Genomic DNA, 55,547 nt, shown 5'->3' on the forward strand with positions numbered 1-55,547 from the left:
CGCAAGCAGCTGGAAACCACCCTCAAGAGCGTCGCCGAGGGCAAGCTGCCGTACTGAGAGCTGGCCGAAGGCCGTCGCGAGAGGATCGGGAACACCCTCGCGACGGCCTTCGGGGTCAGTGCACCTAGTGGGCGACGGCCTTCTCGGCGCCCGCGCCGGTCAGGGAGCGGACCTCCATCTCGGCGTACTTCTTCTCGTTGTGCTCCTTGGACAGGATCGTGCCGAGCCAGCCGAGGATGAACGCGGCCGGGATCGAGACGATGCCCGGGTTGCTCAGCGGGAACCAGGCGAAGTCCGCGGTCTTGATCATCGACGTGCTCTTGCCGGACACCGCCGGCGAGAACACGATCAGCACGACCGTGATGGCCAGGCCGCCGTAGATCGACCACAGCGCGCCCTGGGTGTTGAACCGCTTCCAGAACAGCGAGTAGAGGATCGTCGGCAGGTTCGCCGACGCCGCGACCGCGAAGGCCAGCGCCACCAGGAAGGCGACGTTCTGCCCGTTGGCCAGGATGCCGCCGCCGATGGCGAGGGCGCCGATGACCACCGCGGTGATCCGGGCGACCCTGACCTCCGAGTCCGGCGACGTCTTGCCGCGCTTGACGACGTTCGCGTAGACGTCGTGGGCGAAGGACGCGGACGCCGTGATCGTCAGGCCGGCGACCACCGCGAGGATCGTCGCGAAGGCGACCGCGGAGATCAGGCCCAGCAGCACCGGGCCGCCGAGCTCCAACGCCAGCAGCGGAGCCGCGGAGTTGACGCCACCCGGTGCCTTCTTGATCGTGTCCGGCCCGACCAGCGCACCGGCGCCGTAGCCCAGCACCAGCGTGAACAGGTAGAACACGCCGATCAGGACGATCGCCCAGACGACCGAGCGACGCGCGTCGCGAGCGGTCGGGACCGTGTAGAACCGCATCAGCACGTGCGGCAGGCCCGCGGTGCCCAGCACCAGCGCGATGCCGAGGGAGAAGAAGTCCAGTTTGGACGTTCCGGTGGCGCCGTACTGCTTGCCCGGGCCGAGCAGCGTCTCCCCGGCCTTGCCCGCCTTGTCGACGGCGGCCTGCAGCAGGCTGGAGAAGTTGAAGTTGTACTTGCCGAGCACCCACAGCGTGATCACGAGCGCGCCCACGATGAGCAGCGCGGCCTTGATGATCTGCACCCAGGTGGTGCCCTTCATGCCGCCGATCAGGACGTAGGCGATCATGATCACGCCGACCACGGCGATGACCAGCGCCTGCGCGCCGGACCCTTCGACGCCGAGCAGCAGCGCGACCAGGCCACCGGCGCCCGCCATCTGCGCGAGCAGGTAGAAGAACGACACGGCCAGCGTCGACGTCGCGGCCGCGGCCCGCACCGGGCGCTGCTTCATCCGGAACGCCAGGACGTCGCCCATGGTGAACTTACCGGTGTTGCGCAGCAGTTCCGCGACGAGCAGCAACGCCACGAGCCACGCCACCAGGAAGCCGATGGAGTAGAGGAAGCCGTCGTAGCCGTTGATCGCGATGGCGCCGGCGATGCCGAGGAAGGACGCGGCCGACAGGTAGTCACCCGAGATCGCGATGCCGTTCTGCGGTCCGGTGAACGCGCGGCCGGCGGCGTAGTAGTCCGACGCCGTCTTCGTGTTGCGGCTGGCCCGGAACACGATCACCAGGGTGATGACCACGAACGCGGCGAAGATCAGGATGTTCAGGAGCGGGTTGCTGCCCTCCACCCCCGCGGCGATGTTCGTCATGCCTGCTCCTTCTCGATGTCCTCACGGATCTTCTCCGCGACCGGGTCGAGCTTCCGGTTCGCGTACCGGACGTAGAGGCCGGTGATGACGAACGTCGAGACGAACTGCAGGAGGCCGAAGATCAGGCCGACGTTGATGTTGCCGAACACCTTCGTGCTCATGAAGCCGTGCGCGTAGTCGGCCAGCAGCACGTACAGCAGGTACCAGATCAGGAACAGCGCCGTCATCGGGAAGACGAACCGGCGCAGCCGGCTGCGCAGCTCGCGGAACTCGGTGCTTTCGTGCGCGCGTTCCCAGATGGTGTCGGACGTGTCCGGGGGGCCGCCCGTCTCCGTCGTGCTCATCGCTGCTCCCTGCGACGTTGCGGAAAGTGACGTGCGCCACCGTAGGGAGGTGTGAGTCCTTCGTGAAGATTCAGCGGTTCAACAGCCGAGCCAGACGACGAACGGTTGACGAACGGTCACGCGGTCCCGTCGAGCGGGGTTCGTCCAGGTGCAGGCGGAGCATCGCCGCCGTCGACCAAGTGGGGGGCCTGCCCCGCAACGAGACCAGCGCCATTGCGCCGAACGCCAGCGGTACCGACCAGGGTGCCGGTTGCTGCACCAGGATCGCCACCCAGCCGTGCAGCGGCGGCCCGGCGAGGGCGAACAGGATCGAGCCGGACGACGCCACCAGCCCGGTCAGCACCCCGGCGATCCCGCCGGTCGCGGTCAGCCGCGGCCACCAGATGCCGAGCACCAGCAGCGGGCAGAACGTCGACGCGGCCACCGTGAAACCCCACGTGACCAGGACTCCGGCGTCGAGCTCGGCCGAGCGCAGCGCCAGCAGCACCATGATCCCGGCGACGCCGAACACCGCGATCCGCAGCCGCCGCAGGCCGCCGGGGACGAGGTCGTGCGCGATCGCGCCCGACATCACCAGCAGCAGGCCCAGCGACGTCGCCAGGAACGCGGCGAACGCACCCGCGGTCAGCAACGCCGTGAACAGGTCGCCGGCCCAGCCGCGGTCGACCTGGTAGGGCAGCGCGACGACCACGGTGTCGGTGGCGCCGGAGAGGTACAGCCCGGGAACGAGCACCCGCCCGAGCACGCCGTAGACGCCGGGGAAGAGGTAGAAGACACCGAGCAGCGCGACGGTGATCGCGGCGGTGCGGCGCGCGGCCCGGCCGTCCGGGCTGGTGTGGAAGCGCATCAGGACGTGCGGCAGGCCCATCGTGCCGAGCATGGTCGCGATGAGGACGGCCCAGGTGCCGAGCAGCGGGTAGCCCTGGTCGCCGAGGTCGAGCAGCGGGCGGCGCCAGTCGGGGCCGCCGAGCGCGGCGCCGCCGCGGACCGCCGGGACGGCCGCGCCCGTGCCGAACACGACCTCGTCCTGGCTGTGCGCGGTGAATTCCCCCGGCGGCAGGACCTCGACGACGCCGTTGCGGCGCACCGGGGTCGGCTCGCGGATCTCCATCGTGACGTCGACGTCGAACCGCACCGGGGTCTCGCGGGCGAAGTGGGTGAACTCGACGGGGTTGAGCGCGTCGGTCCGGTTGACCGCGCCGGCCTGCAGCACCAGCCAGATCGCCGGGATCAGGAACAGCAGCAGCTTCAGCACGAACTGGAACGCCTGCACGTACGTCGCCGCGCGCATGCCGCCCAACGCCAGGGTGACGCTGACCGCGGCGCCGGCCAGCACCACGCCGACCCAGTACGGCGTGCCGCCGACGGCCGTGAGGACCAGGCCGGCGGTGCGGAACTGTGGGACGACGTAGATCGTGCCGATCACCAGCACGACGACGGCGGCCAGGCGGCGCAGCGCGGGGGAGTTGAGCCGGGCTTCGGCGAAGTCGGGGACAGTCAGCGCGCCGGACCGCCGCATCGGCGCCGCGACGAGCACGAGCATCGCGATGTAGCCGGCGGTGAAACCGACCGGGTACCACAGCGCCCCGATGCCGTCCTTGACGACGAGCCCCGCGACACCGAGGAAGGAAGCGGCGGACAGGTATTCGCCGGAGACGGCGGCCGAGTTGACCAGCGGCGAGATCCGGCGGGACGCCACCAGGAAGTCCGACGTCGTGCGCATGGCGGCGACCCCGCGGACGCCGATCAGCAGCGTCACGAGCACGACCGGCGCGACGGCGAGCGCGATGCCCACTACTCGTCCTCGAGCCGCTCGGCGCGCCGGAGCTGCCAGCGGGCCAGGAGGGCCATCGCGGGGTAGGGGAGGACCGCGAGCATCAGCCAGGACACCGGAATTCCCAGCAGCCGCAGGGTGTCCAGGGCCGGGAAGAGCGCGAAGACGCCGGGGAGGCCGAGCAGCAGCGTGAACATCAGGACCAGCGCGGGAATGCCGCGGCGGCGCTGGGCGGCGTAGAGGGCGGTGGCGCGCTGGGTGTCGCCCGCGGGGAGCCGCGGCTGGCGCCAGCGGCCGCGCGACCGGCGCCGGGCGTGGGCGAGGCGGGTCTGCGGGCTGGTGACGGCGACCCGGCGGATCCTGCTCATCGCGGATCGGACCCGAGCTGGCCGCGCTGAGCCGCTTCCAGCAGCCGGTCACGCAGATCGCGCGCGTGGCGGCGGCTCACCGGGACGTCCCCCGCCTCGGTGTGGGCCAGCAGCCCGCCCGCGGTGTCGCTGCGCAGCTCCAGCACCGCCCCGACGGCCACCAGGAACCCGCGGTGCACCCGGCTGAACCCGGTTCCTTCCCAGTACTCCTCCAGCCGCGAGATCGGCATCCGCACCAGGTGGACGCCGCCGCGCGTGTGCAGCCGGACGTAGTCGCCGTGGGCCTCCACGAACAGGACGTCGTCACGGCGGACGTACCGCGTCCGCCCGCCCGACTCCACCGGCAGCGCTGCCATCGCGTCCGGCGTCGGCCGCGACGCCGGGGTCGCCATCCGCATGACCTTCGCCAGCGCCGTCGACAGCCGTTCGGTGCGGACCGGCTTGAGCAGGTAGTCCACCGCGCCGATGCCGTACGCCGTCACGGCGTGGCCGTCGTGCGCCGTGACGAACACGATCACCGGCGGCTCGCTCAGCTTCGCCAGCAGCGACGCGAGTTCGAGCCCGTCGAGGCCCGGCATCGAGATGTCGAGGAACACCGCGTCGAAGCGATCCGCCTGAAGCAGTTTCAACGCCTTCAGCGCATCACCCGCCCCGACGACTTCGCCGACTTCGGGCGCTTCGCGCAGCATGCGGCAGAGCTCGTCCAGGGCGGGCGGGAGGTCGTCGACGGCCAGTACCCGAAGCGAAGTCACGGCAGCACCCCCGGCTGGAACCGCGGCACCCGCACGACCACCCGGGTGCCCGCGCCGACCTCGGTCTCCACGGTCAGGCCGTACCAGGCGCCGTAGACGTCCCGCAACCGTCTGTCCACATTGGCCAGTCCCATGCCCGCGGCATCGTCCTCGCCGATGCGCCCGGCCAGGATGTCCGCCGCGCGCTTCGGGTCCATGCCGACCCCGTCGTCCTCGACGAAGATCACGCAGTCGTTCCCTTCCGCCTGCCCGTGCACCTGGACCTGCCCGGTGCCCGACCGCGGCTCGATGCCGTGCCGGATCGCGTTCTCCACCAACGGCTCCAGCACCAGGTACGGCACCGCGACGGCGAGGATCTCCGGCGCGACCCGCACCTGGACGCGCAGCCGCTCGCCGAGCACCGCCCGCTGCAGCGCCAGGTACGTCTCGATCGCGCGGAACTCCTCGGCGACCACGGTGTACTCGCCGTGGCGCGCCAGGCTGTAGCGCGTGTAGTCGGCGAAGTCGAGCATGAGGTCGCGGGCCCGGTCGGGGTCCGAACGCACCAGTGACGCGATGACCGTCAGCGCGTTGTAGACGAAGTGCGGCGACATCTCCGCCCGCAACGCGCGCAGCTCGGCCTGCGCCGCCTGTTCGGCCGACGCCTCGAGCCGCCACCGTTCCAGCGCCTGCACCACGAGGTCGGCGGCCTGGGCCGCGACCGCGTCCCGGACGTCCCCGACCACCAGCAGCGCCCCGGCCAGTTCGTCGTGGACGTGCAGCGGCAGCACCAGGACGTCCGGCGCCGAGCCGGGTTCTTCGGTGTGGAGGACGCCGTCGAGCACCGACGCGACGACCGCGTCCGGCCCCGGCCGGCCCGACCACAGCAGCGAGCCGGACAGGTCGGTGAGACCGAGGCCGGGGAAGCCGAAGAGGCGGCGCAGGCCGTGCGCGGCGCGGCGCGCGCGGGTGCCGGACAGGCCGTCGCGCAGGTTGTCGGAGACGCGGCGGGCCGCGGCCAGCACCGGCAGCGGGTCGGCGCGGGACGCCGGGCGCAGGTGCACGGTCATCGGGCCTCCCCTCGGCGGCGGTGTCCAGGGCAGTAGATCCTACGGCTACGCGGGTCCGTCGCGGTCGGCCAGCACCTGGGCGTGGCGGCGGAAGCGGCGCCAGGTCCGGTAGTGGTCGATCGACGTGAGGCCGCCCAGCAGGCTCGCGTTCGCCGGGTACGGCCGGTCCGGCAGCGAGATCCAGCCGGTCGTGCGGGTCTCCTTGACCGCCACCGGCACCGGCCGGAACGTCGTCGGGTCGAGCCCGTCGCTGTGCCGGACGACCTCGTCGAAGAACCACGCCGACGTGATCAGCGCCAGCACCCCGCGTGACGCCTTGAGCGCCTCCTTCAGCGGCTTCGCCTCCAGCAGGCGGAACGTCTGGTTGATCGCCGGCGCGGTGACGCCGTGGTCGTCGTAGGCGATCTCGCCCGCGTGCAGCGCCATCCGGAGCCGGATCCGGGCGCCGGGGTCGTGCGTGCGGTTGTGCCGGTGCAGCGCCACGGCGAGCGCGGCCGGCAGGAACTCCACGAAGAGTCCCTTCGGGACCTCCGGCGGGGCGAGCACGAACACGCCGTCGCCGCAGTCTTCGGGCCGGCAGTCCCGCCACGGGACGCCGGCGTCGTCGAACGCCCGGTCCAGCGCGCGGTAGAGCCCCGCGCGCAGCAACAGGCGATCGGGTGTGGTTCTGCGCTGGTCGCCGTAGCCCTCGACGTCGACCGCGAAGACCGTGCGATGCACGGCCGGCCGGTACCTCATCGCACCCTCCCTGCGAGCATGCATGTGCCGATGCATGTGCAAGTGAGTGTGACGCGTACCACCCGCGCGGGGGAACCGGTCCTGCGGTGAGCGGTTCTCCCACCGCGGTGACCGGCAGGGGGTGTTCACCAGCAGTGAACACGCTGGTCAGGACCCTGCGGACGGTGCGCACACCGCCCGCAGGACCCTGACGGACGGGTCAGCAGCTCTGCTTGTAGAAGTACTGGGAGTTGGCGTCCATGTCCGCCTTGGTGATCGAGTGCAGCTGCGCGGTGAGGTTCCGCGTCACGGACTTGCCCTCGACGGCCGCGACCGCCTGCTGGACGCCCTGGGTGCCGATCGAGGCCGGGTCCTGGGCGATCAGGGCCTGGTACTGACCGTTCTTCAGGCCCTCGACCTCGGACGGGCTGGCGTCGAAGCCGATCAGGTTGACCGCGCCGACCTTGCCCGCGTTGCGCAGGCCGGTCGCCGCGCCCTCGCCGGTGTTGAGGTTGGTCGCGAAGACGCCGATCAGGTCGGGCGTCGACGACAGCGCCGCCGTCACCTTGGCCGCGGCCTGCTCCGGCTCGTTCTGGGTGAACTGGACGCCGATCGACTTCAGGTTCGGCGTGTTCTTCAGTTCCTCCTCGAAGCCCTTGGCGCGCGCGGCGGTCGTGGACGTGCCCGCGATCGTGTCGAGCACCAGCACCGAGCCGCTCTTGCCGCCGGCCAGCTTGGCCATCGTCTGCGCGGCGAGCTTGCCGCCCGCGGCGTTGTCGGAGGAGATCGACGACGCGGCCACGCTCGTGTCCTTCAGCGCGGTGTCGACCTCGACGATCTTCGTGCCGCGCGCCTTGACCTGCTGGATCGGCGCCAGCATCGCGGTGTCGTCGGTCGGGGCGATGAGCAGTGCCGCCGGCGGGTTCGCGCCGAGGGCGTTGACCAGCTGGGTCTGCAGGGGAGCGTCGAACTTCTGCGGCGCCTGGGTGGTCAGCTCGTAGCCGAGCTTCTTCGCCTCGGCTTCCGCGCCGCACTGCAGCGAGATGTAGAACGGCTCGGCCTGCACGCCCGGGATCAGCGCCAGCTTCTTGCCGCCGACCGGCTGGGCCGAGCTGCCGGACCCGCTCTGCCCGACCGTGCCGGAGCCGCACGCGGACAGCAGGGCGGCGGCGGAGACCACGGCACCCATGGCGGTGAGAGTCTTGGTCAGTTTCATAAGCACCTCGTTGTACTCGGGGGACCGTACTTGGGGACTCAGCGGGAGTTGCGGCGACGGCGGCGGCGCTGGTCGAACCAGACCGCGGCGACCAGGACCCAGCTGACGATGAACATCTGCCAGAAGTCCTGGACGTGGATGATGTTGAAGCCCTTGCGCAGCACCGCGGGGATGAACACCCCGATCACCGTGCCCAGGATCGTGCCGACGCCGCCGAAGAGGCTCGTCCCGCCCAGCACGACCGCGGCGATGGCGTTGAGGTTGTCGGTGGTGTGCCCGGAGATGGTGGTCGAGTTGTAGTAGGCCAGCGAGAGGAACCCGGCGATCCCGGCCAGGAACCCGGTCAGCGTGTACACCTTCAGCAGGTGCGCGGTGACGCCGATGCCCGCGCGCCGCGCGCCCTCGGCGTTGGAGCCGACCGCGAACGTGTACCGCCCGAACTTGGTCGTCCGCAGCAGCCAGGCGCCGATCACGGTGATCACGATGGCCACGATGACCAGGTTGGGCACGATGCCGAAGGACGTGCCGTAGCCCAGGGTCTTGGTGAGCTGCGCCGGCACGGTGCGCAGGTCCGAACCGCCGTTGAGCAGGTAGGCGGTGGCCAGCGCGGCGCCCATCGTGCCGAGGGTGACGATCAGCGCCGGGATCTTGGCCACGGCGACGAGGACGCCGTTGATCACGCCCCAGACCGTGCCGGTGACGACGGCGACGACGAGCCCGACGGCGATCACGCCCCAGCCCGCCTGCGACGCGTCCCCGCCGGACATCGCCTCCATCACCTTGCCCGCGACCATGCCGGCGAGGATCAGCACCGAGCCGACCGAGAGGTCGATGCCGGAGGTGATGATCACGAACGTCATGCCCACCGAAAGGATGAGCAGGACCGAGGACTCGATGAACAGCGTCTGGAAGGTGAACAGCGTCGGGAAGCTGTCCGGCGCGATCGCGCTGAACAGCACGACCAGCGCGACCAGGACCAGCCCGATCCAGAACGTGTTGGCCTCGACCAGCCGCTTGCCCAGCGGCCGCTTGCCGAACCCGGCTTCGGGTGTCTCCTGGATGTCCTTCTGCGCGGGTGTCGACACGCTCATGCCGCCTCCTCCTGCACGAGGGCGCCGGTCATCGCGGCGACGAGGTCTTCGAGCTTCGTGTCCGCGCCCGCGAACCGGGCGACCCGCTTGCCGAGCCGCAGCACCTCGACGCGGTCGGCGACCGACAGCACCTCGGGCATGTTGTGGCTGATCAGCACCACGGCGATGCCCTTGTCGCGCACCTTCTTGATGACGTCGAGCACGCGCTCGCGCTGCACGACCCCGAGCGCGGCCGTCGGCTCGTCCATGAACACGACCTTCGACGCCCACACGACCGAACGCGCCACGGCGACGCTCTGCCGTTGCCCGCCCGACAGCGAGCCGATCGGGACGTCCGTGCTCTGCAGCGTCACGCCGAGGCGCTGGAACTCCTCGATCGCCCGCCGCCGCATCTCGTTCTTGTCGAGCATCCCGAGCTTGCCGAGGATGCCCTTGCGGTGGATTTCGCGGCCGAGGAACAGGTTGGCCGCCGGGTCGAGCTCCGGGGCGACCGCGAGGTCCTGGTAGACGGTCTCGATGCCGAGGCGCCGCGCGGTGGTCGGCGAGTCGAAGTGGACCTCCTTCTCGTCCAGGAGGATCTTCCCCGACGTCGGCTGCTCCGCACCGGAGAGGCACTTGACCAGCGTCGACTTGCCGGCGCCGTTGTCGCCGATCAGCGCCGTCACCTCGCCCGCGCGCGCCTGGAACGACGCGCCGCGCAGGGCTTCGACCGAGCCGTAGTGCTTCGTCAGCTCGATCGCGTCCAGCAGGATTTCGCTCATCCGTGCCTCTCTTCCGGCGCCGGCGGGCGGCAGCGGATCGCCGTCGCCGTGCCGGACAGCTCGGTCTGGCCGGCGTCGAACGGGACGACGTAGGTGTCGCCCTTCGCCAGCGCGAACTCGCCGCCGTGCTCGGTGCGCAGGGTGCCTTCGCCGTCGAGGACCACCAGAACCGCGAACGACGGGTCGAGTGACAACGTTGTCACCTTGTCGGTGCGCAGCTGCTCGGCTCGGAAGAACCGCTCCGATCCGCTGGCCAGCAGGTCCACAGTGGAGGCGGTGTCGCCCGCCGTGCGCCTGATGATGGTTTCGAGGCGTTCGGTGTCCCAGCCGGAGGTGTCCAGTGCCTCGATGGCGGTGTCGAAGCCCAGGCCGAGGTGGCCCTTTTCCGGGGACGCCAGGAAGTCGCGCCACTCGATGGTGAGGGAGAAGTCCGTCGGCTGCTGCAGCTCGACGACGAACACGCCCTCGCCGATCGCGTGCGGCAGCCCGGCCGGGATGTAGACGGTGTCACCCGCCGACACCGGGATGCTGTTGAGCGCGCCCAGCATCGACGGCACGTCCTGCTCCCGCGTCCACTCGGAGACCGTCGCCTTGGACAGCGTCTCCTTGAAACCCGGGTAGACGCGCGGGTCGTCGCCGTAGGTGCCCACGACGATCCACGCCTCGGTCTTGCCGAAGTGGGAGTCGAAGTGCTGCTTGGCGAAGGTGTCGTCCGGGTGGAAGTGCACGGGCAGCCGCTGGCCCGCGTCGAGCAGCTTGACCAGCAGGCCGGTCGACGTCCCGAGCGCTTCGACGTGCTTCGCGCCGAGCCAGCCGTTCGGGTTCGCCACGACGGCGTCGCGCAGCCAGGCGCCGTCGGGGAGCCGGGTGAGGCCGTTGGTCTCCTGGCCGAACATCGTGGTCGCCGAGGCGACCCAGTCCTCCGGGCCGAACTTCTTGTCCGGCGAGGCACCGCGCAGGGCCGCGATGGCGTCGCCGCCGCGGTAGAACTGCGGCGGCTGGTTGGCCGGGAGGCGGATCGGTTCGAGGGTCACGGGGCGACCTCACCGGAACCACGGGCGACGAGATGCACGGGCAGGACTACCTTTCTCGGCGGTGACTGATCTCCTTGGACGCGGGCGAAGAGCAGCTCGGCCGCGGCGTGGCCCAGCGCGCTGACGTCGTGGGCGACCACGGTGACCGGCGGGTTCAGCAGGTCCGCCAGCTCGAAGTCGTCGAACCCGACCATCGCCGGCCGCCGCTCGGCGTGGGCCAGCGCGCGCAGCAGGTGCACGGCGACCCGGTTGTTGCCGGCGATCACCGCGGTGGCCGCGTCAGGGCCGTCGAGCAGCCGCTTGACGGCGTCGCCGACCGAGTCCGGCGTCGGCGTCCCCATCGAGACCAGCGACTCGTCGTAGGAGATCCCGTTGCGCACGCAGCCCTCGCGGAACCCGCGCAGGCGCTCGGCCGCGGTGAAGATGTCCGGGCTGTCGCCGAGGAAGGCGATCCGGCGGTGGCCGTGCTGCGCCAGGTGCGTGACCGCTTCGATGGTGCCGCCGAGGTTGTCGACCAGCACGGTGTCGGCCACGATGTCGCCGGCCGGGCGGTCGATGAACACCACCGGCGTGCCCGCGCGCATCTCCGGCACCAGGTAGCCGTGCTGCAGGCCGGCCGGGACGACGAGGATGCCGTCCACCCGCCGCGCGCAGAACTCCAGCACGAGCTCGCGCTCGCGGTCGGAGTTCTCCTCGGAGGAACCGGTGAGCACCTGGCGGCCGAACGACGTCGCGATCCGCTCGACCGCGCGGTTCAGCTCGGAGTAGAAGGGGTTGCCGACGTCTTCGACGATCAGCCCGATGGTGCCGGTCGTGGACCCGCGGCGCAGGTTGCGCGCGCCCAGGTTGCGCCGGAAGCCCAGCTGCTCGATGGCCGCCATGACCCGCTCGGCGGTGTCCGGGTGCACGGCGGGTTCGTCGTTGACCACGCGCGAGACGGTCTTGATGCTCACGCCGGCCAGCCGGGCCACGTCGCTCATCGTGGCCCGCCTGCTCGCGGTGCGCGTGTTGCCGCCGGAGTCCCGGCCCGCAGGAGACAACGTTGTCATAGTGTCCGGGATTGAACGCCAAGACCCGGTGGCTTGTCAACGGTGCGGGCGCGGATTGTGCCGATTCGGCTACCGAAGTCGTAGAGCAGACGGCTGATCACGCTGTCCCGAAGTGGACAGGACTTGACGGATCCCTTGACTGTCCGGTGAGCCGCTGCCCAAGGTGGCCCGGTTCGACCGACTGCGCGACAAGGTTGTCATTTCGGTCGCGCTGACGACGTGGAGAGGCGATGGCCATGGCGCGAGCGCGCTTCAGAGCCGGTTTAGCTTTCCTGACACTGGCGGTGACCGCAGCGGTGGCTCCCGCTGTTCCCGCTGCCGCCGCTACCAGCACGGATTACGCGAAGTGGGTGAACCCCTTCGTGGGCACCCGGCCCGGCGGGGCCGACCACGGCACCGGGGGCGGTGCCGGCAACACGTTCCCGGGCGCGGTGGCCCCGTTCGGCATGGTCCAGTGGAGCCCGGACACGGTGAAGTCCCAGCCGGGCGGCTACTTCTACGACGACAACGCGCTGACCGGGTTCAGCCTGACGCACCTGTCCGGCGCCGGTTGTTCGACCTACCAGGACATCCCGTTCATCCCGTACGTCGGTGAGGTGACGACGTCCCCGGCGACCGACCCGGCCCACTACACGTCGAAGTTCTCGCACACCAACGAACACGCGACCGCGGGCGCCTACGACGTCACCCTCGACAGCGGCGCGAAGGTCGAGCTCAGCGCGACCCAGCGCACCGGGTCCGCGCGCCTGACCTACCCGGCCGGTGCGTCGTCGACGCTGCTGGTCAACACGTCCGGCTCGGTCAACGGCACCGACGACGCGTCGATCACCATCGGCAAGGACACCATCAGCGGGTGGGCGACCAGCGGCCGCTTCTGCGGCGCGCGCAACAGCTACCGCGTCTACTTCTCGGCGAAGTTCGACACGCCGTTCGCGTCGATCGGCACCTGGAAGAACGGCGCCGTGACGCCGAACAAGGCCGCCGAGACCGGCGGGGCGAAGGCGAAGGTGGCGCAGCCCAACGGCGTCGACGCCTCGATCGCGCGCCCGGCCAAGGCGGCGCCGCAGAACACCACCGTCAGCGGCCCGGGCAGCGGCGGGTACGTCACCTTCGCCAACCTCAACGGCGCCCAGGTGAACGTCCAGGTCGGACTGTCCTTTGTGTCCGTCGACGGCGCGAAGGCCAACCTCAAGGCGGAGAACACCGGGAAGTCGTTCGACACCGTGGCCGCGAACGCGCGCAAGGCGTGGAACGCGCAGCTCGGCAAGATCGCCGTCACCGGCGGCTCGGACGCCGACCAGACCACCTTCTACACCTCGCTGTACCACTCGCTGATCCAGCCGAACGTGTTCTCCGACGTCAACGGCCAGTACCCCGGCTTCGACGGGCGGATCCACACGGCCGACAGGGGCCACGCGACGTACACGAACTTCTCCGGCTGGGACATCTACCGCTCGGAGATCCCGCTGCTGGCGACGATCGCGCCGAAGGAGACGTCGGACATCGTCCGGTCGATGATGGCCTACGCCGAGCAGGGCGGCTCGTGGGACCGCTGGACGGTCGCCAACGACTACACCGGCGTGATGAACGGCGACCCGTACCACATCATCGTCTCCAGCGCGTACGCGTTCGGGGCGCGGGACTTCGACGCCCAGAAGGCGTTGCTGCTCATGATCAAGGGCGCCACCCAGCCGACCCAGGGCTACACCGAACGCCCCGGTCTCGAGGACTACCAGAACCTCGGGTACGTCCCGGGCGCGGGCGCGGACACGCTCGAATACACGAGCGCGGACTTCGCCATCGCCCAGTTCGCCAAGCGGCTCGGCGACTCCGCGACGTACACGACGTTCATGAAGCGCGCGCAGAACTGGCAGAACCTCTACAACCCGGGCACCGGCCACCTGCAGCCGCGCAACGCCGACGGCTCCTTCGCCGGCACCTACAACCCGGCCAGCTCGCAGGGCTGGGTCGAGGGCAACGGCGCCCAGTACGACTGGATGGTGCCCTACGACCTCGGCGGCCTCGTCACGGCGTTCGGCGGCAACACCGCCGTCCAGTCGCGGTTGGACACCTTCTTCACCCAGCTCAACGCGGGAACGCAGCTGCCGTACGCGTTCATGGGCAACGAGCCGAACTCGAACGCCCCGTGGGTCTACTCCTACGCGGGTGCGCCGGCCAAGACGCAGTCGATCGTCCGGCGGTCGATGAACGAGCTCTACAACCCGCGTCCGGAAGGGCTGATCGGCAACGACGACCTCGGCCAGATGTCGTCCTGGTACGTCTGGGCCGCCCTCGGCATCTACCCGGAGATCCCGGGCCGCGCCGAGTTCGTCCTCAACACGCCGCTGTTCCCGAAGGCCGTGCTGACGACGGGTGCGGGCAAGAAGGTCACGGTGACTTCGTCGGGCACCGGTGACTACATCGCGGGCTTGAAGGTCAACGGCGGCGACGCGGCGAAGGCGTGGATGCCGGAGGCGCTCGTTTCGACCGGCGGGAACCTGGACTACACGCTGTCGGCGACCCCGACCGCGTGGGGCAGTGCGGCGGCCGACGCCCCGCCGTCCTTCCGCGACCAGGAGAAGCCGAGCCTGTCGTTCGTCAACCCGGCGCGGGCGGTGACCCCGGCGGGGTCGACGTCCACGGTTTCGGTGGGTGTCCAGGACCTTTCGGGTACCGCGCGGAACTGGACGTACTCCGCGGCCAGTGTCGACGGCATCACGCTGACCCCGGCGACCGGCAGCATCGCGGTGCCCGCCGCGGGCAAAGCGCAGGCCGAGCTCACGGTGTCGGTGCCCGCGGGGCTGGCCGACGGGGCCCGGCGCATCCCGGTGACGTTCTCCGCGCCCGGCCTGGCGTCGTCGCAGGCGGTGCTGACCGTGCTCGTCGCGCAGCCGAACAGCTGGCTGGCGACGGTGAACAACGCCGGCATCTCGCCGGACGCCAAGCCCGCCGCGGCGAACTTCGACGGCGGCGGCTGGAGCTACTCGGCCGACGCGCTGGCCGCGGCCGGGGCCGCGCCGGGTGCGACCGTCACCAGTGACGGGCTCAAGTTCACCTGGCCGTCGTTCCCGGCCGGGGACCCGGACAACGTGATCGCTTCGGGCCAGACGGTGAACGTCAGCGGCTCCGGGCGGCTCGCGCTGCTCGGCTCGGCGTCCAACGGCAACGCGTCCGGCACGCTCACCGTCACCTACACCGACGGCAGCAAGTCGACCGCCACCGTCGGGTTCTCCGACTGGACGCTCGGCGGCGGCGGCGCGCAGCCGGCGTTCGGCAACCGGATCGTGCTGTCCACGCCGTACCGCAACGCCTCGGGCGGCGACCCGCAGCAGATCCGCACGATGGTGTTCGGCACGAACCCGATCACCCTCGACGCGGGCAAGACCGTGGCGAGCGTGACGCTGCCGGGCAACGTCAGCGGCGGTGCGCTGCACGTGTTCGCCATCGGGATCGGCGCATGACGGGCAAGTTCCTGGCGGGCGTCCTGACGCTCGCCGCGGCGGCGACGGTGGTCACCCCCACCGTCGCCGCCGCGGCCGGCGGGGACGCCCTCGACGCCGTCAACACGTTCATCGGCACGCAGGACGAAGGCAACACGTTCCCGGGTGCCTCCGCGCCGTTCGGGATGACGCAGGTCAGCCCGATCACCTCGCACTACGCCGGTTACCGCTACACCGACACCGCCATCCGCGGCTTCGGGCACTTCTTCCTGTCCGGCGCGGGCTGCTGGGAACAGGGCGGCCTCGTCTCGACGCTGCCGACGACCGGGGAAGTGGGCCCGGGCAAGGCGTTCGACACGGCGAAAGCGTCCACTTTCGACCAGAAGCAGTACGCCTCGCCGTTCACCCACGACGGCGAAGTCGGCAAGCCCGGCTACTACAAGGTGCACCTGACCGGCTACGGCGGTGTCGACGTCGAGACGACGGCCGCCACGCGGGCGGGTGTCGAGCGGTACACCTTCGCGAAGCCGGGTGACGCCAACGTCTTCGTCAACGTCGGGCAGGCGAACGACAAGGAACCGGTGACCGGCAGCAGCGTCCGGGTCGTCGACGACCGGACCGTCGAGGGAACCGTGGAGTCGCAGGCGTTCTGCGGCGGCAAGGCCTACACGACGTACTTCACGACGAAGTTCGACAAGCCGTTCAAGACGTTCGGCACGTGGTCGCCGTCCGGTGGCACGCCCGGCTCCCGCACGTCGGAAGGCGGTGCGGGCCTGCGCGGCGCGTGGCTGACCTTCGCCGGCGGCGGCCAGGTCACCGCGACCACGGCGATCTCCCAGGTCGACGCCGCCGGTGCCCGGCTGAACCTGGCCTCGGAGCGCATCCGGTCGTTCGACGCGGCCAAGGCCGACGTCCAGCGCACCTGGCGGCGTGAGCTGTCCACAGTGGACATCAAGGGTGGCACGCCGGACGACCGCACGGTGTTCTTCACCTCGCTGTACCACGCGCTGCTGCAGCCGCTGACGGCGAACGACGCCGACGGCCGCTACTACGGCTTCGACAAGAAGGTCCACCGCGCGATCGGCTGGACGTACTACGACTTCTTCTCGTTGTGGGACACCTACCGCTCGCAGAACCAGCTCCTGGCGCTGCTGCGGCCCAGCCGCGCGAAGGACATCGCCAAGAGCATCCTGGCCATCCACGACCAGGGCGGCTGGCTGCCGCGGTGGGCGTACGCGAGCCAGGAGACGAACACGATGACCGGTGACCCGGTCACGCCGTTCCTGGTCGACCTGTGGCGGTTCGGCGCGCTGTCCGGCGAGGAAGTGCACGCCTACCAGGCGCTGCTGCAGAACTCGCGTGAAATCCCGCCCGCGGCGTCGCCGTTCCAGGGGCGCTCGGGCAACGCGAGCTACCAGCGGGACGGGTTCGTCCAGTACGACCCGGACTTCCCGAAGAAGGGGCAGGACACCGACCCGAACCACGGCGCTTCGGCCACCCTGGAGTACGCGCTCGGTGACTGTTCGCTGTCGGTCATGGCGGCCGCGCTCGGCAAGAAGGCCGACGCCGCCGCGTTGAAGGAGAAGGGCCGGACCTACCGGACGCTGTGGGACGAATCGCAGACCGACCGCGGCTTCACCGGCTTCTTCCGGCCGAAGATCCTCGGCGGCGCGTGGTTCTCCCCGGCCGACAAGCCGTACAGCCCGCAGAGCCAGGACGGCTTCCACGAGGGCACGGCCTGGCAGTACCAGTGGCTCGTCCAGCAGGACGTGCCCGGCCTGGTGCAGCGGATGGGCGGCCCGGCGGCGACGGGAAAGCGCCTCGACGACTTCTTCGCCTACGACGAACTGGTGAAGGATCCGGCGACGGCGGTGCGCGAGAACTGGGTCGTCGGCCCGTACGACTACTACGACCAGTTCCGCTACAACCCGAACAACGAGCCGGACCTGCACTCGCCGTGGATATACGCGCTCACCGGGCAGCCGGCGAAGACGTCGACGGTCGTGCGGGCGGCGCACACGCTGTTCACCAACGCGCCCAACGGCGTCACCGGGAACGACGACCTCGGCACCATGTCGGCGTGGTACGTCTTCAGCGCGCTGGGCCTGTATCCCGCTGTCCCGGGGACTGGGAACTTCGTGCTCAACGCGCCCCGGTTCGCGAAGTCCGTCCTCCACCTGGAGAACGGGCGCGACATCACCATCAAGGCGCCGGGCGCGGACGGCTCGAAGCTGCAGAGCATTTCGAGCCTGCGCGTCGATTCGCGGGCCAGTGACCACGTGTACGTCAACGTGGACCAGCTGAAGCGCGGGACGACGCTCGACTTCCGCCTGACCGGGGACGCCGCCGCGGCGACGTGGGGGACATCACCTTCGTCCGCCCCGGTTTCGCCCTGCGGGGAGTAGACAACGCCCGCCCACGGCCGTGGTCCAGACCACAGTGGACCACGGCCGTGAGCAGGGTCACGGGCCCCGGTGTTCCCGTGAGGGCCGTCACGCCTCACACTGGGTACCAGCACGTCCGACAGCGCCGTTGACGTACAGGGCAAGTCCGCCTTGGACGGTGTGTCGGGCGTTTTTCTGTGCCCTACAGCGTGTGCCAGTACCAACGTGGTGAGACCCCACAGGAGGAAGCAGTGTCCAGCAAGGCCGCTCTCGTGTTCCGCGTGGCCGCAGTAGCCGAAGCCCTGTCCTGGGCCGCGCTGCTGGTCGGGATGTTCCTCAAGTACGTCGTCCACTCTTCCGGCGAGGGCGGCGTGCCCGTCATCGGCATGGTGCACGGCGTGATCTTCGTCCTCTACGTGGTCGTCTCCCTGTCCGTGGCGAAGCCGCTCGGCTGGCGCCCGAAGACGCTGGTCCTGGCCCTGCTGGCCAGCATCCCGCCGCTGTTCACCTGGCTGTTCGAGAAGTGGGCGCTGCGCAACGGCAAGCTCGACGGCCCGCAGCGGCTGTCCCACGGCGGGGTCGGCCTGTTCCGGGTGAAGGAACCCGTCGCCGCCTGATTCCCAGCACGTGAGAAAGGCCCGCGCTTCCGGCGCGGGCCTTTTCTCTTGTGGACGGTCCGGAGCGGCCCGCTTACTCGCTGAAGTCCCCGGCGGCGCGGCGGACCTTGGTCAGCAGGTCGGTCAGCTGCTCGGTCTGCCGTTCGGTCAGCCCGCTGAGCCCGAAGTCGATGGCGGTGACGGCTTCGGTCGCGGCCTCGCGGCGCTTGCGGCCCTCGTCGGTGATCTCCACCAGCGTCGTGCGGCGGTCCGTGGGGTGCGGCACGCGCTTCACGAGCCCGTCGCGCTCCAGGCGGTCGACTATGTTGGTGACACTGGTGGGGTGCAGCTGGAGCCGCTCGCCCATCACCCGCATCGGCAGGCTGGCGCTGCGGGCGAAGGTGAGCAGCACCAGCGCTTCGTACCGGGCGAAGGTGAGGCCGTGCGGCTTGAGCGCGCCGTCCACCGCGGACTGGATGATCTGCTGGACCCGCATCACCCCGGTCACCGCGGCCATGGTCCCGGAGGGCCCGATCCGGTCCTCCCAGATCCGGGCCGCGCGGGCGATCGGGTCGAACGGCAGCGGACGGTTCATGACACGCGAAGTTACCAGCGGGTACCGGCGGGTGTCGCACGACTGGCGGAAATGACCACCGAAGAAGGGACTTCCGAGCATGATCGTCGCGTTCAGCGTGAGCCCGTCCGGCGGGGACCCCGACGGCGGGGTGAGTGAAGCCGTGGCCCGCGCGGTGAAGGTCGTCCGCGATTCGGGCCTGCCCAACTCGACCAACGCGATGTTCACGAACATCGAGGGCGAGTCCTGGGACGAGGTGATGGACGTGGTCAAGCGCGCGGTCGAGGCCGCGGGCGAGGGCTCGGCCCGGGTCAGCCTGGTCCTGAAGGCGGACATCCGGCCGGGCTTCTCGGGCCAGCTGGAAGCCAAGGTCGACCGCATCGAAGCCCACCTGCGCGAATCCTCGTGAGTGGTAAGGCGAGTTAGAACTCGCCTTACCACTCACGAGCGGGTCAGGGGAGGGGCGGGGTGAAGGCGACCGTCCAGCGGCCGTCTTCGCTCGTCACCGTCAGCGGGTAGCTGAACGCCTTGCCGTCGCCGAGGGCGCCGGAGACCGTCGCGCGGGTCGGGGCCGCCGCGTCCGGGCCCAGGTCCACGTGCACGTCGTGGACACCCCGGCCGGCCAGCACGGAGACGTAGTCCTTGGCGAAGTCGCCGCCGCCCGAGCCCGGGTAGTCGAGGAGGTCGGCGAAGGCGTCCGCGTCGTGGCCGGAAAGCGCGGAGGCGAGCTTGTCCCGCAGCTCGCCCGGCGAGGCGGCGCCGGGATCGGGTTCGTGCACGATGAGCAGCGTCACCGCCCCGATCCAGACGACGGCGGCCGTGATCGACAGGCCCACCTTCACGTCACGCCGGATGTGCACCCGGCCGAGCCTGCCCCAGCGGTGCCGTCCTGCCAAGCGGACGGGCCGTGCGGAGTGCGGAAACCCCGGCGCGGGCGTGTGAGCAGCCCCCGTTTTCACGCTACCGGTGACCACCGACAGTGCGCGGAGCGCTGCGCGCGCGCTCCGGAATCGTCGGTGCCGCTCGGTAAGCTGGACACCGGGGGCCGGAGGCCCGAACCCGGGCAAGCGTCGAGGCGGGCCGTCCTGCCAGGCGGACGGGCCGGGCACCCGTGAAACTTCTCCGGCGCGCGTGCCAGGATGGAACCGTGACACAACCACGCGGATCTGCAGCGAAGTCAGCGGCCCTGTCCGCCGCCCTTTCCGGCGCGGTCGACCTGTCCGCGCTCAAGGCCCGCGCCGATGCGGCGCAGCGGCAGCCGGCCCCGTCGGCCGGCCCGGCCGGTGGCGACGGGCCGCCGCGGGCCGCGTCGGGTGAGGCCGTGATCGATGTCACCGAGGCCACCTTCCAGGCCGAGGTCGTGGAGCGGTCCCTGCACCAGCTCGTGGTCGTCGACCTGTGGGCCGAGTGGTGCGGCCCGTGCAAGCAGCTGTCCCCGGTGCTGGAGCGGATGGCCGCCGAGTCCGGCGGGGCGTGGGTCGTCGCGAAGGTCGACGTCGACGCGAACCCGCGGATCGCGCAGCTGTTCGGCGCGCAGTCCATCCCGACCATCGTCGCCATCGCCGGCGGCCAGCCGGTGGACGCCTTCTCCGGCGCGCTGCCCGAGCCCGAGATCCGCAAGTGGATCAACGCGCTCCTGGACGCCCTGCGCGACAAGCTGCCGGGCATCCGCGACGCCGAAGCGGCGGCGGGCGGCCCGGTCGAGGAGCCCGAGGACCCGCGCTTCACCGAGGCCGAGGACGCCTTCGAGCGGGGCGACTTCGCCGCCGCCCAGGCCGCCTACGAGCGCATCCTCGACGTCGAACCGGCGAACGAGCTGGCCAAGAACGCCCTGGCCCAGGTCAAGTTCACCGCCCGCGCCGAAAGCGCCGACCCGGACGCCCGCGCGAAGGCGGACGCCGACCCGGCCGACCTGTCGGCCCAGCTCGACGCGGCCGACCTCGACATCGCGGCCAACGACGTCGAGGCCGGCTTCAAGCGCCTGATCGACACCGTCCGCCGCACGGCGGGCGAGGACCGCAACAAGGTCCGCGAGCACCTGGTCGCCCTGTTCGACCTCTTCGACCCGGCCGACGACCGGGTGATGAAGGCCCGCCGCGACCTCGCGAGCGCCCTCTTCTAGACACGAGAAGGCCCCCACCCGCGCGGGTGGGGGCCTTCTCGTGACCAAGATCAGGCGTACGACTTCGAGCAGACCGACGAGCCCTCGAGGTACCCGCGGCGCAGCGCCTCGACCCGGTCGAAACCGCTGTCCGGGCGCTTCCCGTTGACGTCCGCCGAGACGAGGCTCTCCGGCTGCAGCAGGTCCGCGATGGCCTCGTCGAGGTCACCGGCCGACAGCCGCAGGTCGCCCGGGCGGTTCGTGAACGCCGCCCACGCGCCGACCAGGCACGCCGTGCGCAGGCCCGCGTTCGCGTTGTCGATCGACGCGCCGACGCCCTTCTGGATGCCCAGCGCGTACCGCGACGCGACCTCCGAGAACGCCGCGAAGTCGCCCATGCCGCCCGGGTCCTGGCCCTTCATCTCGGCCTCGCGGTCGATCGGCTGGGCGAGCTGGGCCAGCTTGGCCATGTCGATGCTGACGGTGTTGTCGCCCGGGCAGTAGGACGCCGGCGGCGTGGTCTGGCAGCTGCCGCCGTCGGTGATCTCCGGCGCGGCCACCCCGGCGCCCTTGAAGGCCTCGTCGAGGCTCTTCTTCAGCAGCTCGACGGCCTGGCCGGTGAACTTCGCGTCGCCCTTGCCCTTGTCGCCCTTGTCGAACGGGCGCTCGGTGAGCCGCGCCTTGACGTTCTCCGCGGTCATCCCGGCGCACTCCTTCGGGCCCTTCTCGAACCCGGCCTGGAACGCGTAGGTGCGGTCGAACGCCGTGCCGTGCGCGCCCTTGTCGGCGGCGCTGGTGCCGGCCTGGTCGCGGATCAGGAACATCGACGCCATCACCTGGTTCAGGCCCTCGGACGTCGACACCCGGTAGAACTTGCTCTTGTCCTCGGCGACCCAGCGGAAGTAGCCGCCGGCGAAGCAGTCGGCCTGCTGCTCCTTGACCACGGTCGGGGTGCTCTTGCTCACCCCGGCCTTGTCGCCGAGCCGGTACTGGACGGCGTGGCCGAACTCGTGCGCGAGCACCACGACCACCGACATCGGGCCGAACCGCTGGCGCAGCATCGGCAGCAGCACGCCGCGGTCCCAGGCCACCGAGTCGTCGACCGGGCAGTAGAACGCGTTCACGAGCTTCTTGACGCTGCCGCAGCCGGTCTCCTCGGTGTCGGTCTGCGCGTCGTAGGACAGCAGCGACTTCACCGGCTCGAACTGCTGCCCGAAGTTCGCCGGGAGCATCTCGCCCCAGTACGCCTGGACGTCGGCGATCGCGGCGGTGGCGAGCTTGTCGTCGTCGCCGCCGTCGGCGTTGCGGACGTTCAGGTCCGGCGACGGCGCGTTCGGCTTGAGCCCGCTCTCGAAGTGCGTCACCGGCAGCCCGGACACGGATCCGGCGCCGGTGTCCTTGGCCGGGTCCCCGGTCGCGCCGCCCTTGTCGTTGCACCCGCTCACGGCGACCGCCGCGACGGCCAGCAGCGCGACCAGCGCGCGCCGTCCTCCCCCTGGGTTCATCTGTCCAACTCGCTCTCGTGCCCACCCGGTACCCGACGCGCAGGACCCTACCCAGGGCATACGCCGAGCGTGCAGGTAATCCCCGAACTTGATGAGGCTTATTCAGCCGTCGGCCGCCGCATGACTTTCGCGCTGGTCAGCGGTCTGCAGGCGGGGCGCGGCGGCCTAGCCCGAATAAGCCTCACTCCCTGCGCATCGCGGCCCGTCGCCCGATATCGTCGCTTCCCATGCGTGCAGTCCGCCGGTTCACCGTCCGCGCCAGCCTCCCGGACTCCCTCGCCGGCCTGGGTGCGCTGGCCACCAACCTGCGCTGGACGTGGCACCCACCGACCCGCGACCTGTTCGCGTCGATGGACGCCGAGCTGTTCAACGCCGTGCGCGACCCGCTGCGGATGCTCACCGCGCTGCCGCCGGCCCGGCTCGACGAGCTCGCGGTCGACGACGACTTCCTCGCCCGCGCCCGCGAAGCGGCCGGCGACCTGGAGAAGTACCTGTCCGAGCCGCGGTGGTACCAGCGCCGCGAGGACGCCGACCTGCCGGCCGCGGTCGCCTACTTCTCGATGGAGTTCGGCGTCACCGAAGCGCTGCCGAACTACTCCGGCGGCCTCGGCGTGCTGGCCGGTGACCACCTCAAGGCCGCGTCCGACCTGGGCGTGCCGATGGTCGGCGTCGGGCTGCTCTACCGTAACGGCTACTTCCGGCAGTCGCTGTCGCTCGACGGCTGGCAGGTCGAGCACTACCCGGTGATCGACCCGAACGCCTTCCCGCTGGAGCTGCTGACCGCCGGCGGGAGACCGGTGCTGATCGGCGTCGCCATGCCGGGCGGGCGCGAGCTGTGCGCGCAGATCTGGCAGGCCCGCGTCGGGCGCGTCCCGCTGCTGCTGCTCGACACCGACACCGAGGCCAACGACGAGGACCTGCGCGGCGTCACCGACCGGCTCTACGGCGGCGACGCCGACCACCGGCTGCGGCAGGAGATCCTGGCCGGCATCGGCGGGTTCCGCGCGGTGCGCAAGTACTGCGAGCTGACCGGGCACCCGCAGCCGATGGTGTTCCACACGAACGAGGGACACGCGGGGTTCCTCGGCCTCGAACGCGCCCGCGAGATCGTCCAGGCCGACGGCCTCGCGTTCGACGAGGCCATGCCCGCCGTCCGCGCCGGGACGCTGTTCACCACGCACACGCCGGTCAGCGCGGGCATCGACCGGTTCCCGGTGGACCTGGTCCAGCGCTACTTCGCCGACGGCAGGCTCGTCCCGGACATCGACCCGCGCCGCGTGCTCGCGCTCGGCGCCGAGGACAACCCCGGCCTGTTCAACATGGCGCACATGGGCCTGCGGCTGGCGCAGCGCGCGAACGGCGTGTCCCAGCTGCACGGACGCGTCACCCGGAAGATGTTCTCGCGGCTGTGGCCCGGGTTCGACCACGACGAGGTGCCGATCTCGTCGGTGACCAACGGCGTCCACGGCCCGACCTGGGTGGCGCGCGAGCTGAGCACGCTGCTCGGCCGCGAGTGGGGGCTCGACGTCGGCGAGGGCCCGCTGCGGGACGGAGTGTCCGACGCCCGGCTGTGGGGCCTGCGGCGCGACCTGCGCGAGAAGCTGGTGCACGAGGTCCGGCGCCGGGTCCGGGCGGCCTGGCTGCAGCGCGGGGCGTCGCCGCTGGAGCTGGGCTGGGTGGACTCGGTGTTCGACCCGGACGTGCTGACCGTCGGGTTCGCCCGCCGCGTTCCGACGTACAAGCGGCTGACGCTGATGCTGCGCGACCCCGAGCGGCTGCGGACGCTGCTGCTGCACGAGGAGCGGCCGATCCAGGTCGTCGTCGCGGGCAAGTCGCACCCGGCCGACGAGAACGGCAAGCAGCTGATCCAGCAGATCGTCCGGTTCGTCGACGGCGCGGACGTCCGGCACCGGATCGTCTTCCTCCCGGACTACGACATGTCGATGGCCCGCTACCTGTACCGCGGCTGCGACGTCTGGCTGAACAACCCGGTGCGGCCCCTGGAGGCGTGCGGGACGTCGGGCATGAAGTCGGCGCTGAACGGCGGGCTCAACCTGTCGATCCGCGACGGCTGGTGGGACGAGTGCTACGACGGCAGCAACGGCTGGGCCATCCCGACGGCCGACGGCGTCACGGACCCCCTGCGCCGCGACGACCTGGAGGCGGCGGCGCTGTACGAGCTGCTGGGCCAGCAGATCGCGCCGCTGTTCTACGACCGCCCGGCCGACGACGTCCCGACCGGCTGGCTGTCGATGGTGTGGCACACGCTGGAAACGCTCGGCCCGCGCGTGCAGGCGTCCCGGATGGTCCGCGAGTACGTCGACAACGGCTACCTCCCGGCGTCCCGCACGGTGGCGGCGGCCACGGGCGACGGCTACCGGGGCGCGCTGTCGCTGGCGGACTACCGCACGAAGCTCGAGGTGTCGTGGCCGCGCGTCCGCATCTTCGACTCGGAGCTGCTGGTGGCGGCGACCGAGCCGCTGGTGGTCGGCACGGAGGTGACGATCCGCGCCCGGATCGACCTGGCCGCCCTCGATCCGTCCGAAGTGGACATCCAGGCGGTGGTGGGCCGGGTGGGCGACGACGACGAGCTGCGCGACCCGGTGACGGTCGCGATGACCGCGGACGGCATCGGCGCGTTCGCGGCCCGGGTGAAGCTGCCCCGACCGGGATCGATCGGCTACACGGTCCGGGTCCTGCCGAAGCACGGGTTGCTGGCGACCCCGGCGGAGCTGGCGCGGGTCGTCCTGGCCTGAGGTCACCAGTACGGCGGCGGTACCACCGGATCCGGGTGGCGCGGCGGGATCCGGTGCGGTGCCGGCGGGGCGAGCGCCCCCAGTTCCTGCAGCCCGGTCCGCGCGACCGGATCGCCCGGAACGCATTCTTTCGGCTCCCGGCGAGTGGTTCACCCTGCTCGCTTCCCACAGCATCGACGTGTTCCTGGCCGGACCGCGCCACGCACCGGTCGCCGCCCGGGAGGCGCCGGTCCAGCCCCGGCCGCTGCTCGCCGGCCTGGATCCGCGGGCGGTCGTCGACGTGCCCGTGTTCTACCAGCGGGTCCAGGACCTCAGCGACGCCGTTTACGACCACCTGTCCGAGTCGTGAACCGGCCCCTGGGCTGGAGCTGCTCCAGCCCCTAAATCACGCCGCACCGGCCCGGGAGCCGGGTTAAGTTGTAGGCATGCGCTTCGGAATGTTCGTCCCGCAGGGCTGGCGGCTCGACCTGGCCGGCATCGACCCCGCGGACCACTGGCAGACCATGCTCGGCCTCGCGAAACACGCGGAGGCCGGCCCCTTCGAATCGATCTGGGTCTACGACCACTTCCACACCGTGCCCGTGCCGACCGAGGAGGCCACGCACGAGGCGTGGTCGCTGATCTCGGCGTTCGCCGCCGCGACCGACACCATCCGGCTCGGGCAGATGTGCACCTGCATGGGCTACCGCAACCCCGCCTACCTGGCGAAGGTCGCCGCCACCGCCGACCTCATCTCGGGTGGCCGGGTCGAAATGGGCATCGGCGCCGGCTGGTACGAGCACGAGTGGCGGGCCTACGGCTACGGCTTCCCGTCCGCCGGTGAGCGGCTCGGCCAGCTCGACGAAGGCGTGCAGATCATGCGCGACCTCTGGACCACCGGCAAGTCCACATTGGACGGCAAGCACTATCGGACGGACGGGGCGATCCTCCGGCCGCTTCCCCTGCAGGAGGGCGGCCTCCCGCTGTGGATCGCCGGCGGCGGGGAGAAGAAGACGCTGCGAATCGCGGCGAAGTACGCGAAGTACACCAACTTCTATCCCGAGCCGGAGATGTTCACGCGCAAGTCGGAGATCCTGGCGGCGCACTGCAAGGACGTCGGCACCGACTTCGACGCCATCGTGCGCTCGGGCAACCTCAGCGTCGTCCTCGGCGAGACGGAAAACGACGTCCGGGAGAAGCAGGCCTGGCTGAAGGCACACTACGAGAAGTACGTCCCGGCCGAAGACGCCGAGCGGGCGGTCGCCACCTTCGCGAGCGGTCCGACGGCCGGCACGCCGGAGCAGGTCGCCGAGTACCTCGCCGCCCTGGGCAAGCGGGGGATGTCGTACGCGATCCTGAACTTCGCGGAAGCCGCGTACGACCGCTCCGGCATCGACCTGTTCACCAAGCACGTCGCCCCGGCGCTCGCCGGCTGAGGCAAAACTGTCGGTGCTCCTCGGTAGCGTGGAAAACGGGGGCTGCTAAGGCACCGCCGGGCTCCCGCCGGCCTGCACGGGCAGGCCGGCGGCGGCCCAGGCGCGGAACCCGCCCTCGAGGTCGGTCGCGGCGGCCAGCCCCAGCCGTTGCAGGTCGGCCGCCGCCAGGCTCGACGAATACCCCTCGTTGCACACCACGACCACCGTCGTGTCCGGCGTCACCGCGGGCAGCCGCCATTCGCTGTCCGGCGCCAGCCGCCACTCCAGGTGGATCCGCTCGACGATCACCGCGTCCGGGATCTCGCCCTCGGCCGCGCGGTTCGCCAGCGGCCGGATGTCGACCAGCAGCGCCCCCGCCTCCTGGAGTTCGCGGGCCCGGACGGGCGTCACCCGGTCCAGGCCGGACCGCGCGGAGGCCAGCAGGGAATCGACAGCGCTCATGACCGGACGATAGCGGGCAGCGGCGGGATTTCCGCCGGAACGTCGGCGAGCGAGTCGTACTCCCGCGTCGCCACCAGCGGCGGCGAATACGCGTGGACGCTGGCCGCCGGCTGGTCGCCGAGGCCGGTGACCCGGTGGGCGCGGCCGGCGCCGAAGCCGAGGCCCTGGCCGGCGGCGTGCGTGCGGCGCCGGATCGGGCCGCCGGGATAGCGGTACTCCTCGCCGAGTTCACCCTGCAGGACGGTGAACGAACCGGACGCGCCGCCGTGGTCGTGCGGCTTGGTCTGCTGGCCGGGCAGCCACGACAGCAGCCACAGCTCGACGCCGTCGGTCAGCGCGAGCCGCGCCCACCAGCGGCGGTCCTCGTCGAACCGCAGGATGCCGCGCAGGCCCGCGGTCAGCTCGGTGGTGACGGTGGCGGTCAGGTCGGCCAGCTCACGCGGTGTCCAGAGCAGCCGCGACGGGTGCAGCAGCTCGGGCAGCAGCGGGTCGGTCAGCTGCGGGTGGATCTCGACGGACGGGCGAACCAGGGAAGTGGTCAACGCGGGTGCTCCTCGCGACGCGCAGGGATCGGGACGCCGGGGCAGCGCGGCACCGCACGCGCCCGTGGGCGCGAGTGATCAGCGGAGCCGCGCCCGCGTACACCCGGCCGAAGCGACGAGGAGCAGGTCGATGGTGCGACGGCGCCAGAACGAACCCCGGGTCACCGGGGGGACGGGCGCGTCGGCTGACATGCCCGCGATCCTGCCACAACGCCGCCGCCGGCTGCTCTCCCGCGGTGCGGCGTTCCACGTCGTGGACACTTCCCGACCTGCCGGTTCGCCGTCTCACCCGGGCGGGTGCGCACGCGCGCGCGACGGAAGACAGAATGGGCCTCGTGAGCGAGCCGATCCAGCCCAGCGAACTTGACGACCTCGTGGTCCGGATGGCCGGTGTCGGCGTCCGCCGGGGGACCAACGACCTCCTCGCCGGCCTCGACTGGACCGTCGAACTGGACGAGCGCTGGGTGGTGCTCGGCCCGAACGGCGCGGGCAAGACCACCCTGCTGCGCCTGGCCGCGGCCGAACTGCACCCGACCACCGGCGAGGTCGACCTGCTCGGCGAGCGGATCGGCCGGGTCAACATCTTCGACCTCCGCCCGCGCATCGGCTTCACCTCGGCCGCCATCGCCCAGCGCGTCCCGGGCGACGAGCTGGTCAAGGACGTCGTGGTCAGCGCCGGCTACGCGGTCCTCGGCCGCTGGCGTGAGGAATACGACACCCTCGACACCGCCCGCGCGACCGAGCTGCTCGACGCGATGGGCATCGGCAACCTGGCCGAGCGCACGTTCGGGACGCTGTCCGAGGGCGAGCGCAAGCGCGCGCTGATCGCCCGGTCGCTGATGACCGACCCGGAGATGCTGCTGCTCGACGAGCCCGCCGCGGGTCTCGACCTGGGCGGTCGCGAAGACCTGGTCGCGCGGCTGTCGGACCTGGCGCTGGACGCCGAAGCACCCGCCCTGGTCCTGGTCACGCACCACGTCGAGGAGATCCCGCCGGGATTCACCCACGCGCTGCTCCTTCGCGACGGCCGTGCGGTCGTGGCCGGCCTGGTCGACGACGTCATCACCAGCGAAAACCTGTCGAAGACGTTCGACCAGGACCTCGTGCTGGAGCGCTCCGGCGATCGCTTCTTCGCTCGCCGTCGCTAAGCTGTCGCTTACCGACCGGTAGCCTGCTGGCACCCGTTCAACGAGGAGGAGTGACGTGGGAGAGTTCGTAACCCTCGAGGTCAAGGACGGGGTCGGCACCATCCGGCTCGACCGGCCGCCGGTCAACGCCCTGAACGCCCAGGTCACCGCCGAACTCGCCGAGCTGGCGAAGGAGGCCACCGAGCGCGACGACGTCCGCGCGGTGATCCTCTACGGCGGCGAGAAGACCTTCGCGGGCGGCGCGGACATCAAGGAGATGGCCTCCCGCAGCTACCCGGAGATCGCCAAGTTCGGCGCGAACCTCACCGGCACCCTCGCGGCCATCGCGAACATCCCCAAGCCGGTCGTCGCGGCCATCACCGGCTACGCCCTCGGCGGCGGCCTCGAACTGGCGCTGACCGCGGACCGCCGCGTCGCCGGCGACAACGTCAAGGTGGGCCAGCCCGAGATCCAGCTCGGCGTGATCCCCGGCGCGGGCGGCACCCAGCGCCTCGCCCGGCTGATCGGCCCGAGCAAGACCAAGGACATCGTCTACACGGGACGGTTCGTCAAGGCCGAAGAGGCCCTGCAGCTGGGGATCGTCGACGAGGTCGTCGCCCCGGACGACGTCTACGCGGCCGCGCACAAGTGGGCGGCGCAGTTCGCGAACGGTCCCGCGATCGCCCTGCGCGCGGCGAAGGCGGCCATCGACGGCGGTCTCGACACCGACCTCGCGAACGGGCTCAAGCTCGAATCGCACCTGTTCGCCGCCCTCTGGGCGACCGAAGACCAGAAGAACGGCATGAAGTCGTTCATCGAAAACGGGCCCGGCAAGGCCACTTTCGAAGGGAAATGACGCCTTGACCGACGTGAACGACCCGGCCCCGAACCCGCACGCCACCGCCGAAGAGGTCCAGGCCGCGTACGCCGACCCCAAGCTGGCGAACGTGCTCTACCACGACTGGGAAGCCGGCACCTACGACGAGAAGTGGTCGATCTCGTACGACGAGCGCTGCATCTCCTACGCCACCGACGTGTTCAACGCCGTCGCGGGCGAGGACGGCCAGCCCTACCAGCACGCGATGGAGCTGGGCAGCGGCACCGGCTTCTTCCTGCTGAACCTGATGCAGGGCGGCGTCGCCAAGAAGGGGTCGGTCACCGACCTCTCGCCCGGCATGGTCCAGGTCGCGCTGCGCAACGCCGAAAAGCTCGGCCTCGACGTCGACGGCCGGGTCGCCGACGCCGAGCGCATCCCGTACGAGGACAACACGTTCGACCTCGTCGTCGGGCACGCGGTGCTGCACCACATCCCGGACGTCCAGGCGGCCTTCCGCGAGGTGCTGCGCGTGCTCAAGCCGGGCGGCCGGTTCGTCTTCGCGGGCGAGCCGACCAAGGTCGGCGACTTCTACGCCCGCAAGCTCGGCCAGTTCACCTGGTTCCTGACGACCCGGGTGACGAAGCTGCCGGTGCTGAGCGGCTGGCGGCGTCCGCAGTCCGAACTGGACGAGTCCTCGCGCGCCGCCGCGCTGGAAGCCGTGGTCGACATCCACACCTTCGACCCGTCGGAGCTGGAGTCGTGGGCCCGCGGGGCGGGCGCCCAGGACGTGCACGCGGTCACCGAGGAGTTCGCCGCGGCCCTGGCCGGCTGGCCGATCCGGACGTTCGAGGCCGCCGTGCCGCAGGAGAAGCTGACCGTGCGGTGGCGGCTGTTCGCCTACCACCTGTGGCTGCGGCTGTCCGCTGTGGACAAGAAGGTGCTGTCGAAGATCCTGCCGCGCGAGCTGTTCTACAACGTGATGATCACCGGGACCAAGCGGCCGTCCTGACTTGGGTTACTCGTTCAGCCTCGGTGACGTCGCCTACCTGCGTTCCGGCGCGGGTGGGGCGGCGCTCGCCGAGGTTTCGGCGTTGCCGCTGACCGACCGGATCGCCTCGGTCGCGGCGGTGCGCCGCCTGGTCGGCGAGGAGCACGCGAGCGCGGTCCTGGAAACCGTGCTGCTGCGCCGCAAAGCCGTGTCCAAAGTGGATTCGGACTGCTGGCTGTTCACCTCCGACGCGCTGCAGCAGGCGAGTGCCACTCCGGTCGCGCGGCACCGAGCGGCGCGGCTGGCCGGGCTCGACGTCCACGACGTCACGTGTTCGGTGGGGGCGGACCTCGTCGAAATCGCGCGGGTGGCGCGGCGCGCGCTGGGGTCCGATCTGGACCCGGTGCGGCTGGAGATGGCCCGGCACAACGGAATCACCGCGGGTGTCGCGTTCGGACTCGTCCGGGCCGACGCGCTGCACCCGGTGAGCCGGTCCGGGGTCGTCGTCGCCGATCCGGCCCGGCGGGACTCCGCCGGCCGCCGGGCCTGGAAACCCGCGGACTTCGCCCCGCCGCTGGACGGCCTGGTCGAGGCGTACCCGGGGCGTGCGCTGTCCGTGAAATGCGCGCCGGGTCTCGACTTCGCCCTGACGCCGTGGGCCGAAGAGGTCGAACTCGTGTCCCTGGACGGCCAGGTCCGCGAATCCTGCCTCTGGCGCGGCCTGGGCGCCGGCGTCACCCGGCGGGCGACCGTGCTGCGCTCGGACGGGACACAGTGGACGGTCACCGACGCCGAGCCGGACGAGCTGCCCACGCGGGAGCCGGGGGAGTGGATCGTCGACCCCGACGGCGCCGTCGTGCGCGCCGGGCTCGTCCGGCACTACGCGGCGCGCCACGGGTTGTGGCAGCTGGACGAGCGCATCGCCTACCTGACCGGTGACGCGCCGCCGCCGGGCGTGCGGGCCTTCCGCGTGCTGGAGCACGGGCCGTACAGCGAGAAGGCGCTGAAGGCGGTGCTCAAGCGGCACGACGTCGGCCGGCTGGAGATCCTGGTCCGCGGCCTCGACGTCGACCCGGACGCGTTGCGCCGTCGGCTGAAGCCGCGCGGCGAAGCGGAAGTTTCGGTCGTTTTGACGCGGATCGGCCGCGCGCCGGTGGCTTTCGTCTGCCGGGCGGAGCGGGCGACGTAGGTTCCCCGGGTCGTCATGTTCCGCTACTGCCTGTCTGATCGCGGAATATCGGCCGGGTCCGGCGTGCTGCTCCCTGTACACAGGAGTCTTAGGGAGCTGACATGGCGAAGAAGGTTCTGCAGCCGGGTCCGGACCACCCGATCACCGTCGAGCCGACCCAGGCGCGAGTGGTGGTCAAGGCGGGCGGGCGCGTCGTCGCGGACAGCCGCAACGCGTTCACCCTGCAGGAATCCACCTACCCGGCGGTCCAGTACATCCCGCTGGCCGACGTCGACGCGGCCGTGCTCGAGAGCACCGACCACGAGACGTACTGCCCGTACAAGGGTGAGGCGAGCTACTACTCGCTGAACGCGGGCGAGGTGCGGGGCGAGAACGCGGTCTGGACGTACCGGCAGCCGTACGACGCGGTGGCGCCGATCAAGGACCACGTCGCGTTCTACCCGAACGTGGTGGACTCCATCGAGCTGGTCGAGGACTGAGCTGGACCTCGACCTGCTGCGCACGTTCCTGGCGGTCCACCGCGCGGGTTCGCTGACGGGCGCGGCACCGTCGCTGGGCCTGTCCCAGCCGACGGTGACCGCGCAGGTCAGGGCCCTGGAGGAGCACCTGGGGCAGCAGCTGTTCGTCCGCCGCGCCCGCGGCGTGACCCCGACCTCGGTGGCCGACGAGCTGGCGGCCCGGATCGCCCCGCACGTCGACGCGCTGACGTCCGTGGCGGTCGGCGAGGCCGGGCCTTTCACCGCCCCGGTGCACCTGGCCGGGCCCGCCGAGCTGACGACGGTCCGGGTCCTGCCGGCCCTGGCCGGCCTGGTGGGGCGCGGGCTCGAGCTGCGCGTGACGTTCGGCCTGGCCGACGACCTCCTGGCGGGCCTGGCCCAGCGCCGGTTCGACCTGGTGGTCTCGACGATCCGGCCGCGCGGCCGCGGTTTCACGGCCACCCCGCTGACGGACGAGGAGTTCGTCCTGGTCGGCCCCCGCGGCTTCACGGGCGACCCCCGGACGGCGCCGCTGGTGGCGTACGCGGAGGACCTGCCGATCATCCGCCGCTACTGGCGCACGGTCCTGGGCACCCGCCCCCCACCCGGCCCGGCGGTGGTGGTCCCGGACCTGCGCGCGGTCCTGACGTGCGTGCTGTCGGGCTGCGGCGTCAGTGTGCTGCCGCGGTACCTGTGCGCGGCCGAGCTGGCGTCCGGTCGGCTGGTGCAGCTGCTGGAGCCGGCGGAGCCGCCGATCAACACGCTGTTCGTGGTGACCCGCGCGGAACCGTGCCGGGCGGGGCCCGCGGCGGTGCGGGACGCACTGCTCGCGGACGCCGCCCGGTGGTGACTCAGCCCGTGTAGCCGGCGAAGATCTTCGCGAACTCGTACTTCGACTGCGGCACGTTGGTGCACTTGTACAGCGCTCCGGTGCACGCGTTCGCGTCGCGGCCCTGCTCCCAGAACGACAGCATCCCGAGGTGGACCGTCTTCGCGAACGCCACCAGCGCCTTCGCGTCCTTCTGGTAAAAGATCTCGTTCTGGGAATCGTTCACGCCGATCATCGGGGTGACGCCGACCTTCTTCCACGCCGCCGCGTCGCTCAGGCCGTACAGCGACTTCAGCTGGGCCTGCGTCGCTTTGGCCGCCGAGATCGCCTTCGCTCCCTGGTCGCCCGCGCCCTGGTAGTAGTCCATGGCCATGATGTTGACCAGGTCCAGGTTGACGCCCGCGTTCTTGGCCGCCTTGACGACGTTGAGGCCGTCCGCCGTGAGGCCGTTCGGCAGCACCGGCAGCGTCAGGGAAATCTTCAGCCCGGGGTTGTTGGTCTGGAGCGTTTTCAACGCCTGCGAACGCCGGGTGATCGACGCCGGATCGGCGACCGCCGCGCCCTCGATGTCGAAGTCGGCGTACTTGAGGCCGTACGCCTTGACCACGGCGTCGTATTCGGCCGCGACCTGGGCGGACGTGCTGCACGCCTGGGCCAGCTCGATGCCGGACGCGCCGCCGAAGGAGATCTTGACGTCGCCGCCGCCGCTGCGGATCTTGGCGATCTCCTCCTTCTGCCACGCCGTGCGCGGGTCGTAGGCGCCGAACCAGCTGGCCTTGCAGCCGTAGGAGTTGACGAACGCGAGCGTGAACCCCTTGACGCCGCTCGCGGCCGACATCGCCGACAGGCTGGGCGTCGGCCACGCGCCCATGTCGACGTAGGGCCCGACCGGGATCGGCGAGCCGGCCGCGGCGCCGGCGGGGGCGGCGAGCCCGGCGCTCAGCAGGGTGACGCCGGCCAGGGCGGCCAGCAGGGAACGGAGACGCATGGGGAACCTCCACGACGACGAGCACGGCGGCGGGGAACTGCGGTCTCCATTGGTATAGACCATTTACCGTGGTGTGGACCATCGGCCGATCGGGCTACGCCGGTGACGGTGCGTCGCCGCGGCGGCGGGGACGGCGGCCGAGCCACCACTCGGCGACCAGCAGCGGCAGCACCCAGCCGGTCCACGTCGTGATGCCGGCGATGGCCTGGCCCAGCGCGACTTCGCTGCCGCCGAACGTCGTGTCCAGCTGCGGGGTCAGCACGATCGCGCAGACCACGCCCCAGATCCGGTTGCTGATGATCGACATGCAGAGCGCGAAGCTGCGGACCATCCAGCGGCGGTGGTCGCCGAACCGGCGCGCCCGCGCCGCGCGGTAGCCCTGCACGGTGCAGCCGAACCAGAGCGTCGCCAGCAGGACGTTCGACACGGCCCCGACCGGCCCGAACGGCGCCGCGAGCGCGATCACGAACCCGGCGATCGACGCCGGGATCGCGCCGGCGAAGACGTACACGCGCCCGGTGCGCCGGTGCACCACCGGGTGCTTCAGCCGCAGCCACGGCCAGATCTGCAGCGCGCAGGTCACCATGGCGATGGTCGCGAAGCCGATGTGGGTGACCAGCACCGGGTAGTACCAGCCGGTCGGCGCCGGGATCCGCGACCGCGCCGGGTCGAGCCCGAGGTAGGGCGGGAGCGAGAACACCAGGAACGCCGTGACGAGCAGGCCCAGCGGGAACACCCACGGGCGCCGCCACCACGGTGTCGCGGGCCGGACCCGGGTGGCCGGCTGTTCGGTCGTCGTCATGGTTCCCCCTTGCGTTTTCGTACGGTGTATCCGAACCGTATTGAGAGACGGCGGACAGCGGCAATCCTTGCGAGCGGTATTGGGGGAGTACCCTGAAACCGTTCTAGGTGCTGCGGGCAAGTGTTCTAGTACGGATCGGGGTGTTCGTGGCGGAGGCGCCCTACCTGCGGATCGCGGCGGACCTGCGCCGCCGGATCACCGCGGGCGAGCTGCGGCCCGGTGACCGCGTCCCGTCGACCCGGGCGCTGGTCCGCGAGTGGGGCGTCGCGATGGCGACCGCGGCGAAGGCGCTTTCCGCGCTGGGCGAGCAGGGCTGGGTGCGCGCGGTGCCGGGCAGCGGCACGGTCGTCGCCGACCGGACCCCGGTGAGACCGCCGCTGGGCCGGGACAGCCTGGTGCGCGCGGCCATCGCGCTGGCCGACGCCGAGGGTCTCGCCGCGCTGTCGATGCGGCGGCTCGCGGCCGAGCTGGGTGTCGGCCCGATGGCGCTGTACCGGCACGTGCCGGACAAGGACGAGCTGCTCCGGCTGATGGCCGACGTCGCGCTCGGGGAGGCCGAGCTGCCGGAGCCCGGCCCGGTGCCGTGGCGGCCCCGCCTGGAACTCGCCGCGCGGGCGCAGTGGCGGGCGTACCGGCGGCACCCGTGGCTCGCGCCGATCCTGCTCAACTCGCTGGTCCGGCCGCCGGTGCTGGCGGCCGGGCTGCGGCTGGTGGACTGGTCGCTGCGCGCGCTGGCCGGCACCGGCCTGAAGCGGCGGGTCAAGCTGCAGGTGGTCATGACGCTCAACGGCTGGGTCGGCGGGCTGGCGGTGAGCAACGCGTTCGAGGTCCAGGCCGAGCAGGACACCGGCATCACCGGCGACCAGCGCCTGGCGGCGGACATGGCGCTGCTGGGACGGCTGCTCGGGTCGGGCCGGTACCCGGAGCTGGCCGAAGTGATGACCGGCCTCGAAGACGTCGGCCTGGACGAGGCGTTCGAGTTCGGCCTGCGCCGCCAGCTCGACGGCATCGCCGTGCTGCTGGGCGAACACTAGAGTGGCCGCGATGCGGATCACCACGGAACGGCTCACGCTGCACGCGTGGTCCGAGGAGTTCTTCGACGACCTGTTCGCGCTGGCCCAGCTGCCCGAGACGGTCCGGTACGTGGGCACCGGAGAGCCGTGGAGCCACGAGTACACCCTCGCCAAGCACCAGGCGACGCTCGCGCACTGGGCCGAGCACGGCTTCGGCTGGTTCGCGGTGTCGGCGGCGCCGGGGTCGTTCGACGGAGTCGTGTCCCTGGTCCGCCGCACCGCGATCGAGTCGGGCCTCGGGTGGCCGGCGGTGGAGATGGGCTGGTGGATCGCGCCTTCGGGCTGGGGTCGCGGCTACGCGACGGAGGCGACGTCCGCGGTCCGCGACCGGGCGTTCGAGTCGGGCTGGGCGGACCGGCTGCTGGCGGTGTACGAGCCGGTGAACAAACCGTCGGCGCGGGTGGTGGAGAAGCTCGGGTTCACGCGGCACAGCCGGTTCACACTGGACGGCCGGGTGGAGCAGCGGGCGGTGCTGGACCGCCCGCGCTGAACCCCGTCAAACGGGCGCCGGGACGGTGCCGACCCACCGGTGCACCGCCGCCGCCAGCCCGGTGTCACCCGAATCCGGCGTGCCCACCCAGGCGACGTGCCCGTCCGGCCGCAGCAGCACCGCGTCGATGTCCGAAGTGGACGGACTCGCCGCCGCCACCACCGGCACCCCGGCCGACCACGCCCCGAACGTCCCCGACGGTGTCAGGTCCAGCAACACCGGCCGTCCCGAGTGCAGCAGTGTGGCCAGGTGCGTTTCCGCTCCCGCCACCAGCAGTGGGACGTCCGGGGCGAGGCGCCCCAGCCACGGGTGGCCGTCCGGCTCGTAGCACGCGTCCAGGCCCGTGATGATCTCCGCCAGCGCGCGGTTGCCCGCCGGGTGCGCGGCGACGCGCCGCATCAGGTCCGCCCACGGTTCCGCGCTCGACTCCTCCAGCGCGACCTGCGCGCGCGTGTTCGCCAGGATCCGCTCGCCCGCCGCGTGCCGCTCGGCGTGGTAGGTGTCCAGGAGGCCTTCCGGCGCCGTTGCGTGCACCGTGGCCGCCAGTTTCCAGCCCAGGTTGAAACTGTCGTCGAGCGCCACGTTCACCCCGATCGCGCCCGCCGGCGGGTGGATGTGGGCCGCGTCGCCCGCCAGCAGCACCCGGCCCTCGCGGTAGCGCGACGCCAGCCGGGCCGCGTCGCCGAAGCGGCTCAGCCAGCGGGGCGCCCTCAGCTCGACGTGCCGGCCCAGGACCGCGTCCACCTGGGCCTGCAGCCGTTCCAGCGTCACCGGCGTGTCCTTGTCCGACGGCGGGTCGTCCTCCCGGACCACGATCCGGACGTACCCGGGCCGGGGGATCACGAACAGGCTCCGCCCGTCCGGCCCGGCCGAAGGCCCGTACGGGAGCTCGCATTCGACGTCGCCGAGCAGCGCGAACCAGCGCGCGTCGACCCCGGGGAAGGCGATGCCGGCCTGCTTGCGCACCGTGCTGCGGCCGCCGTCGCAGCCGACGAGGAAGCGCGCCCGGATCGTCCGGCCGAATTGTCCGTTGTGGACGACAGCGGTGACGTCGTCCGCGGTCTGGGTGAACGAGCGCAGGTCGTGCCCGCGCAGGATTTCGACGCCCAGCTCGCGGGCTCGCGCTTCCAGCACCTCCTCGACGCGGGTCTGCGGGATGCCGAGGGAGAACGGGTGGCCGGTCGCCGCGCCGTCGAGCAGCAGCGGGCCGGGCAGGCCGGTGACCGGCGCGTGCGGCACCCGGTGCCCCTCCGCCACCAGCCCTTCGGCCAGGCCGCGCCGGGCCAGCAGGTCCAGCGCCCGCGAATTGAGGTTGAAGCCGCGGCAGTACGGCGGGCGTTCCGGCAGGCGTTCGACGATCGTGGTGCGGACGCCGGCCAGCGCGAGTTCGGCGGCGAGCAGCAGGCCCGCCGGGCCGGCACCGGCGATGAGGACATCGGGATCGGACACGGTTTCCCCTCAGAAGTTTTTGGGCCACGGCAGGGAGCCGGAGCGGATTTCGGCGGCGGTGTCGCGCGCCCAGTCGAGCTCCGCCTGCCAGGCGTGCCGGACGAACTCGACCTCGATCATGAACAGCCGCGGCGCGCCCTTGCCGACCGTCTCGGCCAGCGCGGTGTCCGCGCCGCCGATCCGTTCGGCGAGGTGGCGGGCGCGTTCCTCCAGGGCGTCGGCGGCGCGGTCCGGGCCGAGCGCGCCGAGGTAGCTCACCGCCGCGACGAACTTCGGGTACTCCGCGACCGGTTCGCGGACCAGTTCGTCGAGCCAGGCGACGAACTCCTGGCGGCCGAGTTCGGTGTGCGCGTAGACCGTCCGCTCCGGCCGGTTGCCCTCGCGGACCGTCTCGACGGGCTCGATCCAGCGGTGCTTGGCCAGGGCCTCCACGGTGTCGTAGAGCGAACCCGGGTTGATCTTGAACGTCGAGCCCTTGTAGCGCTCGCGCAGCGTGGACGCCATTTCGTACGGGTGCATCGGGCGTTCCAGCAGCAGGCCGAGCACGGCCAGGGCCAGGGTGTTGCGGACCTTGCGTGACACTAGTCGCTCCCTATTAGTCGGAACCGACTATATGGCACCAGTCAAGCTCGGGCCGGAGCCCGCGACCAAGATCAGTACCGTGGCGGGATGACTGGGGATCTGAAACGCGCCCGCTTGGGCGTTTCCGTTGTTTTCGCGGTGTGCGGTGCCGCGTTCGCGACCTGGCTGGCCCGCGTACCCGCGGTGCAGGAACGGCTCGGGCTCAGCACGGGCGAGCTGGCGACCGGGCTGTTCGGCCTCGCCGCCGGATCGGTGCTCGCGCTGCTGGGCGCGGGCGCACTGCTCACCCGGATCGGCAGCCGCGCGGCCGTGGTGCTCGGCGCGGTCGTGCTGTGCGCGGGGCTGCCGCTGGTCGCGTTCGCGTCGTCGGCGCCGGTGTTCTTCGCCGCGCTCGTGGTGCTCGGCGTGGGCAACAGCCTGCTCGACGTCGCGATGAACGCGCACGCGGCCCGCGTCGAGGAAGGCTACGGGCGCCCGATCTTCGCCGGCTTCCACGCCTTCTGGAACATCGGCGGCCTGGCGGGTTCGGGCGTCGACGCCCTGATGGAGGCCACGCACGTCCCGGTGAGCGTGCACTTCCCGGTGGCCGGCGCGGTGCTGCTCGCGCTGGCGGTGTGGGCGGCGCGCACCCGGTTCCTCGCCGGCGCCGACCGCGGCCAGGGCGAAGCGGCGTTCGCGTGGCCGAGCCGGGTGCTGGTGCCGCTGGGCGTGATCGCGTTCTGCGGGTTCGTCGCCGAAGGCGCGGTCAACAGCTGGAGCGCGGTGTACCTCGCCGACGTCACCGGCGCGACACCCGCCCTCGCCTCGCTCGGCTACTTCGCGTTCTCCGGGACGATGATCGCGGTCCGCCTGGTCGCCGACCGCATCGTGGCGCGGACGGGCGCGGTCCGGTTCGTCCGCGTGGCGGCCACGGTCGCGGTGCTGGGGTTCGCCGTGGTCCTCGCCGTGCCGTGGCCGGTGGCGGGGGTGTTCGGCTTCGCGGTCGTCGGACTCGGCGTGGCCGGGATCGTGCCGATCGCGTGGAGCGTGGCGAGCCGCAAGCAGGCGGACGCGCCGGGCCGGGCGGTCGCCGCCGTCGCGGCCTGCGGCTACCTCGGTTTCCTGGTCGAACCGGTGCTGGTCGGTGCGCTCGCGACCCGCGTCGGGCTGCACTGGGCCCTGACCTCGGCGGTCGTGGTCACCTTCGGGATCGTCTTCCTCGCGCCTTCGCTGCGGGTGCGGGCCCTCACCCGCTGAGCCGGCGTTCGCGCAGCAGCCGCCGGACGGCTTTCCGGTCGCCGCCGACGGCCACACGGCCGTCGGCGATCGCGGCGTCGAGCTCCGACGGCGTTTCGAGCAGCGCGTTCAACGTCGGCGGGTCGGTCCGGATGGTGGCGTCCGGCGCGGCGGGCTCGCCCGGCTCGACGGTCAGGCGGCCCGGCTCGGTGTGGACCGTCCACACCCGCGCGTCCAGCTCGACGCGGTAGCACGCGCGGCCGCGCGGGTGGGCGGAGCCGCGGAGGAACAGCAGCACGGACGTGGTGCCGAGGTGCGCGGACCGCGGCCGCGGCACCCGGCCGCCCCACGCGCCGAGGGCGAGCACGACCGGCTCCAGCTCGCGGCCCCAGGCGGTCAGCTCGTAGACGGTGGCGGCGGCCGGCGGCGGCATGGTCCGCCGGGCGACCACGCCGTGGTTTTCGAGCTCCCGCAGCCGGTCGGTGACGACGTTCGAAGCGGCGCCGGGCAGCGCGCGCCGGACGTCGGAGAACCGCTGCGGCCCGAGCAGCAGCTCGCGCACGACGAGCAGCGCCCACCGCTCCCCGACGACGTCCAGCGCGCGGGCGATCGTGCAGGCGTCCGCGTAGCTCCGGTTCGTCGGCATGCTTGTAAACTACAACTCAGTGGTTGTTTTTAACAACTCCGGCGGCGTACGGTGCCGGTATGAGCCGACCTGTCGTGCACTTCGAAGTCATCGGAACCGACCCGGCGCGCCTGCACGGGTACTACGGCGAGCTGTTCGGCTGGGAGTTCGACACGTCGGCCCCGGTCTCGGCCCAGGTGTCGGGCCCGGGCTACGGCTTCGTCGAAACGGAGACCATCCCGGGCGGCGTCGGCGGCGGCGCGGAGTACGAGAGCCACGTGGTGTTCTACGTGGGCGTCCCGGACGTCGCGGCGGCCTTGGCGGAGGCCGAACGGCTCGGCGGCACCCGCCGGATGGGCCCGGACCGCGCGCCGGGGCGCGACCTGGTGGTCGCCCACTTCACCGACCCGCAGGGCAACCTGGTGGGCCTGGCCGGCCCGGCGTGAACCGGCTCAATGCGGGCCTTGGACGTCGACGCGACACGCCTCCAGGAACCGGTCCCCGGCGTCGCTGATCCCGGTGAGGAGCTCGTCGAGGCTTTCCCGGCGCACCTTCGGGGCCCCGGCGTCCAGCTCGGCGAAGACGGCGTTCGCCCCGTTGCGGGCCGCCTTCCACAGCTCCTTCCCGCGCTGGCGCGGCTCTTCGGTGCCGAACAGCGCCACCTGGTTGTGCGCCTTGCGCAGCTCCGAGCGCCGTTCGCGCCACCGCGTCTCGATCTCCAGCCGCTCCTTCGGCAGCTTGATGAATTCGGCCCGGATCAGCTGGAACGCTTCTTCGCTCGCCGTCGACAGGCTCGCGTAGGCCTTGACGCGCTCATCGCGCAGCCAGGCGGCGTGGTCCGCCACCCGCTTCTGCGCCTCGGCGCGCTGGGTCGCTTTCAGCTTGCGGGCCTCCACGAAGGTGTTGGTCAGCAACGTGAGCACGACCCCGCCGAGCGTGGCGCCCACGGTGATCAGCTGCGTGGTGGTCCCCGAGTCCATGGCCGGAGTATCCCGGATCACGCCGAAGGCGTCCCGAACCAGCGGGCCAAGTGCCCCGCCAGGTCCGCTTGGTCGTCGCCGATCCAGGCGACGTAGCCGTCGGGCCGCAGCAGGAGGCCCGGGACGTCCAGCGCCGCCGTGGGATCCGCCAGGTGGTCGACCCGGTCGGCCCAGCCCGCGGCGGTCAGCAGTCCCGTGCGGTCCAGCAGCAGGCCGCGGCCGCGGCGCAGCCGGTCGTACAGCCGGCCGTCCCGTACGTCGATGTCGGGCAGGCGGCGGCCGAGCAGGTCGGGGCCCTCGCCGAAGTCGTAGCGGAGGGCCGTCGCGGCGATCTTCTCGGTCAGGTGGCGGTTCACATCGTCGATGTCCATCAGCTCGGTGAGCAGCCGGCGCACGGCCTGCGCGCCCGGTTCGGCCGACGACAGCGCCATCTGCGCCCGGGTGTTGTCCAGCACGTCCGCGGCGACCGGACGGCGTTCGGTTTCGTAGGTGTCCAGCAGGGTTTCCGGTGCCCGGCCGCGGATCTGCGCGGCCAGCTTCCAGCCGAGGTTGAAGGCGTCCTGGACGCCCAGGTTGAGGCCCTGCCCGCCGGTGGGCGGGTGGATGTGCGCCGCGTCGCCGGCCAGCAGGACCCGGCCGGCGCGGTACCGCTCGGCCAGCCGGGTGGCGTCCCCGAAGCGGGACAGCCAGCGCGGCGAGTGCACGCCGAAGTCGGTGCCGGCGATGGCCCGCAGCTGCTGCTTGAACTCGTCCAAAGTGGGCGGTGTCGCGCGATCGGCCACGCCCTCGGCCGGCACGACGACGCTGTAGACGCCTTCGCCGAAGGGCCGGATCCAGAACCGCCGGTGCGGCGCGCCGACACCGGCGAGCTCGGACGGCGGCACGCCCACTTCCATTTCGCCCATCAGCGTCTCGGTCCGCGAGGGCTCGCCGGGGAAGCCGACGCCGAGCAGCTTGCGCACCGTGCTGCGCGCGCCGTCACAGCCGACCAAGTAGCGCGTCCGCAGGCGTTCGCCGCCGGCCAGCTCGACGGTCACGCCGTCGGCGTCCGGCTCGAAACCGGCCACGGCGCAACCGTGGCGGACCTGCGCACCCAGCCGGACCGCGTGCTCTTCGAGGAGCCGGACGACCACCGGCTGCGGGATGCCCAGCAGGTAGGCGTGCGCGGAATCCAGGCCCGGGGGCACGGGCTTGGGGATGCCGGCGAAGAACCCGGCGGCCGGACGTTTCCGCCCGTGCTCGAGGAGGCGGTCCAGCAGCCCGCGCATGGCCAGCAGCTCGAGGCTGCGCATGTGCAGGCCGACGATGCGGACGAAGGACGCGGGTTCGGTGTCCCGTTCCAGAACGAGAACCCGCACACCGTGCAGCCGCAGCTCGGCGGCCAGCACGGCGCCGGTCGGCCCGCAGCCGGCGATGACGACGTCGAAGGGTGGAGTGTCCATGGTGGTGCCTTTCGGGAGTGCCTGTGGTCAGGGCGCTCCCGGCGACACCTGCGTCAGCCGCCGGCCGTGACGGAACCGGGGAGCACCCACGTCGATACAGCGTTCACGGGTCTCACCTCCTCGGCCGATGTCACGGACGGCTGCAAGGTACAAGCCTGGGCCGCCGCCCGTCCACTCCTTTTCCGGCGGCTCGGCCGGGTGAGCGCCGGTCACGCCGTCGGGCGGCCCGCTCCCGCGTAGTCGTCGCCGTCCCGGCGGTACGAGTGGACCTGGACCGCCTGGCCGGTCTGCGGTGCGTCGATCATCTGCTGGTTGCCGATGTACAGGCCGACGTGGTGGATCTTCGTCGCCGGCTCGCCGTAGAAGATCAGGTCGCCCAGCTGGGGGTCGGTCACGTGCGGGACGCTGCGGAACTGCGTGTCCGCCGTGCGCATCAGCTTGATGCCCGCGCTGCCGTACGCCGCCGTCGTCAGGCCCGAGCAGTCGAAGCCCGGGTCGTTGCCGCCGGTGCCGTTGCCGCCCCAGATGTACGGGAGGCCGATCTTGTCGATCGCGAAGTCGACCGCGCTCAGCACCGCCGGGTTCGGGGCCGCCGAGCCCTGGCCGACCGTGCCGTAGACGTTGACCGTGGCCAGCGTGCGGTGCAGGAACAGCGGCGCCGGCTGCAGCGTGCCGACCGAGTCCCACCACACCTGGCCCTGGGACAGGTCGTGGCCGTCGGCGCACAGCGCGCGGCCGGTGGTCAGCGCGGCGTCGTCGATGTTCTGGACATCGGGTTTCCCGCCGGACGCGCTCGCCTGGTACTTGCCCCAGATCGCCGGGGGCAGCTGCATCGGCCCGGCGGCGTTCGCCGTCGAGACGACCTTGTTGTAGAAGTCGCGCACCTCGATCGTGCCGAGCGGCTTGTCCAGGACGCCGGTGGTGCCGAGCTGCCCACCCCGCACCCGGCCGTGGTCCGTGGTCACTTTCCCGACCGCGGCCAGCGTGACCCAGGACAGGTGACACCCGGGGACGTCCTTGCTCAGCTTCGTCGTCGCCTTCGCGTAGCCGACCATTGCGCGCAGCGGGACGTCGAGCCACTGGCTGGTCTTGGACGCCCAGGCGTCGAACTCGCTCGCTTCGGGCACCTTCGGCGGCGTCGACGTCTGCGGTGTCGTCGGCGGCTTGACCGTCGGCCGGGACGTCGCCGGGCTCGCCGTCGCGGCGGTGTTCGTGGTCTCCTCCTGCTTCGGCGCGAGCAGGACGCCGGCCACCAGCGCGCCCGCGACGACGACCACCGCCGCGATCACGACCACGGGCTTCCGGCGGCGGGGTGCGGGTCCGGTCGCCTCGGCTTCGACGCCCTCGGGCTCCTCGCTCACCGGGCCGCTCCGGTGAGCCGGTCGAGGACGAAGCCGCGCAGGCCGTCGAGGTCGGTGTCCAGCGCGACCTCGATCGGGCGGCCGGGGGAGTACTGGGGATCGTCCTCGCCGAGCCGGCGCCGGTCGACCAGGGTCTGGCCGCGCGCCGGGCCGAGGCCGCAGTCGACGTCGACCCGGTAGGTCTCGGTGTGCAGGATGCCCGGCGAAATCGCCTCGGCCACCGCGACGGCGTCGTGCATGACCATCCGGTCTTCGCCGAACACGCGCGTGTAGTGCTGCCGGTAGGTCGACGTCAGGCCTTCGAGGGTGGCGCCGACCGGCCCCGACGCCGCGAGTTTCGCCAGCCACTCGCCGTCGACAGCGCAGCGGTGCGTCAGGTCCAGCGGGACGAGCACGACCGGGACGTCCTCCTCGACCAGCACCCGCCGGGCCGCCTCGGGGTCGCTCCAGATGTTGAACTCGGCGGCGGTCGTGCTGTTGCCGAAGGTCACCCCGCCGCCCATGATCACCAGCCGCGCGATTTTCGCCGCCGCGCCCGGGTGTGCCGCGAGCAGCGCGGCGATGTTCGTCAGCGGCCCGATCGGCGCGATGGTCACCGGCTCGTCGGCGGCTTCGAGGAGGTCGAGCATCAGCCGGACGGCGTCGCGCTCTTCCAGCGGACGGCTCGCCTCCGGCAGCGTGTACGAGTGGCCCGACAGGCCGTCGCCGCCGTGGACCTCTTTCGCGTCACGCGGTTTGGAGTACACCAGCGGCCGGGCGGCTCCGGCGGCCACCGGCACGTCTGTGCGGCCGAACAGCTCCAGCAGCTTCCGCGCGTTCGACGTCGTGCGGTCGAGCGGGACGTTGCCGAAAACCGACGTCACCCCGAGCAGGTCGACGTCCGGGGACAGCGCCGCCAGCGCGATCGCCAGCGCGTCGTCGACGCCCGGGTCGGTGTCGATGATCAGCTTCGTGCCCATCCCGCTCCCCTTGCCTGCGAACCCGTCCCGCACACAGGTTACGGTCACGGGCATGACGTCGATGTGGGGTGCGCCCGCGCTGTCGCGGGTGCGGGCCTGGCGCCGCGCCCGGCAGGACCCGCGGCAGGCGAAGTTCCTGACCGCCGACTCGCTGCGCTGGGTGCTGCGCAACCGCGCGTACACGCCGTGGTACCTCGTCCGGTACTACCGCCTGCTCAAGTTCCGGCTGGCCAACCCGCACATCATCCTGCGGGGGATGCTCTTCCTCGGGAAGGACGTCGAGATCCACTGCCGGCCGGGGTACGGGCGGCTGGAGATCGGCCGCTGGGTCCACATCGGCGACGGCAACGCCATCCGCTGCCACGAAGGCTCGCTGCGGATCGGCGACAAGTCCGTGTTCGGCCGCCAGAACGTGATCAACTGCTACCTCGACATCGAGCTCGGCGCGGCCACCCTGGTCGCCGACTGGGTGTACATCTGTGACTTCGATCACGTCATCGCGGACATCCACGTCCCGATCAAGGACCAGGGCATCGTGAAGTCGCCGGTCCGGATCGGCCCGGACACCTGGCTCGGCACCAAGGTCAGCGTGCTGAAGGGCACCCGCATCGGCCGCGGCAGCGTGCTGGGCGCGCACGCGGTCGTCCGTGGTGACATCCCGGACTACTCGATCGCGGTCGGCGCGCCGGCCCGCGTGGTCCGCAACCGCGAAGACGACTACGCCGCCGACGCCGCCCGCCGTGAGGCCGTCGCCGACATGGCCCGCAAGGCGAACAAGGCGCTGCAGAAAACGCTCAAGGAGCAGTAGGACTACTCAGGCCCGCGTGGCCGGTTTCCCGACATAGTGGCGGCATGGGGGAATTCCGCGAGGTCGCCGTGTCCGTGCTGCTCGCGGTGGGCGCGGTGGTGTGGCTGATCGTCGTCCCGCTGATGTTCGTCCAGGGCGCGCTGACGGCGTACGGCATCGGCCTCGCGCCCGGCGAACCCGACGCGGCGAGCCCGGCCTTCACGGCGGCGAGCTGGCTCGGCGCAGGCATCCCGGTCGTGGGCGTGGTCGTCGCGGCGACCACGCGCCGCCGGGGCTGGACCTGGTTCTACGGGATCGGCGTGGCCGTGGTCGCTTTGGTGGCGACGCTCCGGTGGGCGCAGACGCACCCGGCCCCGCCGCCCCCGCCGGAGCCGCGCCACTGCGTCGAGCGCAGCGGCGGCGGCAACGAGTGCCCGGGCGGCTGACCCGGGGTCAGAGGCGGGCCCGCAGCTGGTCGCGGACCTCCATCAGCGCGAAGCCGAGCAGGTTCAGCCCGCGCCAGTAGTCCGGCTTGGTGGCGTTCTTCTCCTCGCGCGCGAGGCCGGTGCCCCAGACGAGGTCCTTCTTGGACGCCTCGACGAGCACCTTGTCCTCGGTCCCGAGCAGGAACCGGCGCAGGTCGCGGTGGGCGCGGAACTTGGCCAGGTTGCCGTCGACGACGATGTCGAACCGGTGCCGCTCCCAGACCTCGGCGTCGAACCCGGCGACCTCTCGGCCGAGCACCTTCGCCGCCTTCGGGTCGGGCGTGGTCCGGATGAGCTCGGCCTTCTCGTGGTCGCCGAAGAGCAACGCCTTGCCGGCCATCATGTAGTGCTCGGCGGTCGGGTACTCGACGCCGTCGGCCTCGAACGGGTCGAGCCACCACTGGCTCAGGCAGCTCGCGGTCACCCGGCCGGACTTCGCCGGCGTGTGCCCGTAGAACAGCAGGTATTCGGGCTCCGCACCCTCGTGGACCTTTTCGCGCAACGCCTCGACACTGCGGACACCGTCGACCTTCACCATCCGACTAGTGGACCACGCGCTCAGAGCAGGAAGTGGAACAGGGGGCTGCCCGGCTCGATCCGCTCCACCTGCAGCGGGCTCGCGTCCATCCGGGCCAGCAGCCCCGGCAGGTCCGACGACCGGGCGATCTCGATGCCGACCAGCGCCGGTCCCAGCTCGCGGTTGGTGCGCTTGACGTACTCGAAGCGCGTGATGTCGTCCTCGGGCCCGAGCACCTGCTCGAGGAACCGCCGCAGCGCGCCCGGCTCCTGCGGGAAGCCGACGAGGAAGTAGTGCTTCAGCCCTTCGTGCATCAGCGAGCGTTCGAGGATCTCGCTGTAGCGGCTGACGTCGTTGTTGCCGCCGGAGACCAGGACCACCACGGTCTGGCCGGGTGTCACCCGGACCACCGAGCCGAGCGCGGCCGCGGCGAGCGCGCCCGCGGGTTCGGCGATGATGCCGTCGGACTGGTACATCGCCAGCATCTCGGTGCACACCGCGCCCTCGGCGACCGCGGTCAGCTCGGCGCCGCTCTCGCGGATCAGCGGGTACGTGACCGCGCCGGCTTCGCGGACGGCGGCGCCGTCGACGAACGTGTCGAGCTCCGGCAGCCGCACCGGGTGCCCGGTCGCCAGGGCCGCCGCCATGCAGGCCGCGCCCGCGGGCTCGACGCCGACGATCCGCACGTCGGGGTGGCGCTCGCGCAGCCAGCTGCCGACCCCGGCGAGCAGCCCGCCGCCGCCGACCGGGACGACCACGACGTCGGGCACGAACCCGAGCTGCTCGATCACCTCCCGCGCGACCGTGCCCTGGCCGGCGACCGTGCGGATGTCGTCGAACGCCGGGACGAGGGTCGCGCCGGTGCGCTGGGCGTCCTCGTTGGCCGCGGCGAAGGCGTCTTCGTACGTTTCGCCGACCACGACGACCTCGATGTGCGCGCCGCCGAGCGTCGCGATGCGCTCGCGCTTCTGCCGCGGCGTGGTGCCCGGGACGTACACGCGGCCGTTGGCGCCGAGCCGGCGGCACGCGTACGCGACGCCCTGGGCGTGGTTGCCCGCGCTGGCGCAGACGACGCCGAGGGCGCGGGTCGCCTCGTCGAGCTGGACGATGAAGTTGTAGGCGCCGCGGATCTTGTACGACCGGACCGTCTGCAGGTCTTCGCGCTTCACCCAGACCTGCGCGTCGACCCGGGCGGACAGCCGGGCGCTCGGCTCCAGGGGCGTCCGCGTCACCACCCCGGCCAGCCGCTCGGCGGCCCGGTCGATCGTGGCCGCGGTCACCGTGTCGATGTCGTGCACCCCGATGAATCTACGACTCGCGCGTCCCGGGCAACCTCCCGGGCCTCCGGGCGCATCAGAGGGGTGTCGAACAGGATGGGGGGCGCCGATGGACGCCGGATTCACGGAGTACGTGACGGCGCGGGCGGCATGGCTGCGCAAGGTCGCGTACCTGCTCTGCGGCGATTGGCACCGGGCCGACGACCTGGTCCAGTCGGCGATCACCCGGCTGTACGCGAACTGGCCGCGGGCCGCCAAGGCCGACAACGTCGACGGCTACGTGCGGCGCACGCTGGTCAACACGTTCCTGGCCGAACAGCGGACGTCGTGGTGGCGCCGGGTGGAGCTGCGCCGGGCCGACCAGGACCCGCCCGCGCCCGGCGCCGACGTCGAACTGGCCCTGGACCTGCGGGCCGCGCTGGAACGGCTGCCGGCCCGGCAGCGCGCGACCGTCGTCCTTCGCTACTTCTGCGACCTCCCGGTCGCGGACACCGCGCGGGCCCTGGGCTGCTCCGAAGGCACCGTCAAGAGCCAGACCGCGAAGGCCGTGGAAGCCCTTCGCGAGCTGCTGCGCGAACCCATCCGGGAGGGACGAGCATGACCGACCACGAGCTGGCCACCAAGCTGAAGGAGCTGGCCGAGACGCCCGCCCCGCCGCCGCGGATCGACGTCGATCGTGCGCGCCGGATCGGGGGACGCCGTCGTCGCGCGCGGACCACGGCGCTGGTCCTCGGCTGCGCCGCGGTCGTCACGGCCGGCGGCTTGACGGCGGTGTCGGTGGTCCGGCCGGCCCCGCCCCTCGCGCCCGCCCCGGTGGCCGGGCCACCCACGGCCGTCGCGCCGGCGCCCACCGACAACCCGATCGTGGCGAAGGCGAGCTTCGGCTGGTTGCCGGAGCAGATCAAGGGCGTCGAGTACGCCGTCGGCGCGCACGGCGACACCGCGCTGGCCATCGGCCGCGGCGAGCTGGCCCCGATGATCTGGTTGTCGGTTTACGACCAGGACCCGCCCGTCCCGCGCGACCTGGGCGGACAGCCCTCGCGCGTCCCGGTCCGGATCGGCGGCCACGACGGCTACTGGCTCACGACGGACCCGGGCGACCCGCTGAACCACGGCAGCGCGTACCTGCAGTGGCGGGCCGCGGACGGCCGGTGGGCCCGGCTCAACGCCTACTACCTCGCGGTCCCGGACCTGCAGCAGGTGCTGACCCGCGTGGCCGAAGGCGTGACGCTCGGGAACCGGGCGGTGCCCCTGCCGCTGCGCATCACGAGCCTGCCGGGCACGTTCCACCTGAGCGACGGCTACCTGACGCGCCGCCCCGACCAGGACGGCGTGCCGTGGCGGCTGGTGTTGCAGTATTCGGTCAACGGCGGCCTGGCCACGATCAACGTGTCACCGCCGGGCGGCCCCACCGACGGCCTCGGCGTACCGGAGTGCGAGACGCGGAAGGGGCTGAAGGTCTGCGTTGCGTTCGACCAGCCGAAGGTCATGGGCGTCACGGCGAAGGAGCTGCTCGGCCGGATCACGCTCATCGGGACCGACGAGACGAAGTGGACCACGCACGTGATCGGGTGATCAGCGCGGCGGGGCCTGCGTGTGCTCGGTCCAGCGGGTGCCGTCCCACCACCGCAGGACACCGGGGGCGTCTTCGCGGGCGTACCACCCGGGCGGCGGGCCCTGCGACGCCTGCGGCGCGACGCTCACCGGCGTGCTGTAGGCGTTTCCGCGGCGCTCGCCACCGCGGTCGTGGAGGCTCAGCTTGTGCCCGCACGCCCGGCAGTTGGGCGTGAAGGCCTGCACGACCGCGACGCCGCCCGCGGTCGCGACGTTGGCCCACAGCTTCCCCTGCCGGCGCCCGAGCTCGGCGACCGCCGAGTTGGTGCACCGCTTGCAGTTGTCACAGCCCGTCCGCACCCGCTCGGCCATGGCACCTCCCGACTCGTGACGTCGCCGGGGCCCGCCGCCTCGTTACCCGGCGTGGATCAGCCCTTCGGCACCGCCGGGTAGGGGACGAAGGTGCTGGTGTTCTCGTCGACGGTGAGCTGCTTGCCGATCGTCGGGAAGGCGCGCTGCGAGCAGGCCGGGCGTTCGCAGACTTTGCAGCCCATCCCGATCGGCGTCGCCGCGGCCGGTTCGTCCAGGTCCAGGCCCGTCGAATAGATCAGGCGCCCGGCGTGGCGCAGTTCGCAGCCGAGGCCGACGGTGAACGTCTTGCCCGGGCTGCCGTAGCCGCCGATGTTGCGCGAGATCGTGCGCGCGATCCAGAAGTAGCTCTTGCCGTCGGGCAGGGTCGCGATCTGGGTGAGGATCTTGCCCGGCTGGGTGAACGCCTCGTAGATGTTCCACAGCGGACACGCGCCGCCGACGCGGGAGAAGTGGAAGCCGGCCGCGGACTGCCGCTTCGACATGTTCCCGGCCCGGTCGACCCGCACGAACGAGAACGGCACCCCGCGCTGCTTCGGCCGTTGCAGCGTCGACAGCCGGTGGCAGACCGTCTCGAAGCCGACGCCGTAGTGGTCGCACAGCCGCTCGATGTCGTAGCGGAACCGCTCGGCCGCGGCCAGGAACGGTCCGTAGGGGAGGATCAGCGCCCCGGCGAAGTAGTTCGCCAGGCCGACCCGGGCCAGCGACCGGGCGGCCGGGCCGGAGAACGCCCACGAATCGGCCAGCTCGGTGATCAGGTCGTCGTACTCGAGCAGCGCGATCTGCGAAGCCATCCGGAACGCCTGTTGCCCGACCCGCAGGCTCGGCGCCAGCCGCAGCACCCGCGTCACCGGCTCGTAGCGGTGCTGCTCGCCGGCGGCTTCGTCGATGCCTTCGCTGGTGACCTCGACGCCGTAGCGCTGCCACAGCCGTTCCTTCAGCGCGCCGAGCACCTGCCCGCGCTGCAGCGGGATGTCCGCGGCCATCTTCTCGGCGCGTTCGTCGAGCTCGGCGACGTAGTTCTCGCGCTCGTAGAAGAAGTCGCGGACCTCCTCGTGCGGCAGCGGCGCGGCGGCGCTGCCGTGCAGGCCGAGGCCGTTTTCCACGGTCAGCGCGGCGGTGTTCTCGACGGCGTTGCGGTAGCTGCGGTGCAGCTTGACCAGCGCCTGCGCGATCGCCGGCAGGTTGGTGGCCAGCTCGTTGAGCTCGCTCGTGGTCACGTCGATGCCCAAAGCCTCGTCGAGCAGGGCTTCCTTGACGTCGGCGACCAGGCGCGAGGTGTCGTTGTTGGCGAAGAACTCGGTGTCGACGCCGAACGCCTGGGTGATCCGCAGCAGCACCGGCACGGTCAGCGGGCGCGAGTTGTGCTCGATCTGGTTGAGGTAACTCGGTGAGATCTCCAGCACACGGGCGAGGTCGGCCTGGCTCATCGCCCGGCTTTCGCGGAGGTGGCGCAACCGCGCGCCGGCGAAAGTCTTCTCCATCAACGCCCTCTTTCCCGGAAGGTTTCCGGCCCTGAACGGTTACGTGAACGGTCAAGAACGCGGATTTTCGTTCAGTTGCGAACCGGGCGATTCGCAACCTTTGCAAAGAGCGTACGTACCCTTCGCACAAATTGGCAAATTGGCCAACTGGACCACGTTTTCGCTGGCGTGTCAGGGTCGTGGCAAGCAAGGCGAGCAATCGCAAACTTCGCAACACCGGGAGTACCGATGACGGAACAGGCCAAGCAGGCGGCCGCGGAGCTGGCGGCGCAGTGGGCGAACGACCCCCGCTGGGCGGGCGTGCAGCGCTCCTACTCGGCTGAGGACGTCGTCAAGCTGCGCGGCAGCGTCGTCGAAGAGCACACCCTGGCCCGCCGCGGCGCGGAGAAGCTGTGGGACCTGCTGCACACCGAGGACTACATCCACGCGCTGGGCGCGCTCACCGGCAACCAGGCCGTCCAGCAGGTCCGCGCGGGCCTGCAGGCGATCTACCTGTCCGGCTGGCAGGTCGCGGCCGACGCCAACCTGTCCGGCCAGACCTACCCGGACCAGAGCCTCTACCCGGCCAACTCGGTGCCGGCCGTGGTCCGCCGCATCAACAACGCGCTGGGCCGCGCCGACCAGATCACCTGGGCCGAGGGAAACACGGACATCGACTGGTTCGCCCCGATCGTCGCCGACGCCGAGGCGGGCTTCGGTGGCCCGCTCAACGCGTTCGAGCTGATGAAGGGCATGATCGCGGCCGGTGCCGCGGGCGTGCACTGGGAAGACCAGCTCGCGTCCGAGAAGAAGTGCGGCCACCTCGGCGGCAAGGTGCTGATCCCGACCAAGCAGCACGAGCGCACCCTGAACGCCGCCCGCCTCGCGGCCGACGTGCTGAACGTGCCGACGCTGGTCGTCGCCCGCACCGACGCCCAGGCCGCGACGCTGCTGACCAGCGACGTCGACGAGCGCGACCAGCAGTTCCTGACCGGCGGCCGCACCGCCGAGGGCTTCTACGAGGTCCGCAACGGCATCGAGCCGTGCATCGAGCGCGGCCTGGCCTACAGCCAGTACGCCGACCTGCTCTGGATGGAGACGTCCGAGCCGGACCTCGAGGTGGCCCGCAAGTACGCCGAGGCGATCAAGGCGAAGTTCCCGGACCAGATGCTGGCCTACAACTGCTCGCCGTCGTTCAACTGGAAGAAGCACCTGGACGACGCGACGATCGCGAAGTTCCAGCGCGAGCTCGGCCACATGGGCTACAAGTTCCAGTTCATCACCCTGGCCGGCTTCCACGCCCTGAACTACTCGATGTTCGACCTGGCGCACGGCTACGCCCGCGAGGGCATGACCGCCTACGTCGACCTGCAGGAGCGCGAGTTCGCTTCGGAGAGCCGTGGCTACACCGCGACCAAGCACCAGCGCGAGGTCGGCACCGGCTACTTCGACAACGTCGCGACGGCGCTGAACCCGGAGAGCTCGACCACCGCGCTCAAGGGCTCCACCGAAGAAGCCCAGTTCCACTGATCCCGGCCGCGGCCCGGCGGCGGCAACCCCCTCCGCCGCCGGGCCGCGTCCTTCCCCCTTCTTCCCTGCACAGCTCGTGGAGGCACCCCATGGTTGATCGGCTGAACTACCGCATCGAGGTCACCGGGCCGGTCGAGGGCCGGTTCGCGGAAATCCTGACCCCGGCGGCACTCGACTTCCTGGCCAAGCTGGACAACACGTTCGCCGGCCGCCGGCGCGAGCTGCTCGCCGCCCGCCGGGTGCGGCGCGAGGAACTGCAGTCGGGGGAGAAGCCGCTGGGCTTCCTGCCCGGGACCCACCGGGTCCGCGACGACGAGTCGTGGCACGTCGCCCCGACCGCGCCGGGCCTGGAGGACCGCCGCGTCGAGATCACCGGCCCGACCGACCGCAAGATGACGGTCAACGCGCTGAACTCCGGCGCCAAGGTCTGGCTGGCGGACTTCGAGGACGCGACGTCGCCGACGTGGCACAACGTCATCGACGGCCAGCTCAACCTCTTCGACGCCATCCGCCGCAACATCGACTTCACCACCGAGGCCGGCAAGCGCTACACGATCGGCGACGACCCCGCGACGATCGTCGCGCGCCCGCGCGGCTGGCACCTGGTGGAGAAGCACATCCGCATCGACGGCCGTCCGGTGTCGGCGAGCCTGGTCGACTTCGGCCTCTACTTCTTCCACAACGCGCGCCAGCTGCTGGCCCGCGGTGTCGGCCCGTACTTCTACCTGCCGAAGCTGGAGAACCACCTCGAAGCGCGGCTGTGGAACGACGTCTTCCTGATGGCCCAGCGCGAGCTCGGTGTCCCGCGCGGCACGATCCGCGCCACCGTGCTGATCGAGACGATCACCGCCGCGTTCGAGATGGACGAGATCCTCTACGAGCTGCGCGAGCACGCGGCGGGCCTGAACGCCGGCCGCTGGGACTACATCTTCAGCCTGATCAAGAACTTCGCCGCGCACGGCGCCGACTTCGTGCTGCCGGACCGCGCGCAGGTCACCATGACCGTGCCGTTCATGCGCGCCTACACCGAACTGCTCGTGCGCACCTGCCACCGGCGCGGCGCGCACGCCATCGGCGGCATGGCCGCGTTCATCCCGAGCCGCGACCCCGAGATCAACGCGACCGCGATCGAGAAGGTCCGTGCGGACAAGGAACGCGAGGCCGGCGACGGTTTCGACGGCTCCTGGGTCGCGCACCCCGGCCTGGTCCCGGTCTGCCGCGAGGTCTTCGACGGCGTGCTCGGCGGCTGGCCGAACCAGCTCGGCAAGCTGCGCGAGGACGTCGACGTCACCGCCGAGGACCTGCTGGACGTGGCCAGCGCCGGCGGCGAGGTCACCGAGGCGGGCGTGCGCGCGAACATCAACGTGGCGCTGCGGTACGTCGACGCGTGGCTGCGCGGCACCGGCGCGGCGGCGATCCACAACCTGATGGAGGACGCGGCCACCGCCGAAATCGCGCGGTGCCAGATCTGGCAGTGGATCCGCAACGGCACCAAGCTCGAGGACGGCACGGCGCTGACCCGCGAGCTGGCGGTCGAGTTCCTGGACGACGAGCTGGCGTCGGTGCGCGCGGACCTGGGGCCGGACAACCGGCTCGGCGACGCCTACGAGATCTTCACCGAGACCGCGCTGGGGGAGAAGCTGCCGAGCTTCCTCACCACGGGTGCCTACGCGCGGTACCTCACGGACGCCCGGTAGCAGGGCCCCGGTCTCCCCTACCTGACGAGGGGAGGCCGGATTCCACACCGATGGGATGGTGTGGGTCCGGACCGGTCCGGTGACGGCGGCTCCCCGTCACCGGACCGGTTCGTTTCCGCGTCAGGAGGTCGCGTAGGCCCGGGTCACCGTCTGCTGCACGGTGTTCCCGTCGTCGTCCGACGCCTTCGCCCGCAGGGAGACGAACCCGCTCGCCGGGTTGCGCACCACGACGGTCCAGTGGTCGCCGGTCCGCACGGTGGGCGCGGGCTGCCAGCTGCGTCCGTCGTCGGTGGACGTCTCGACGGCGAGCGTGCTGCCGGTCCCGCCGCCCTGTCGTTCGACGTAGGCCGGGAAGGTGACGACGCAGCCGCCCGGCGCGCGGTTGCGGAGGTCGACCGCCGGGTCGAACCGGACGGTGAGCAGCGGCAGCGCCCGGCCGTCCGCGGCGGCCGACGAGCGGAAGCCCCACTCCGCCGCCACGTCCGTCCACAGTGGCCACCACGCGGTGTGCCGGTGGACGTCCGCGGCGAGCCGGTACGCGCCGTCGGCGGCCGGCACCGGAACCGTGGCCAGGCCCGGCCCGTCCGGTGCCACGGGGATCGCGACCCCGTCCTTCGAGAGGCTCATCGAACCGGTGTCCCCGGCGCCCGGCTGGGCGGTGCGCGGCCGCCCGGCGGCGTCGCCGAACAACGGCAGCCACATGTCGAAGACGCCGTCCTTGCGCCACGCCCACGGCCGCGGCTCCTCACCGGAGCGGGTGACGGTCAGCCCGCGCAACGACGGGCCGGCCACGGCCTTGTTCCAGGCGAGCCGGTACCGGCGGCCCGCGGCGACG

At 71.6% G+C, this 55,547-nt stretch carries 55 protein-coding genes (1 of these 55 running past the window's edge); 25 read left to right on the forward strand and 30 right to left on the reverse strand.

The window, feature by feature from the left end:
• On the forward strand, positions 1-57 hold the final stretch of the coding sequence (locus ABZW17_RS00250) for an isocitrate lyase/phosphoenolpyruvate mutase family protein (protein ID WP_354808129.1). 681 nt of this gene lie to the left of the window's left edge; the window shows 57 of its 738 coding nt (coding positions 682-738); its start codon lies beyond the left edge, outside the window; its stop codon occupies positions 55-57.
• A 67-nt stretch (positions 58-124) separates the two neighbouring features.
• Here ABZW17_RS00250 and ABZW17_RS00255 read toward each other — a convergent pair whose 3' ends face one another.
• The 12 genes from ABZW17_RS00255 to ABZW17_RS00310 all read right to left on the reverse strand — a co-directional run bounded on the left by ABZW17_RS00255 (position 125) and on the right by ABZW17_RS00310 (position 11,818).
• A complete protein-coding gene (locus ABZW17_RS00255) occupies positions 125-1,732 on the reverse strand; it encodes a cation acetate symporter (RefSeq protein WP_354808130.1) in 1,608 nt (535 codons plus the stop codon).
• The gene (locus tag ABZW17_RS00260) at positions 1,729-2,076 is read right to left on the reverse strand and encodes a DUF485 domain-containing protein (protein ID WP_354808131.1); all 348 of its coding nucleotides are present in this window, start codon (positions 2,074-2,076) and stop codon (positions 1,729-1,731) included. Before ABZW17_RS00260 ends, ABZW17_RS00255 begins: the two co-directional genes overlap by 4 nt.
• A gap of 70 nt (positions 2,077-2,146) precedes the next feature.
• A complete protein-coding gene (locus tag ABZW17_RS00265) occupies positions 2,147-3,871 on the reverse strand; it encodes a cation acetate symporter (RefSeq protein ID WP_354808132.1) in 1,725 nt (574 codons plus the stop codon).
• Positions 3,871-4,218, reverse strand: coding sequence for a hypothetical protein (locus ABZW17_RS00270; RefSeq protein WP_354808133.1), 348 nt, complete (start codon positions 4,216-4,218; stop codon positions 3,871-3,873). The genes ABZW17_RS00265 and ABZW17_RS00270 overlap by 1 nt, the downstream gene beginning before the upstream one ends.
• Positions 4,215-4,970 carry a LytTR family DNA-binding domain-containing protein gene (locus ABZW17_RS00275; RefSeq protein WP_354808134.1) on the reverse strand — a complete coding sequence of 252 codons (756 nt, stop codon included), beginning with the start codon at positions 4,968-4,970 and terminating at the stop codon, positions 4,215-4,217. The genes ABZW17_RS00270 and ABZW17_RS00275 overlap by 4 nt, the downstream gene beginning before the upstream one ends.
• The gene (locus tag ABZW17_RS00280; protein ID WP_354808135.1) at positions 4,967-6,019 is read right to left on the reverse strand and encodes a histidine kinase; all 1,053 of its coding nucleotides are present in this window, start codon (positions 6,017-6,019) and stop codon (positions 4,967-4,969) included. Before ABZW17_RS00280 ends, ABZW17_RS00275 begins: the two co-directional genes overlap by 4 nt.
• Positions 6,020-6,064: 45 nt before the next feature.
• A complete protein-coding gene (locus ABZW17_RS00285) occupies positions 6,065-6,757 on the reverse strand; it encodes a hypothetical protein (RefSeq protein WP_354808136.1) in 693 nt (230 codons plus the stop codon).
• A gap of 199 nt (positions 6,758-6,956) precedes the next feature.
• Entirely contained in the window at positions 6,957-7,952 is a 996-nt protein-coding gene (locus tag ABZW17_RS00290; protein WP_354808137.1) for an ABC transporter substrate-binding protein, read from the reverse strand.
• A 38-nt stretch (positions 7,953-7,990) separates the two neighbouring features.
• Positions 7,991-9,043: an ABC transporter permease gene (locus ABZW17_RS00295; protein WP_354808138.1), complete on the reverse strand. Its 1,053-nt coding sequence runs from the start codon at positions 9,041-9,043 to the stop codon at positions 7,991-7,993.
• Positions 9,040-9,804: an ATP-binding cassette domain-containing protein gene (locus ABZW17_RS00300; protein ID WP_354808139.1), complete on the reverse strand. Its 765-nt coding sequence runs from the start codon at positions 9,802-9,804 to the stop codon at positions 9,040-9,042. The genes ABZW17_RS00295 and ABZW17_RS00300 overlap by 4 nt, the downstream gene beginning before the upstream one ends.
• Complete coding sequence (locus ABZW17_RS00305) at positions 9,801-10,838, reverse strand: class I mannose-6-phosphate isomerase (RefSeq protein WP_354808140.1); 1,038 nt, start codon at positions 10,836-10,838, stop codon at positions 9,801-9,803. Before ABZW17_RS00305 ends, ABZW17_RS00300 begins: the two co-directional genes overlap by 4 nt.
• Positions 10,835-11,818, reverse strand: coding sequence for a LacI family DNA-binding transcriptional regulator (locus tag ABZW17_RS00310; protein ID WP_103350431.1), 984 nt, complete (start codon positions 11,816-11,818; stop codon positions 10,835-10,837). The genes ABZW17_RS00305 and ABZW17_RS00310 overlap by 4 nt, the downstream gene beginning before the upstream one ends.
• A 305-nt stretch (positions 11,819-12,123) precedes the next feature.
• Here ABZW17_RS00310 and ABZW17_RS00315 point away from each other — a divergent pair, with 305 nt between their 5' ends.
• The 3 genes from ABZW17_RS00315 to ABZW17_RS00325 all read left to right on the forward strand — a co-directional run bounded on the left by ABZW17_RS00315 (position 12,124) and on the right by ABZW17_RS00325 (position 18,328).
• Positions 12,124-15,348, forward strand: coding sequence for a GH92 family glycosyl hydrolase (locus ABZW17_RS00315; protein WP_354808597.1), 3,225 nt, complete (start codon positions 12,124-12,126; stop codon positions 15,346-15,348).
• Entirely contained in the window at positions 15,345-17,732 is a 2,388-nt protein-coding gene (locus ABZW17_RS00320; protein ID WP_354808141.1) for a GH92 family glycosyl hydrolase, read from the forward strand. The genes ABZW17_RS00315 and ABZW17_RS00320 overlap by 4 nt, the downstream gene beginning before the upstream one ends.
• A 230-nt stretch (positions 17,733-17,962) precedes the next feature.
• A complete protein-coding gene (locus tag ABZW17_RS00325; protein WP_354808142.1) occupies positions 17,963-18,328 on the forward strand; it encodes a DUF3817 domain-containing protein in 366 nt (121 codons plus the stop codon).
• A 73-nt stretch (positions 18,329-18,401) separates the two neighbouring features.
• Here ABZW17_RS00325 and ABZW17_RS00330 read toward each other — a convergent pair whose 3' ends face one another.
• Positions 18,402-18,902: a MarR family transcriptional regulator gene (locus tag ABZW17_RS00330; protein ID WP_004562932.1), complete on the reverse strand. Its 501-nt coding sequence runs from the start codon at positions 18,900-18,902 to the stop codon at positions 18,402-18,404.
• A 79-nt stretch (positions 18,903-18,981) separates the two neighbouring features.
• Here ABZW17_RS00330 and ABZW17_RS00335 point away from each other — a divergent pair, with 79 nt between their 5' ends.
• Entirely contained in the window at positions 18,982-19,290 is a 309-nt protein-coding gene (locus tag ABZW17_RS00335; RefSeq protein ID WP_354808143.1) for a thiamine-binding protein, read from the forward strand.
• 43 nt (positions 19,291-19,333) lie between these two features.
• Here ABZW17_RS00335 and ABZW17_RS00340 read toward each other — a convergent pair whose 3' ends face one another.
• Positions 19,334-19,741 carry a hypothetical protein gene (locus ABZW17_RS00340; protein WP_354808144.1) on the reverse strand — a complete coding sequence of 136 codons (408 nt, stop codon included), beginning with the start codon at positions 19,739-19,741 and terminating at the stop codon, positions 19,334-19,336.
• A 287-nt stretch (positions 19,742-20,028) separates the two neighbouring features.
• Here ABZW17_RS00340 and ABZW17_RS00345 point away from each other — a divergent pair, with 287 nt between their 5' ends.
• Positions 20,029-21,003: a tetratricopeptide repeat protein gene (locus ABZW17_RS00345; RefSeq protein WP_354808145.1), complete on the forward strand. Its 975-nt coding sequence runs from the start codon at positions 20,029-20,031 to the stop codon at positions 21,001-21,003.
• Between the two features lie 50 nt (positions 21,004-21,053).
• Here ABZW17_RS00345 and ABZW17_RS00350 read toward each other — a convergent pair whose 3' ends face one another.
• The gene (locus tag ABZW17_RS00350; protein WP_354808146.1) at positions 21,054-22,487 is read right to left on the reverse strand and encodes a neutral zinc metallopeptidase; all 1,434 of its coding nucleotides are present in this window, start codon (positions 22,485-22,487) and stop codon (positions 21,054-21,056) included.
• A gap of 227 nt (positions 22,488-22,714) precedes the next feature.
• Here ABZW17_RS00350 and glgP point away from each other — a divergent pair, with 227 nt between their 5' ends.
• From glgP to ABZW17_RS00365, 3 genes are all read left to right on the forward strand, one after another.
• Positions 22,715-25,243: an alpha-glucan family phosphorylase gene (gene glgP / locus ABZW17_RS00355; RefSeq protein ID WP_354808147.1), complete on the forward strand. Its 2,529-nt coding sequence runs from the start codon at positions 22,715-22,717 to the stop codon at positions 25,241-25,243.
• A gap of 178 nt (positions 25,244-25,421) precedes the next feature.
• Positions 25,422-25,592, forward strand: a complete 171-nt coding sequence (locus ABZW17_RS00360; protein WP_354808148.1) for a hypothetical protein — start codon at positions 25,422-25,424, stop codon at positions 25,590-25,592.
• A 76-nt stretch (positions 25,593-25,668) separates the two neighbouring features.
• Complete coding sequence (locus ABZW17_RS00365) at positions 25,669-26,658, forward strand: LLM class F420-dependent oxidoreductase (RefSeq protein ID WP_354808149.1); 990 nt, start codon at positions 25,669-25,671, stop codon at positions 26,656-26,658.
• 45 nt (positions 26,659-26,703) lie between these two features.
• On the opposite strand, the gene ABZW17_RS00370 is transcribed toward ABZW17_RS00365, so the two are convergent.
• Positions 26,704-27,099 carry a rhodanese-like domain-containing protein gene (locus ABZW17_RS00370; protein ID WP_354808150.1) on the reverse strand — a complete coding sequence of 132 codons (396 nt, stop codon included), beginning with the start codon at positions 27,097-27,099 and terminating at the stop codon, positions 26,704-26,706.
• A complete protein-coding gene (locus tag ABZW17_RS00375; protein WP_354808151.1) occupies positions 27,096-27,641 on the reverse strand; it encodes a cysteine dioxygenase family protein in 546 nt (181 codons plus the stop codon). The genes ABZW17_RS00370 and ABZW17_RS00375 overlap by 4 nt, the downstream gene beginning before the upstream one ends.
• A gap of 326 nt (positions 27,642-27,967) precedes the next feature.
• Between ABZW17_RS00375 and ABZW17_RS00380 the strand changes: the two genes are divergently transcribed.
• From ABZW17_RS00380 to ABZW17_RS00405, 6 genes are all read left to right on the forward strand, one after another.
• Complete coding sequence (locus ABZW17_RS00380; RefSeq protein WP_354808152.1) at positions 27,968-28,789, forward strand: ABC transporter ATP-binding protein; 822 nt, start codon at positions 27,968-27,970, stop codon at positions 28,787-28,789.
• A 55-nt stretch (positions 28,790-28,844) separates the two neighbouring features.
• The gene (locus tag ABZW17_RS00385) at positions 28,845-29,624 is read left to right on the forward strand and encodes an enoyl-CoA hydratase-related protein (protein WP_354808153.1); all 780 of its coding nucleotides are present in this window, start codon (positions 28,845-28,847) and stop codon (positions 29,622-29,624) included.
• 4 nt (positions 29,625-29,628) lie between these two features.
• Positions 29,629-30,594 (forward strand): class I SAM-dependent methyltransferase, encoded by a 966-nt coding sequence (locus ABZW17_RS00390; RefSeq protein WP_354808154.1) that lies wholly within the window; start codon positions 29,629-29,631, stop codon positions 30,592-30,594.
• Position 30,595: 1 nt separating this feature from the next.
• Positions 30,596-31,762: a class I SAM-dependent methyltransferase gene (locus ABZW17_RS00395; protein WP_354808155.1), complete on the forward strand. Its 1,167-nt coding sequence runs from the start codon at positions 30,596-30,598 to the stop codon at positions 31,760-31,762.
• Between the two features lie 101 nt (positions 31,763-31,863).
• Positions 31,864-32,241, forward strand: coding sequence for a DUF427 domain-containing protein (locus ABZW17_RS00400; protein ID WP_354808156.1), 378 nt, complete (start codon positions 31,864-31,866; stop codon positions 32,239-32,241).
• A 16-nt stretch (positions 32,242-32,257) separates the two neighbouring features.
• On the forward strand, positions 32,258-33,088 hold the full coding sequence (locus ABZW17_RS00405; protein ID WP_354808599.1) for a LysR family transcriptional regulator: 831 nt from the start codon (positions 32,258-32,260) through the stop codon (positions 33,086-33,088).
• A 1-nt stretch (position 33,089) separates the two neighbouring features.
• Here the strand turns inward: ABZW17_RS00405 and ABZW17_RS00410 are convergent, their stop codons facing one another.
• Positions 33,090-34,055 carry a chitinase gene (locus tag ABZW17_RS00410; protein WP_354808157.1) on the reverse strand — a complete coding sequence of 322 codons (966 nt, stop codon included), beginning with the start codon at positions 34,053-34,055 and terminating at the stop codon, positions 33,090-33,092.
• Positions 34,056-34,149: 94 nt separating this feature from the next.
• On the reverse strand, positions 34,150-34,857 hold the full coding sequence (locus tag ABZW17_RS00415) for a DUF2306 domain-containing protein (protein WP_354808158.1): 708 nt from the start codon (positions 34,855-34,857) through the stop codon (positions 34,150-34,152).
• 146 nt (positions 34,858-35,003) lie between these two features.
• On the opposite strand from ABZW17_RS00415, the gene ABZW17_RS00420 reads away from it, so the two are divergent.
• Complete coding sequence (locus ABZW17_RS00420) at positions 35,004-35,891, forward strand: TetR/AcrR family transcriptional regulator C-terminal domain-containing protein (protein WP_354808159.1); 888 nt, start codon at positions 35,004-35,006, stop codon at positions 35,889-35,891.
• A gap of 10 nt (positions 35,892-35,901) precedes the next feature.
• A complete protein-coding gene (locus ABZW17_RS00425) occupies positions 35,902-36,420 on the forward strand; it encodes a GNAT family N-acetyltransferase (protein ID WP_354808160.1) in 519 nt (172 codons plus the stop codon).
• A 6-nt stretch (positions 36,421-36,426) separates the two neighbouring features.
• Here ABZW17_RS00425 and ABZW17_RS00430 read toward each other — a convergent pair whose 3' ends face one another.
• The gene (locus tag ABZW17_RS00430; protein ID WP_354808161.1) at positions 36,427-37,869 is read right to left on the reverse strand and encodes an FAD-dependent monooxygenase; all 1,443 of its coding nucleotides are present in this window, start codon (positions 37,867-37,869) and stop codon (positions 36,427-36,429) included.
• A 9-nt stretch (positions 37,870-37,878) separates the two neighbouring features.
• Positions 37,879-38,451 carry a PadR family transcriptional regulator gene (locus ABZW17_RS00435; RefSeq protein ID WP_354808162.1) on the reverse strand — a complete coding sequence of 191 codons (573 nt, stop codon included), beginning with the start codon at positions 38,449-38,451 and terminating at the stop codon, positions 37,879-37,881.
• Between the two features lie 87 nt (positions 38,452-38,538).
• Between ABZW17_RS00435 and ABZW17_RS00440 the strand changes: the two genes are divergently transcribed.
• A complete protein-coding gene (locus tag ABZW17_RS00440) occupies positions 38,539-39,687 on the forward strand; it encodes an MFS transporter (RefSeq protein ID WP_354808163.1) in 1,149 nt (382 codons plus the stop codon).
• Here ABZW17_RS00440 and ABZW17_RS00445 read toward each other — a convergent pair.
• Positions 39,677-40,312 carry a winged helix-turn-helix transcriptional regulator gene (locus tag ABZW17_RS00445; RefSeq protein ID WP_354808164.1) on the reverse strand — a complete coding sequence of 212 codons (636 nt, stop codon included), beginning with the start codon at positions 40,310-40,312 and terminating at the stop codon, positions 39,677-39,679. The genes ABZW17_RS00440 and ABZW17_RS00445 overlap by 11 nt on opposite strands.
• A 59-nt stretch (positions 40,313-40,371) precedes the next feature.
• Between ABZW17_RS00445 and ABZW17_RS00450 the strand changes: the two genes are divergently transcribed.
• Positions 40,372-40,737, forward strand: coding sequence for a VOC family protein (locus ABZW17_RS00450; protein ID WP_354808165.1), 366 nt, complete (start codon positions 40,372-40,374; stop codon positions 40,735-40,737).
• A gap of 6 nt (positions 40,738-40,743) precedes the next feature.
• Here ABZW17_RS00450 and ABZW17_RS00455 read toward each other — a convergent pair whose 3' ends face one another.
• The 4 genes from ABZW17_RS00455 to ABZW17_RS00470 all read right to left on the reverse strand — a co-directional run bounded on the left by ABZW17_RS00455 (position 40,744) and on the right by ABZW17_RS00470 (position 45,033).
• The gene (locus tag ABZW17_RS00455; protein ID WP_354808166.1) at positions 40,744-41,271 is read right to left on the reverse strand and encodes a hypothetical protein; all 528 of its coding nucleotides are present in this window, start codon (positions 41,269-41,271) and stop codon (positions 40,744-40,746) included.
• Positions 41,272-41,288: 17 nt separating this feature from the next.
• The gene (locus ABZW17_RS00460) at positions 41,289-42,713 is read right to left on the reverse strand and encodes an FAD-dependent monooxygenase (RefSeq protein ID WP_354808167.1); all 1,425 of its coding nucleotides are present in this window, start codon (positions 42,711-42,713) and stop codon (positions 41,289-41,291) included.
• Between the two features lie 209 nt (positions 42,714-42,922).
• A complete protein-coding gene (locus ABZW17_RS00465; RefSeq protein WP_354808601.1) occupies positions 42,923-44,008 on the reverse strand; it encodes a C40 family peptidase in 1,086 nt (361 codons plus the stop codon).
• Positions 44,009-44,070: 62 nt separating this feature from the next.
• Positions 44,071-45,033 (reverse strand): nucleoside hydrolase, encoded by a 963-nt coding sequence (locus ABZW17_RS00470; RefSeq protein WP_354808168.1) that lies wholly within the window; start codon positions 45,031-45,033, stop codon positions 44,071-44,073.
• Between the two features lie 52 nt (positions 45,034-45,085).
• On the opposite strand from ABZW17_RS00470, the gene ABZW17_RS00475 reads away from it, so the two are divergent.
• Both ABZW17_RS00475 and ABZW17_RS00480 read left to right on the forward strand, forming a co-directional pair.
• The gene (locus ABZW17_RS00475; RefSeq protein ID WP_354808169.1) at positions 45,086-45,841 is read left to right on the forward strand and encodes an acyltransferase; all 756 of its coding nucleotides are present in this window, start codon (positions 45,086-45,088) and stop codon (positions 45,839-45,841) included.
• Between the two features lie 44 nt (positions 45,842-45,885).
• A complete protein-coding gene (locus ABZW17_RS00480) occupies positions 45,886-46,266 on the forward strand; it encodes a DUF6234 family protein (protein WP_354808170.1) in 381 nt (126 codons plus the stop codon).
• A 7-nt stretch (positions 46,267-46,273) separates the two neighbouring features.
• Here ABZW17_RS00480 and ABZW17_RS00485 read toward each other — a convergent pair whose 3' ends face one another.
• Positions 46,274-46,843 carry an NADAR family protein gene (locus ABZW17_RS00485; RefSeq protein WP_354808171.1) on the reverse strand — a complete coding sequence of 190 codons (570 nt, stop codon included), beginning with the start codon at positions 46,841-46,843 and terminating at the stop codon, positions 46,274-46,276.
• 20 nt (positions 46,844-46,863) lie between these two features.
• Positions 46,864-48,120, reverse strand: coding sequence for a threonine ammonia-lyase IlvA (ilvA, locus tag ABZW17_RS00490; protein ID WP_354808172.1), 1,257 nt, complete (start codon positions 48,118-48,120; stop codon positions 46,864-46,866).
• Positions 48,121-48,208: 88 nt separating this feature from the next.
• Here ilvA and ABZW17_RS00495 point away from each other — a divergent pair, with 88 nt between their 5' ends.
• Together ABZW17_RS00495 and ABZW17_RS00500 are read left to right on the forward strand one after the other, a co-directional pair.
• Positions 48,209-48,700: a SigE family RNA polymerase sigma factor gene (locus tag ABZW17_RS00495; RefSeq protein ID WP_354808173.1), complete on the forward strand. Its 492-nt coding sequence runs from the start codon at positions 48,209-48,211 to the stop codon at positions 48,698-48,700.
• Positions 48,697-49,674, forward strand: a complete 978-nt coding sequence (locus ABZW17_RS00500; RefSeq protein ID WP_354808174.1) for a hypothetical protein — start codon at positions 48,697-48,699, stop codon at positions 49,672-49,674. Before ABZW17_RS00495 ends, ABZW17_RS00500 begins: the two co-directional genes overlap by 4 nt.
• Here the strand turns inward: ABZW17_RS00500 and ABZW17_RS00505 are convergent, their stop codons facing one another.
• Entirely contained in the window at positions 49,675-50,025 is a 351-nt protein-coding gene (locus ABZW17_RS00505; RefSeq protein ID WP_354808175.1) for a DUF2510 domain-containing protein, read from the reverse strand. It abuts the gene before it with no gap.
• A gap of 56 nt (positions 50,026-50,081) precedes the next feature.
• Entirely contained in the window at positions 50,082-51,506 is a 1,425-nt protein-coding gene (locus ABZW17_RS00510) for a short-chain fatty acyl-CoA regulator family protein (RefSeq protein WP_354808176.1), read from the reverse strand.
• 228 nt (positions 51,507-51,734) lie between these two features.
• Between ABZW17_RS00510 and aceA the strand changes: the two genes are divergently transcribed.
• Entirely contained in the window at positions 51,735-53,015 is a 1,281-nt protein-coding gene (aceA, locus tag ABZW17_RS00515; protein ID WP_354808177.1) for an isocitrate lyase, read from the forward strand.
• An 89-nt stretch (positions 53,016-53,104) separates the two neighbouring features.
• Complete coding sequence (gene aceB / locus ABZW17_RS00520) at positions 53,105-54,712, forward strand: malate synthase A (protein ID WP_354808178.1); 1,608 nt, start codon at positions 53,105-53,107, stop codon at positions 54,710-54,712.
• Positions 54,713-55,547 lie beyond the last annotated feature (835 nt).

Source organism: Amycolatopsis sp. NPDC004625 (assembly GCF_040609695.1).
Lineage (GTDB): Bacteria > Actinomycetota > Actinomycetes > Mycobacteriales > Pseudonocardiaceae > Amycolatopsis.

What these genes read in the sequence shown, in the direction of transcription:
- ABZW17_RS00370 (WP_354808150.1), bottom strand. Translation starts at nt 27,099, where the DNA reads ATGAGCGCTGTCGATTCCCTGCTGGCCTCCGCGCGGTCCGGCCTGGAC.
- ABZW17_RS00295 (WP_354808138.1), bottom strand. Translation starts at nt 9,043, where the DNA reads ATGAGCGTGTCGACACCCGCGCAGAAGGACATCCAGGAGACACCCGAA.
- ABZW17_RS00320 (WP_354808141.1), top strand. Translation starts at nt 15,345, where the DNA reads ATGACGGGCAAGTTCCTGGCGGGCGTCCTGACGCTCGCCGCGGCGGCG.
- ABZW17_RS00445 (WP_354808164.1), bottom strand. Translation starts at nt 40,312, where the DNA reads ATGCCGACGAACCGGAGCTACGCGGACGCCTGCACGATCGCCCGCGCG.
- ABZW17_RS00450 (WP_354808165.1), top strand. Translation starts at nt 40,372, where the DNA reads ATGAGCCGACCTGTCGTGCACTTCGAAGTCATCGGAACCGACCCGGCG.
- ABZW17_RS00270 (WP_354808133.1), bottom strand. Translation starts at nt 4,218, where the DNA reads ATGAGCAGGATCCGCCGGGTCGCCGTCACCAGCCCGCAGACCCGCCTC.
- ABZW17_RS00255 (WP_354808130.1), bottom strand. Translation starts at nt 1,732, where the DNA reads ATGACGAACATCGCCGCGGGGGTGGAGGGCAGCAACCCGCTCCTGAAC.
- ABZW17_RS00380 (WP_354808152.1), top strand. Translation starts at nt 27,968, where the DNA reads ATGGGCCTCGTGAGCGAGCCGATCCAGCCCAGCGAACTTGACGACCTC.
- ABZW17_RS00330 (WP_004562932.1), bottom strand. Translation starts at nt 18,902, where the DNA reads ATGAACCGTCCGCTGCCGTTCGACCCGATCGCCCGCGCGGCCCGGATC.
- ABZW17_RS00285 (WP_354808136.1), bottom strand. Translation starts at nt 6,757, where the DNA reads ATGAGGTACCGGCCGGCCGTGCATCGCACGGTCTTCGCGGTCGACGTC.
- ABZW17_RS00460 (WP_354808167.1), bottom strand. Translation starts at nt 42,713, where the DNA reads ATGGACACTCCACCCTTCGACGTCGTCATCGCCGGCTGCGGGCCGACC.
- ABZW17_RS00290 (WP_354808137.1), bottom strand. Translation starts at nt 7,952, where the DNA reads ATGAAACTGACCAAGACTCTCACCGCCATGGGTGCCGTGGTCTCCGCC.
- ABZW17_RS00315 (WP_354808597.1), top strand. Translation starts at nt 12,124, where the DNA reads ATGGCGCGAGCGCGCTTCAGAGCCGGTTTAGCTTTCCTGACACTGGCG.
- ABZW17_RS00280 (WP_354808135.1), bottom strand. Translation starts at nt 6,019, where the DNA reads ATGACCGTGCACCTGCGCCCGGCGTCCCGCGCCGACCCGCTGCCGGTG.
- aceA (WP_354808177.1), top strand. Translation starts at nt 51,735, where the DNA reads ATGACGGAACAGGCCAAGCAGGCGGCCGCGGAGCTGGCGGCGCAGTGG.
- ABZW17_RS00425 (WP_354808160.1), top strand. Translation starts at nt 35,902, where the DNA reads ATGCGGATCACCACGGAACGGCTCACGCTGCACGCGTGGTCCGAGGAG.
- glgP (WP_354808147.1), top strand. Translation starts at nt 22,715, where the DNA reads ATGCGTGCAGTCCGCCGGTTCACCGTCCGCGCCAGCCTCCCGGACTCC.
- ABZW17_RS00510 (WP_354808176.1), bottom strand. Translation starts at nt 51,506, where the DNA reads ATGGAGAAGACTTTCGCCGGCGCGCGGTTGCGCCACCTCCGCGAAAGC.
- ABZW17_RS00480 (WP_354808170.1), top strand. Translation starts at nt 45,886, where the DNA reads ATGGGGGAATTCCGCGAGGTCGCCGTGTCCGTGCTGCTCGCGGTGGGC.
- ABZW17_RS00335 (WP_354808143.1), top strand. Translation starts at nt 18,982, where the DNA reads ATGATCGTCGCGTTCAGCGTGAGCCCGTCCGGCGGGGACCCCGACGGC.
- ABZW17_RS00485 (WP_354808171.1), bottom strand. Translation starts at nt 46,843, where the DNA reads ATGGTGAAGGTCGACGGTGTCCGCAGTGTCGAGGCGTTGCGCGAAAAG.
- aceB (WP_354808178.1), top strand. Translation starts at nt 53,105, where the DNA reads ATGGTTGATCGGCTGAACTACCGCATCGAGGTCACCGGGCCGGTCGAG.
- ABZW17_RS00505 (WP_354808175.1), bottom strand. Translation starts at nt 50,025, where the DNA reads ATGGCCGAGCGGGTGCGGACGGGCTGTGACAACTGCAAGCGGTGCACC.
- ABZW17_RS00350 (WP_354808146.1), bottom strand. Translation starts at nt 22,487, where the DNA reads ATGAACCCAGGGGGAGGACGGCGCGCGCTGGTCGCGCTGCTGGCCGTC.
- ABZW17_RS00440 (WP_354808163.1), top strand. Translation starts at nt 38,539, where the DNA reads ATGACTGGGGATCTGAAACGCGCCCGCTTGGGCGTTTCCGTTGTTTTC.
- ABZW17_RS00475 (WP_354808169.1), top strand. Translation starts at nt 45,086, where the DNA reads ATGACGTCGATGTGGGGTGCGCCCGCGCTGTCGCGGGTGCGGGCCTGG.
- ABZW17_RS00470 (WP_354808168.1), bottom strand. Translation starts at nt 45,033, where the DNA reads ATGGGCACGAAGCTGATCATCGACACCGACCCGGGCGTCGACGACGCG.
- ABZW17_RS00365 (WP_354808149.1), top strand. Translation starts at nt 25,669, where the DNA reads ATGCGCTTCGGAATGTTCGTCCCGCAGGGCTGGCGGCTCGACCTGGCC.
- ABZW17_RS00260 (WP_354808131.1), bottom strand. Translation starts at nt 2,076, where the DNA reads ATGAGCACGACGGAGACGGGCGGCCCCCCGGACACGTCCGACACCATC.
- ABZW17_RS00500 (WP_354808174.1), top strand. Translation starts at nt 48,697, where the DNA reads ATGACCGACCACGAGCTGGCCACCAAGCTGAAGGAGCTGGCCGAGACG.
- ABZW17_RS00400 (WP_354808156.1), top strand. Translation starts at nt 31,864, where the DNA reads ATGGCGAAGAAGGTTCTGCAGCCGGGTCCGGACCACCCGATCACCGTC.
- ABZW17_RS00415 (WP_354808158.1), bottom strand. Translation starts at nt 34,857, where the DNA reads ATGACGACGACCGAACAGCCGGCCACCCGGGTCCGGCCCGCGACACCG.
- ABZW17_RS00410 (WP_354808157.1), bottom strand. Translation starts at nt 34,055, where the DNA reads ATGCGTCTCCGTTCCCTGCTGGCCGCCCTGGCCGGCGTCACCCTGCTG.
- ABZW17_RS00300 (WP_354808139.1), bottom strand. Translation starts at nt 9,804, where the DNA reads ATGAGCGAAATCCTGCTGGACGCGATCGAGCTGACGAAGCACTACGGC.
- ABZW17_RS00495 (WP_354808173.1), top strand. Translation starts at nt 48,209, where the DNA reads ATGGACGCCGGATTCACGGAGTACGTGACGGCGCGGGCGGCATGGCTG.
- ABZW17_RS00455 (WP_354808166.1), bottom strand. Translation starts at nt 41,271, where the DNA reads ATGGACTCGGGGACCACCACGCAGCTGATCACCGTGGGCGCCACGCTC.
- ABZW17_RS00310 (WP_103350431.1), bottom strand. Translation starts at nt 11,818, where the DNA reads ATGAGCGACGTGGCCCGGCTGGCCGGCGTGAGCATCAAGACCGTCTCG.